Origin of the sequence: Streptomyces sp. NBC_00212 (assembly GCF_045206365.1) — a bacterium.
Lineage (GTDB): Bacteria > Actinomycetota > Actinomycetes > Streptomycetales > Streptomycetaceae > Streptomyces.
On record NZ_CP108115.1, the window covers coordinates 5,563,698 to 5,621,368 of the forward strand.

Below are 57,671 nucleotides of genomic sequence, written 5' to 3' on the forward strand. Positions count from 1 at the left end.
TGGTAGTGCTCCATCAGGAACGCGGGCTCGCCGTCGTGCAGGCCGACGAGGGCGTGGTGGTGCGGGTGGGCGGCGATCGCCATGTACTCGCGCTCGACGTCCTGGAGTTTCGCGTCCTGCATCAGCCAGAACGCGGCCTTGGGGTGGGTCACCCAGGAGTGCACGAGCTCGGCGTCGGACAGCGGGTCGAGCGGCCGGAAGGTGAAGGACCCGAGGGTGGTCTGGTGGCTCATATGGCGAACTCCTGGAAGGCGATGGACTTCTCGACCGGGTAGTACTCGCGGCCGAGCAGCTCGCCGATGATGTACGCGTTGCGGTAGGCGCCCATGCCGAGGTCGGGCGAGGTGATCGAGTGGGTGTGCACGCCGGCGTTCTGGAGGAAGACGCCGTGGCCGGTGGTGTCGATCGAGTAGTTGCGGGCCACGTCGAAGCGCCCGCGCCCGTCGCGCCGCAGCCGGTCGGTGACGGGCGTGAGGAACTCCGGCTCGGCGTACTGGTAGCCGGTGGCCAGGACCAGGCCCTCGGTGCTGAGGGTGTAGTCCTTCTCCTGCTCCTCCTGGCGCAGGCCCAGCGTGTACGTACCCGTCGTGGTGTCGTAACTGGCCGAGCCGAGCGCGGAGTTGGTGAGGAGGCGAGTAGGAACGGGCCCCTTGAGGTTCTTCTGGTAGAGCAGGTCGAAGATGGCGTCGATCAGCTCCGAGTCGATGCCCTTGAAGAGCCCCTTCTGCGCCGATTCGAGCCGGTAGCGGGTGGCCTCGGGCAGCGCGTGGAAGTAGTCGATGTACTCCGGGGACGTCATCTCCAGCGTGAGCTTGGTGTACTCAAGGGGGAAGAAGCGGGGCGAGCGCGTCACCCAGTTCAGCCGGTAGCCGTGGACGTCGGCCTCGGAGAGCAGGTCGTAGTAGATCTCGGCGGCGGACTGCCCGGAGCCGACGATCGTGATCGACTCCTTCGCCTGGAGCGCCTCTTTGTTCTCCAGGTAGCGGGAGTTGTGCAGGAGGTCGCCGCCGAGGCCCCGGCAGGGCTCGGGGATGTGCGGCGGGGTGCCGGTGCCGAGCACGAGACGGCGGGTGCGGAAGGTGTCGCCGGTGGTGGTGGCGACGGCGTACAGCTCGCTCTTCTCGTCGTACGTCACCGACTCGACGGTCCGGCCGAAGCGGATCGAGCTCAGCTTTCCGGCGGCCCAGCGGCAGTAGTCGTTGTACTCGGTGCGCAGCGGATAGAAGTTCTCGCGGATGTAGAACGAGTACAACCGCCCCGATTCCTTCAGGTAGTTGAGGAAGGAGTACGGCGAGGTCGGGTCGGCGAGGGTGACCAGGTCGGACAGGAACGGGGTCTGGAGGTGGGCGCCCTCCAGGAACATTCCGGAGTGCCACTCGAAGTCGGGCTTGGTCTCAAGGAAGAGCCCGTTCAGCTCGTCGATGGGCTCGATGAGGCAGGCGAGCCCGAGGTTGAAGGGGCCGAGCCCGATCCCGATGAAGTCGTACGCCTCGGACGTGCCGGGGGCTTCAGGACGCGTGGACAAGGTTCTCTCCCAGGTACTGCTCGGCGTGGCCGGCGATCAGGTCGAGTACGGCGGCGATGTCGTCGACGCTCGTCTCGGGGTTGAGCAGGGTGAATTTCAGGTACTGGCGGCCGCCGGACTTGGTCCCGGCGACGACGGCCTCGCCGGACGCGAAGAGCGCCTTGCGGGCGTAGAGGTTGGCACGGTCGATCTCGGCGGGCGAGGTGACGGTGTCGGGGATGTAGCGGAAGACGAGGGTGGAGAGCGTGGGCTGCACGACGACGTCGTAGCGGGGGTCGGCGGCGAGCAACTGCCAGCCCTGCTCGGCCAGTTCACACACTTCGTCGAAGAGCGAGCCGATGCCGTCGGCGCCCATGGTGCGCAGGGTCATCCACAGTTTCAGGGCGTCGAAGCGGCGGGTGGTCTGGAGCGACTTGTCCACCTGGTTGGGGATGCGCTCCTCGGCCGCGCGGCGCGGGTTGAGGTAGTCGGCGTGGTACGTCGCGTGGCGCAGCGTGCCCCCGTCGCGGACCAGGACGGCGCTCGAACTCACCGGCTGGAAGAACGACTTGTGGTAGTCGACGGTGACGGAGTCGGCGCGCTCGATGCCGTCGAGCAGGGCGCGGCGGGCGAGGGTCGGCGAGGCGAGCAGCCCGCAGCCGTAGGCGGCGTCCACGTGCATCCAGGCGCCGTACTGGGCGCAGAGCTCGGCGATGCCGGGCAGCGGGTCGATGGAGCCGAAGTCGGTGGTCCCGGCGGTGGCGACGACCGCCATGGGTACGTTGCCCTCGCTCACGCAGTGCTCCAGGGCGCGGGCCAAACCGAGGGTCTGCATGCGCTTGTCGTGGTCGGTGGGGACGGCGACGACCGCGTCCCGTCCCAGGCCGAGCAGTTGGGCCGACTTCTGCACGCTGAAGTGGCTGCACTCGGAGGCGAAGATGCGCAGTCTGGCGAGGTCGGTCGTCTTGGCCTCCTCGCGGGCGAGCAGCAGCGACTGGAGGTTGGACTGGGTGCCGCCGCTGGTGAACACGCCGTCGGCGGCGGGGCCGAGGCCTATGCGCTGTGCGGTCCAGTCGATGAGCCGGCGCTCGATGAGGGTGCCGCCGGCGCTCTGGTCCCAGGTGTCGAGCGAGGAGTTGACGGCCGAGAGCACGGCCTCGCCGAGCACGGCGGGGATGACGACCGGGCAGTTGAGGTGGGCGAGGTAGCGGGGGTGGTGGAAGTAGACGGCGTCGCGGAGGTAGACGTCTTCGAGCTCGTCCAGGACGGCGGAGGCGTCGCCGAGCGGGGCGTCGAGGTCGATGCCGTCGATGACCGGGGCGAGCTCGTCGACGCCGACGCCGCTGAACGGCTGCCGGGTCGTGGCGAGTTTGCGCGCCACCCGCTCGACTCCTTCGGTCACGGAGCGCCGGTAGTGCTCCGCGGTCGTGTCGTTGAGCAGATGCGAACGCATGGGGGTGTCCTCCGGGTCGGGAGCGGCGGGCCCTCCGGGCGGGAAGGGGGGTGTTGCGAGGGCCGCGATCTCGTAAGTGAGGTTAGCCTAACCTTAGTGGTGGGCTCAATGCGGGGGGCGGGGGTTCCCCACCCTGCCCACCCGTTCTGCTGGGCCGGAGGGTTCGGGCGCCAGTAGTGGGTGCCTCGCCGTTGGCGGCCGCGGGCCGGAGGGGTGGGCTCCCGCCCGCACCTCCGGCGAGATCGGGTTGGTCCGGCGCCTGATGGCCTTGCGGGTTCGGTGAGTTGGAGGGTGGGCGGCGTGGCTCGTGTCCACGCAAGTGATGTACGGCGCTGAGCAGGCCGCCCGGCCCCGCGTATGTCGGCTCGTGTGTCGGAGGTTGGGCGCCCAAGATCGGTACGCCACGTCCGTGGACGTGACCGGCGGCGTCGGGTGTTGGCGAGGCGGGCTCGCAGGGATTGGTGGCCCGGGGGGTGCCCCGAAGGGGGTGCAGGGGGCGTAGCCCCCCCCGCGGGGGTTTGGGGCGTAGCCCCAGGGGGCGAACCTTTCGACCTCCGTCACGGGCGGGAGGGTGGGCCAGTGCCCCTGGGGCCCAGCCCACCCAGCGCTGGGTAACGGGCGGTTGGGTGGGAAACCTCCGGGGTTCGGGGCGGAGCCCCGAGGGGTGCCTGACCTCCGAGGGGTGCCCGGGGCTCGGGGGGCGGCATCCCGGCCCCGGGTGGAACGTGGGTGGGTGAGCCTCCCCAGGGGTCGAGCCGAACGGCCCCGCGCAGCGGGTGGATGAAGTGAACCCCGCGCACGCCAGCCCCCCCCCGGCACTCAACACCTACGCCGCCGCCCGAAGCTCATCCTCCGACCGGCCCCGGCGCCAGTACCCCACGAACGTCACCCGCCCCCGGTCCACCCCGCGCTCCCCCACGAAGTGCCGCCTCAGCGAACGTACTTGGGATGCCTCGCCCGCGATCCAGACGTACGGGGAGGCGCCGGGCAGGGGCGCGGAGTCGATCGCGTCCAGGGCGGAGGCCGAGGCCTCCGGCAGCCACGTCACCTCCGCGTCCGCCGCCGTCGGCAACGGCATCGCGTCCCCGGCGGACGGCACCGTGATCCAGACCCGGGCCGGCATGCCCGAGGGGAGCCATTCGAGGATGGCCGCCGCGGCCGGCAGCGCCGTCTCGTCGGCCCAGATGACGACGGAGTCGGTCCCGGCCGGCGGTCGGAAACGTACCGCCGTGTTGTCCGCGACGGCCGGGCCGAGGACCGTAACCCGGGCGCCCGGCCGCGCGGAGCCCGCCCAGCGGCACGCGGGCCCGCCGTCGTCGTGCAGCGCGAAGTCGATGTCGAGTTCGCACGCCCCGTCAGGAGCGCGGCGCTGCGCGCGGACCGTGTACGAGCGCATGACGGCCCGTACGTCGTCGGGCAGCGCGCGGTACGCGCCCCACCAGCCCTCCGCGCCATCGGTGGGCGGCAGGACGGGCGCCTCCTGGCCGGGGTGTGGCAGGAAGAGGGACAGGCTCTGGTCGCGGCCTCCGGCGGCGAACGACGAGAGGTCCTCGTCGCCGAAGCCGCCGAAGGTGACCCGCATCAGCGACGGGCCGAGCCGCCGGGCCCGTACCACGCGCAGATCGAAGAGGCGGAAGGGGGCAGTGGCGTTCTCGGCCGGTGCGGGCATCGTCAGGCGACCTTCTTCGCGTTCTCGATGGCCTTGGCGAGCGCGTCGACGATGGGCGCGACGCGCGCGTAGGAGTAGATCGGCTCGGTCAGGCGCGGCACGACCTGGTTGGCCTTGACGGCGGGCAGCTGCCCCCACGTCGGCTTGTTGCCGAGGTCGCCCGGCTGCAGGGTGCCGGTGCGGTTGTCCATGAGGATCAGGTCCGCCGGGTACTTGGCGACGTTCTCCCAGCTGAGCGACTCGAAGAAGCCCTGCGAGTCGACCTTCGGGGTGACGAACCGGACGCCCAGCTCCTGGAAGTACCGGGTGTCGCAGCTCCGCTTGGCCTCGGAGACGTAGAACAGGTCCGGGCTCGCCGAGCCGAGCAGCACCCGGATCCCGGGGTTCGCCTTCGCGGCGGCGCGCAGCCGGGCGGAGGCCTTCTCGAAGGCGGCCTTCGCGTCGGTGACCTTCTTCGCGTTGACGTCGGCGCCAAGGGACTTGGCGAGGTCCACGCGGCGCTGAAGGGCCGCGGGCATGCTCTGGTCGGCCGCCCAGAGGGCCACGCTCGGCGCCAGCGCGAGGATCTTGTCCTTGCTGTTGTCCGGCACGTACCAGAGGACGTCCTTCTGCCACATGTCCGTGATCAGCACGTCGGGCTGGAGCGCCGCGTACTTCTCGACGCTGAACTCGCCGTAGGTGTTGCCGATGATCTCGACCTTGCTGATGTCGAGGTCTCCGGCCTGCACATCGGCCTTGCCGTCCTTCGTCTTTGTGGGCCCGAAGACGCCCTTGACCTGGATCCCGTAGTCGAACAGGGCGGCCGCGGTGCCGGTGTAGGCGACGATGTTCTTCGGCAGCGCCTTGGTCTCGGCGGTCTTCCCGCGGTCGTCCTTGAACGACCAGGGCCCGGACTTGGCCGTCTTGCCGCTGTCCGCCGAGCCGCTCTTCTTGTCGCCGCCGCCGCAGGCGGTGAGCGCGGCGCCGATGCCGATCGCGCCGCCCATGGCCAGCAGGCCGCGACGGGTGGGCAGGGACGCTCGGGCGAGGGGCATGACGGTGTCCGCTTTCATACGTACGTGCCGGGGACCGGCCACTGGCTGGTTGCGAAGATAGGTTAGCCTAACCTCATCGCCTGTCCAGTGGCTGGTTCCGACGGCCGGTCCCGAGCGGCCCTCCGCACAGCCCTCCGGGGGCCCGCTACACGCCGAACTCGGCCCGGCACGCGTCGAGCCCCACGACCCGTACGTCCACCGTGCGACGGTGCTCCCACTCCGCGCGCTCCAGGCGCAGCCGTCGCAGGGTGACCGGGCGGTCCCGTACGACGGCGGTCGTGAGGCCGTTGTCCCGGTAGCCGAGGCGCCGCGAGACGCCGAGGGAGCGCGGGTTGTCGGTCATCGCGGCCGAGACCGCGGCGCGGGCGCCGAGCCCGGCGAACGCCAAGTGCAGCGCGGCCGCCCGCATTTCGGTGCCGATGCCCCGGCCCTGATGGGCCAGACCCAGCCAGGAGCCCGTCTCCGCCTCGCGGGTCACGGCGTAGGAGCTCGCCATCAGGTCCTGGCGGCCGACCACCTTGCCCTCGTGCAGTACGGCGAGGCTCAGCGTCCAGTCGCCGGGGGACCAGTTCGCGATGGTGGCGAGCACGTGCTGGTAGACGGCGCGGCCGCGGTCGGCGGGGGAGCCGTCGGTCCAGGGGAAGGTGAACGGCATGCGGTCCGGCGCGTGGACGCCGTCCGCCGCCACCTGGGCGAGCTCGGACAGCAACTCCGTGTCGGGCAGGCGCAGTTCGAGGCGCGGGGTGCGTATACGGAGGCCGTGCAGCGGCCACCAGGCGTGGGGTTCCATGGGCCGACTCTGCCGGGCGGCCCCCGCCCTGTCGATCGAATTGGCCGAGGCGACGGCGCTACCGCCCCAGCAGCGACGCCTGCCGGGCCAGCGGCGCGTACGTGAACCGCACCTTGTGCGAGGGGCTCGGCTCGTACGTCCGCAGGCAGGCCGCGCAGTGCCAGTGCCAGCGGTCGGCGGCGCCCGGCGCCGTGGCCGAGGTGTCCTTCCACAGCGGTGGACGGCTCGCGCAGCTGGGGCAGTTCGGCGGGTTCACCCTGACAGGGTGCGGCCCCGGGCACCCGAGGGCGGGGACGACGCGAGCGTCACCACTCCTTCGGGGGACCCGGGGCGCAGGGGCCGGGTCCTGCGGGGACCCGGGGCACAAAGGTCAGGAAGACAGCCCCAGTTCACGCGCGATCAGCATCCGCTGCACCTCGCTCGTGCCCTCGCCGATCTCCAGGATCTTGGAGTCGCGCCACATGCGGGCCACCGGGTACTCGTTCATGAAGCCGTAGCCGCCGAAGATCTGCGTGCCCTCGCGGGCGTTGTCGACCGCCACCGTCGAGGAGTACAGCTTCGCGAGCGCCGCCTCCTTCTTGAACGGCTCGCCGTGCACCAGGCGGGACGCGGCGTCGCGCCAGCCGACCCGGGCCATGTGGGCCCGCAGCTCCATGTCGGCGATCTTGAACTGGATGGCCTGGTTGTCGCCGATCGGCCGGCCGAAGGCGTGCCGCTCCTTCGCGTACTTCACCGACTCGTCCACACAGCCCTGCGCCAGACCCGTCGCGAGTGCCGAGATCGCGATGCGGCCCTCGTCCAGGATGCGCAGGAACTGGGCGTACCCGCGGCCCTCTTCGCCGAGCAGGTTCGCCACCGGGACGCGCACGTCCGAGAAGGCCAGCTCGCGGGTGTCCGAGGCGTTCCAGCCGACCTTCGAGTACGGGGCCGCGACCGTGAAGCCCGGGGTGCCGGACGGCACGATGATCGAGGAGATCAGCGGGCGGCCGTCCTCCTTGCGGCCGGTGACCGCGGTGACGGTGACCAGGCCCGTGATGTCCGTACCGGAGTTGGTGATGAAGCACTTCGAGCCGTTGATGACCCACTCGTCGCCGTCGCGCACCGCCGTGGTCCGGGTGCCGCCCGCGTCCGAGCCGCAGTCCGGCTCGGTCAGGCCGAACGCGCCCAGCATCTCCCCGGAGCAGAGCTTCGGCAGCCACTGACGCTTCTGCTCCTCCGTACCGAACCGGAAGACCGGCATCGCGCCCAGCGAGACGCCCGCCTCCAGGGTGATGGCCACCGACGAGTCGACGCGGGCCAGCTCCTCCAGGGCGATGCCGAGCGCGAGGTAGTCGCCGCCCATGCCCCCGTACTCCTCGGGGAACGGCAGCCCGAACAGGCCCATGCGGCCCATCTCGCGGATGATCTCGTACGGGAACTCGTGGCGCTCGTAGAAGTCGCCGATCTTCGGGGCGACGACGTCGTGGGCGAACTCCTCGACGGTACGGCGGAGTTCCTCGTGCTCGGGGGTGAGGCGGTGGTCGAGGGGCATGGCTACGACTCCTGGTGGGAGAGGGCACGTACGGTGCGGGAGGGGCTGGGGCGGCCCAGCTGGTCGGCCATCCACACGCTGGTGGCGGTGAGCCGGCCGAGGTCGACCCCGGTGTCGATACCGAGGCCCTGGAGCATCCACACGAGGTCTTCGGTGGCGAGGTTTCCGGTCGCGGACTTGGCGTAGGGGCAGCCGCCGAGGCCGCCGGCCGAGGCGTCCACGGTGCTCACGCCGTGCTGGAGGGCGGCGAGCGTGTTGGACAGGGCCTGGCCGTAGGTGTCGTGGAAGTGCACCCCGATGGCGCTGGTGCGCACGCCCTCCTCGTTGAGCTCGGCGAGCAGCGTCTGCACGTGGGCGGGCGTGGCCACGCCGATGGTGTCGCCCAGGCTCAGCTCGTCGCAGCCCATGTCCATCAGGGCTTTGGCGACCCGGACGACCTGGTGGACCGGCACCGCGCCTTCCCACGGGTCGCCGAAGCACATCGACAGATAGCCCCGCACATGGGCGCGGTCGGCCTTGGCGCGGGCGACGACCGGCTCGAACATGGCGAGCGACTCGTCGACCGTGCGGTTCAGATTGGCCTTGGCGAAGGACTCGGTGGCGCTGGCGAACACCGCGATCCGGTGGGCGCCGAGCGCGAGCGCCCGGTCCAGACCCCGCTCGTTCGGCACGAGGACGGGGAGAGCGACGCCCGGCAGATCGCCGAGCATCGGGAACAGCTGCTCCGCGTCGGCGAGTTGGGGCACCCACTTGGGGTGCACGAAGCTCGTCGCCTCGATGGTGGTCAGGCCCGCCGCGGCCAAGCGGTGCACGAACTCCGCCTTGACCTCGGTCGGCACGACCGACTTCTCGTTCTGCAGCCCGTCGCGCGCCCCGACCTCGTGGATGCGGACGTGGGCCGGGAGGTCCTGCGCCGGAACGACCATGGGGAGGGTCATGAGGTCTTCTCCTCGGGGGTCTCCTGGACCGTCTCCTGCGCGGCCGGTGTGACGACGGCCAGGACCTGGTCCATGGCCACGGTCGAGCCGGGGGTGACGTCGAGCTCGGTGACCGTGCCCGCGTGCGGGGCGGAGATGACGTGCTCCATCTTCATGGCCTCGACCACCAACAGGCTCTGCCCGGCGTCGACTTCGTCGCCGACCGCCACCTTCACGACGGTGACCGTGCCCGGCATGGGCGCGGCCAGGGTGTCGGCGCCGCCGTGCACCTTGCCGCTCAAGGCCGCCTCGACGGGGTCGTGGTCGGTGACGTGCCAGCTGTCGCCGTCCCGGCCGAGCCAGCTTCCGGCCCGGTGGAAGGTGTGGGTGACGCCGTCCAGCTCGACGGTGACCCGGTCCCGCTCGACCCGGCCGGACCCCGAGGCCCGCACCGGCTCGTTGCCGGGCACCTTCAGCCAGTGGGCGAGCGGCGCGGGTTCGCCGCCCATCCGCCACCCGCTCGGCACCGAGAACGGGTCGGTCCAGCCGTCGACCGGGGCGGGCCGCAGCGCGTCGAGCCGTACCGCCGCGGCAGCCGCGTACACCTCGTCCGGTACGCCGTCCGGGACCAGCGAATCCGCCTCGCGCTCCACCAGGCCGGTGTCCAACTCGCCCGCCACCACGGCCGGATGGGCCAGCAGGCGGCGCAGGAACCCCGCGTTGGTGGGCACGCCGAGCGTCACCGTGTCGGCGAGTGCCGCGCGCAGCTTGCGCAGCGCGGTCGCCCGGTCGGGCCCGTACGCGATGACCTTGGACAGCATCGGGTCGTACAGGCTGCCGACCTCGGTGCCCTCGCTCAGGCCCGAGTCCGTACGGACTCCGTCGCCCTGCGGCTCGCGCAGGCTCAGGACCGTACCGCCGGAGGGCAGGAAGCCGCGGGAAGGGTCCTCGGCGCAGATGCGGGCCTCGATGGCGTGGCCGGTGAGGGTGATGTCCTTCTGCTCGTACGGGAGTCGCTCGCCCGCGGCCACCCTGAGCTGCCACTCCACCAGGTCGATGCCGCCCCCGGCGGCAGCCGGACCGATGGATGCGACGAGTTCGGTCACCGGGTGCTCGACCTGGAGGCGGGTGTTCATCTCCATGAAGTAGTACGAGGACGGGTCTTTGCCCGGGACGATGAACTCGACGGTGCCCGCTCCCGCGTAGCCGCACGAGCGGGCCGCCTGGACGGCCGCCTCGCCCATCGCGGCACGGGTCGCCTCGTCGAGCAGGACGCTGGGCGCCTCCTCGATGATCTTCTGGTGGCGGCGCTGGAGCGAGCACTCGCGCTCGCCGAGGTGGATCACGTTGCCGTGGCCGTCGGCCAGGACCTGGATCTCGATGTGGCGCGGCCGGTCGATCCACCGCTCCACGAGCAGGGTGTCGTCGCCGAAGGAGGCGCGGGCCTCGCGGCGGGCGGCCGCGATCTCGTCGCCGAGCAGCGCCTCGTCGCGGACCAGGCGCATGCCCTTGCCGCCGCCGCCCGCGCTCGGCTTGAGCAGCACGGGCATGCCGATCTCCCGCGCCGCGTCGGCCAGTTGACTGTCCGTCAGGCCGCTTCCCGAGGAGCCCGGCACGACCGGAACCCCGGCCGCCTGCACGGTCTCCTTGGCGCGGATCTTGTCGCCCATCAGGGAGATCGCCTCGGCGGGCGGCCCGATGAAGACCAGGCCGGCGTCGGCGCAGGCCTGGGCGAACGCCGCGTTCTCCGCGAGGAAGCCGTAGCCCGGGTGGACGGCCTGGGCGCCGGTGCGCAGCGCCGCCTCGACGATCCGCTCGGGGCGCAGATAGCTCTCGGACGCCGCCGCGGGGCCGATGCGTACCGCCGTGTCCGCCTCCCGGACGTGGCGCGCGTCGGCGTCCGCGTCGGAGAAGACGGCGACCGAGCGGATGCCGAGCCCGCGCAGCGTGCGGATGACGCGGACCGCGATCTCGCCCCGGTTGGCGACGAGCACGGTCGTGAACATGGGAGCCATGGGAGCCCTCACCGTAGAAGTCGACATGGACGTCGTCATATCCGTCACGTCCGTCACATCCGGAAGACGCCGAAGGCGGGGTCGGCGAGCGGGGCGTTGGCGCAGGCGGTCAGGGCCAGGCCCAGGACCTGGCGGGTGTCGACCGGGTCGATCACCCCGTCGTCCCAGAGCCGGGCGGTCGCGTAATAGGCGTTGCCCTGCGTCTCGTACTGCTCGCGGATGGGAGCCTTGAAGGCCTCCTCGTCCTCGGCGCTCCAGTCGTCGCCCAACTGGTCGCGCTTGACGGTCGCGAGAACCGAGGCGGCCTGCTCGCCGCCCATCACCGAGATCTTGGCGTTGGGCCACATCCACAGGAAGCGCGGGCTGTAGGCCCGGCCGCACATCGAGTAGTTGCCCGCGCCGTAGGAGCCGCCGACGACGACGGTCAGCTTCGGCACGCGCGTGCAGGCGACCGCCGTCACCATCTTCGCGCCGTGCTTGGCGATGCCGCCCGCCTCGTAGTCACGGCCGACCATGAAGCCCGAGATGTTCTGCAGGAACACCAGCGGGATGCCGCGCTGGTCGCACAGCTCGATGAAGTGGGCGCCCTTCTGGGCGGATTCGGAGAACAGGATGCCGTTGTTGGCGACGATCCCGACCGGGTGGCCGTGGATCCGGGCGAATCCGGTGACCAACGTCTGCCCGAACTCCGACTTGAACTCCTGGAAGCGCGAACCGTCGACGACCCGGGCGATCACTTCCCGTACGTCGTAGGGCGTGCGCGAGTCGACCGGCACCGCGCCGTACAGACCGAACGGGTCGGCCTTCGGCTCCTCGGCCGGCTCGACCGACCAGGGCAGCGGGCCGCGGTCGGGAAGCGTGGCCACGATGTTGCGGACGATCCTCAGCGCGTGCGCGTCGTCCTCGGCCAGGTGGTCGGTGACGCCCGAGACGCGCGAGTGCACCTCGCCGCCGCCGAGCTCCTCGGCCGTGACGACCTCGCCGGTCGCCGCCTTCACCAGCGGGGGGCCGCCCAGGAAGATCGTGCCCTGATTGCGGACGATCACGGCCTCGTCGCTCATCGCCGGGACGTACGCCCCGCCGGCCGTGCAGGATCCGAGCACGGCGGCGATCTGCGGAATCCCGGCACCCGACATCCGGGCCTGGTTGTAGAAGATCCGCCCGAAGTGCTCGCGGTCGGGGAAGACCTCGTCCTGCATCGGCAGGAAGGCGCCGCCCGAGTCGACCAGGTAGAGGCAGGGGAGGCGGTTTTCGAGCGCCACCTCCTGGGCCCGCAGGTGCTTCTTCACCGTCATCGGGTAGTACGTGCCGCCCTTGACCGTGGCGTCATTGGCGACGATCACGCACTCGCGGCCGCTGACCCGGCCGATCCCGGCGATCACGCCGGCGGCCGGCGCCTGCCCGCCGTACATGCCCTCGGCGGCCAGCGGGGCCAGCTCAAGGAAGGGCGAGCCGGGGTCGAGGAGGGTGTCGACGCGTTCCCTCGGCAGCAGCTTGCCGCGCGCGACATGCCGCTCGCGGGACCGCTCACCCCCGCCGAGCCGGGCCGCGGCGAGCTTCGCCCGCAGCTCCTCGCCGAGCGCGCGGTGCGCCGCCTCGTTGGCCCGCCAGGCCTCGGAGGCGGGATCTTCCGCACTCCCCAGGACCGGTGCCTGCTGCATCGTGTCGAGCCCCCTTGCCCGTACGCGGCGACGTCAACGGATGTTAATGACCGTTAACTCGTTTCCCTCAGGTTAACGAGCGCTAACCGCATTGTCTAGAATGAATTCCCATGAGCACCCGTACCGACGCCCCTACCCGCCGCGAGCAGATCCTGCGCGAGGCCGCCCGCCTCTTCGCCGAGCGCGGTTTCCACGGCGTCGGCGTCGACGAGATAGGGGCCGCCGTCGGCATCAGCGGCCCCGGTCTGTACCGGCACTTCGCGGGCAAGGACGCGATGCTGGCCGAGCTGCTCGTCGGCATCAGCGGGCGGCTGTACGACGGCGGGCGCAAGCGGGCCGCCGAGGCCGCGGGCGACCCCGAGCGCCTGCTCGGCGCGCTCATCGACGGGCACATCGACTTCGCGCTCGACGACCGGGCGCTGATCACCCTGCACGACCGCGAGCTCGACCGGCTCCGCGACAGCGACCGCAAGCTGGTGCGCCAGCTCCAGCGGCAGTACGTCGAGCTGTGGGTCGGCGTCGTGCGCGAGCTGTACCCGCCGGTGCCGGAGGCGGAGGTGCGCGGGGCGGTGCACGCGGTGTTCGGCCTGCTCAACTCGACGCCCCACCTGGGCACTTACGGCAGCGGACTGCCCGGCCGCGCGGCCACCGAGGCGTTGCTGCGCCGCCTGGCGCACGGGGCCTTCGCCTCCCTGGACACGCTCTGAGCCTCTTCCGCCGCTCCGGAAAGCCCCGTCCGGTGCGCGGGACGGCCCGGCCGGGGGCGGCGCGGGCGGGGCAGAATGGCCGCATGCCGATACCCAGCCGTGCCGCCCTCGTCGACCACCTAGTCCGCACCCGTATCGCCGGTGACGTCGCGACCCCCCGCGACAACAACCTCTCCCACTACCGCAAGCTCGCCAATGGCGACCGCCACTACTGGCTGGGCCTGGAGCTGGGGGACCGCTGGAGCGACGAGCAGGACGTGCTTGCCGTCATGGCCGAGCGCTGTGGGGTCGTCGACGACCCGGGGCACCGCACCGGCCAGGACACCATCGACCCCGAGCTGACGGTGGACGCCCTGGACCGCATGGCGGCGCGGCTGCGCAAGGCCGCGGCCGGGCGGGAGCGGGTGCTGTTCGCGACCGGGCACCCGGGCGCGCTCATCGACGTGCACAGCCGTACCGCCGCCGGGCTGCGGGCGGCGGGCTGCGAGATCGTACGGATCCGCGGCGGGCTCACCGCCGACGAGGGGTACGTCGTCCAGTTCGCGGACGTGGCCGTCTTCGAGCGGGGTGCGTCCTTGTGGCACACCCACTCGCCGGAGCCCATGCGGGCGATCCTGGACGCGCTGGAAACCCCGCCGGACCTCGTGGTCGCGGACCACGGGTGGGCGGGGTGCGCGGGGCAGCGGGGGGTGGACTCGATGGGGTACGCGGACTCCAACGACCCCGCGCTGTTCCTGGCGGAGGCGGAGGGGACGCTCCAGGTGACGGTCCCCCTGGACGACCACGTCCTGGACCCGCGCTTCTACGAGCCGATGACGGCGTATCTGCTGGACGCGGCGGGCCTGGAGGCCTGACGCGCCGGGGCTGCGGCCCGGGCCCCGGCTCCGAGCGGGGTCGTGCGCCGCGTCAGCGCGGGACGCGGACCACGCCCTCCTGGATGACCGTGATCGCGAGGCGGCCGTCCTGCGTGTAGATCCGGGCCTGGCCCAGGCCCCGCCCGCCGGACGCCGACGGGGACTCCTGGTCGTACAGGAGCCATTCGTCGGCGCGGAAGGGGCGGTGGAACCACATCGCGTGGTCAAGCGAGGCGCCCACCACGTCGCCGACCGCCCAGCCGCCGCGCCCGTGGGCGAGCAGCACCGAGTCGAGCAGCGTCATGTCGGAGACGTACGTCGCCAGGCACACGTGCAGGAGCGGGTCGTCGGCCAGCTTGCCGTTGGTGCGGAACCACACCTGCGAGCGCGGCTCGCGCGGGGTGCCGACGGTGCCCCACGGCGGCACGTCCACGTACCGCAGGTCGACGGCCGCGCGGGCCTCCAGCATGCGGTCCACCACGCCCTCGTCGAGGAAGGCGTCCGCGTAGCGCGGCAGCATCTCGGCGGCCGTCGGCAGCGACTCCGGTTCCGGCGCCGGCGGCATGTCGGCCTGGTGCTCCATGCCCTCCTCGTACGTCTGGAACGACGCGGAGAGGTGGAAGATCGGCTGGCCGTGCTGGATGGCGACGACGCGGCGGGTGGTGAAGGAGGCGCCGTCCCGGATCCGGTCGACGGTGTAGACGATCGGCGCGCCGGGGTCCCCCATGCGCAGGAAGTACGCGTGGAGGGAGTGGGCCATCCGGTCCGCGGGGACGGTGCGGCCCGCGGCGACCAGCGCCTGGGCCGCGACCTGGCCGCCGAAGACGCGCGGCACGACCGCCGAGCGGGACCGGCCGCGGAAGATGTCCTCCTCGATCCGCTCAAGGTCGAGCAGATCGAGGAGGCTCTGAAGTGCCTGATGCATGAAGGTAGTTGTACAGGTCGGTCGGTGGCCGGCCCCTACAGCCCCATGTCCTTCGCGATGATCGACTTCATGATCTCGCTGGTGCCGCCGTAGATCCGGTTCACCCGGTTGTCGGCGTACAGACGGGCGATCGGGTACTCGTTCATGAAGCCGTAGCCGCCGTGCAGCTGGAGGCAGCGGTCGATGACGCGGTGCGCGACCTCGGTGCAGAACAGCTTCGCGGACGCGGCCTCGGCCGGGGTCAGCTCGCCCGCGTCCAGGGCTTCGAGCGCGCGGTCGGCGACCGCCTCGGCGGCGTCCACCTCGGCCTGGCAGGCGGCCAGCTCGAACTTGGTGTTCTGGAACGAGGCGACCGGCTTGCCGAAGACGGTGCGGTCCTGCACGTACTCCTTGGCGAACCGGACGGCCGCCTTGGCCTGGGCGTACGCGCCGAACGCGATGCCCCAGCGCTCGGAGGCGAGGTTGTGGCCGAGGTAGTAGAAGCCCTTGTTCTCCTCGCCGAGCAGGTCCTCGACGGGCACCTTCACGTCGACGAACGCGAGCTCGGCGGTGTCGGAGGTTTTCAGGCCGAGCTTGTCGAGCTTGCGGCCGATCGAGTAGCCCTCGGACTTGGTGTCCACCGCGAAGAGCGAGATGCCGTGGCGGCGGTCCTCGGCGGAGGGGGCGTCCGTGCGGGCGCAGACGATCACGCGGTCGGCGTGCACGCCGCCCGTGATGAAGGTCTTGGAGCCGTTGAGGACGTAGTGCGAGCCGTCCTCGGACAGCTTGGCGGTGGTCTTCATGCCCGCGAGGTCGGAGCCGGTGCCCGGCTCGGTCATCGCCAGCGCCCACATCTCCTCGCCGGAGGTGAACTTCGGCAGGAAGCGCTTCTTCTGCTCGTCGTCGGCGAGCATCTTGATGTACGGCAGGCCGAGCAGCACGTGCACGCCGGAGCCGCCGAACTGGACGCCCGCGCGGGCCGTCTCCTCGTACATGACGGCCTCGAACTTGTACGAGTCGATGCCGGCGCCGCCGAACTCCTCGTCCACGCGGATGCCGAAGATGCCGAGCTCGGCGAGCTTGTAGTAGAACTCGCGCGGCACGATGCCCTGCGCGAACCACTCGTCGTAGACCGGGACGACCTCGGCCTCGATGAAGGCGCGCAGGGTCTCCCGGAACGCCTCGTGGTCTTCGTTGAATACCGTACGGCGCACGGACGCCCTCCTCGGCTCGCAAATTTGGCTAAGCGCTTGCTCAGGTTGAAATACGAAGTTACCCGGCAGTCACCGGCACTGTCCAGAGTGAGACTCAGCACTTCTGAGCGCCAGCCAGAGCTCGGTGCGCACGTCCATGTCGTCGAGGTCGACGCCGAGCAGCGCCGCCGCGCGGCCGATCCGCTGGCGCACGGTGTTGCGGTGCACCGCCAGCGCGACGGCGCTGCGGTCCCAACTGCCGTGCAACGAGAGCCAGGTGCGCAGGGTGGTGCGCAAGGGGTCGCTGAGCGGGGCGAGCATGTGGTGTGCGTACGCGGCGGCCTCCTCCGGGTTCATCAGAGCCCCGAATCCGGCGGGGCGGTGCCGGGTCAGGGGGGTGCGGGTCGCTTCCGCGCGCTCCAGGGCCCGGGCGGCCTGGGTGTCGGCGACGGCCAGCCCGTCGAGCCCGGCCGGTGCGCTGACGCCGAGGGTCCAGCCGGGGTGCGTCGTGACCTCGCGGCCGGCGGGTACGAGGGCTCGTACGTGCTGCTCGCCCGCGTCGACCAGGGGAGTCCCGAGCTCGGGCGGGGCCCCTTGACCCCGGGCGTGCACGACGACCCACGGCCCTTCGCCGAGCAGCGGTTCGGCCTCCTCGGGGGTGCCGCCGAGGAGGAGTCGCACCAGTGCGGCCGAACGGGCGGCTTCGTCCGCGCCCTGCCGCTCGGCGGTGAGCAGGGTGAGGAGTACGGCTGCGACGCCGGCGATGGTGTGGTCGCCGGGGGCGCGGTGGGGGGTGGCGAGGGCGAGCACGCGGGGCCCTGCGAGGGCGTAGGCGGCGAGGTGGGTGCCGCCGAGGGTGTCGGTGGCGGTGAGGGCATGCGCCTTCGGCGAAAGTTCCCCACCCCGCCCCTTCCCGAGACCCTCCGGGGGTGAGAGTGGGCTGATGTCCGTTACCGGGGGCGCTGCCCCCGGGCCCCCGCTCCTCAAACGCCGGAGAGGCTGGAATTCCGGCGGGCTGTCTGTCGGCTGCGGCCCGGTGGGAGCGCTGGGGGCGCTGCCCCCGGGCCCCCGCTCCTCAAACGCCGGAGGGGCTGAAGGTGGCCGGGCGTTCAGCCCCTGCGGCGATTGAGCAGCGGGGTCCGGGGCGGAGCCCCGTGCCCACCGGCCGACAGCCGGATCACCATCCGCCGGAGGCTTTCGGGAAGGGGCGGGGTGGGGAAAGTCCGCCGGAGGCGCCACCACCCGCACCAACCCCCGTACCGCCAACTGCACTTCCGCCGACGGCTCCGCCCCGCTCTCCGCCAGCACCGCGCCCTCGGCCGTGAGTACCCCCGCCCAGCCGCCCAGCCGCGCCGCGAGCTGGCGGAGGACCGCCGGAACCGGGTCGGAACGGGACGCCCCCGCCGCCAGCGCCCGCTGCGCCTCGCCCACCCGCCGCAGCTCGTCCTCGCCGGCCCGGGCCATCAGGAGCCACACCGCCCGCGCCACCCCGGAGAACGTCGTGCGCGGCGGCACCTCCAGCAAGGGGAGGCCGTGGCGGGAGCAGGCCTCCACCAGCGCCGGCGGCACCGCGTCGTACACCGGGGCCAGACCGAAGCCCAGCGCCGCCGCCCCCGCCGCGACCACCCGGGACACGTACAGCTCGGGGTCGGGGAGCTGCACCCCCGCGGTCATGAGGAGCTCCCCGCCGAGCAGATACGGGTACGGGTCGGCCATCTCCGAGGTGTGCACCCAGCGGATGGAGGCATCGGCGGGCCCCGCGATCTGGCGGAGGCCCAGGTCCGCGCGGGCCAGCAGCGCGGCCAGTGCGATGGGCGGAGTGGGCGGAGCGGTCGGTTCCGGCATGGTGGACGATCCATCCATCGGCAGCGTCAGGAGTGGAGGAAACGTACACTTCAGCGTTGCTTTCCGGCCACCTAAGGTCAAGTCGAACCGGCGGCCGCGGGTACGGGCGGATGTCCCCGCGAACAGCCGCCGACCACTCCATCTGCACGACACGCCACCGAGTGAGCGCGAAGGAGGGCCCCGCATGGCCGTCGACTACACAGTGATCGTCGTCTATCTGGCCGGGATGCTGGCGATGGGCTGGTGGGGCATGCGGCGCGCCCGGTCGAAGTCCGAATTCCTGGTCGCGGGGCGGCGGTTGGGGCCCGCGATGTACTCCGGCACCATGGCTGCCATCGTCCTCGGCGGCGCCTCCACCATCGGCGGCGTGGGCCTCGGCTACAAGTACGGCCTGTCCGGCGCCTGGATGGTCCTCACCATCGGCCTCGGCCTGCTCGCGCTCTCCGTCTTCTTCTCCGCCCGCATCGCCCGGCTCCGCGTCTACACCGTCTCCGAGATGCTGGACCTGCGGTACGGCGGCCGCGCCGGCCTCATATCCGGCGTCGTGATGTGGGCCTACACGCTGATGCTCGCGGTCACCTCGACCATCGCGTACGCCACCATCTTCGACGTCCTCTTCGACCTCGACCGCACCGTGGCGATCGTCCTCGGCGGTGCCATCGTCGTCGCGTACTCGACCCTCGGCGGCATGTGGTCCATCACCCTCACTGACATGGTCCAGTTCGTCGTCAAGACCATCGGGGTGCTGCTTCTCCTTCTGCCCATCGCCGTCGTCAAAGCCGGCGGCTTCAGTGAGATGACGGCCTCGCTCCCCACCTCCTACTTCGACCCGCTCGGCATCGGCGGCGAGACGATCTTCACGTACGTGCTGATCTACACCTTCGGCATGCTCATCGGGCAGGACATCTGGCAGCGCGTGTTCACCGCGCGCAGCGACAAGGTCGCCCGGCTCGGCGGCACCGTCGCCGGGACGTACTGCCTGGTGTACGCCCTCGCGGGGGCCGTCATCGGCACCGCCGCCAAGGTCCTCTACCCCGAACTCGCCAGCGCCGACGACGCCTTCGCCACCATCGTCAAGGACGAACTCCCCATCGGCGTAAGGGGGTTGGTGCTCGCCGCCGCCCTCGCCGCCGTCATGTCCACCTCCTCCGGCGCCCTCATCGCCTCGGCCACCGTCGCCAACAACGACATCTGGGCGAGGATCAAGAGGATCAAGGGGGAGACCGGGGGAGGCGAAGAGCAGGACGAAGTGAAGGGCAACCGCGTCTTCATCCTCGTCATGGGGCTCGCCGTGATCGTCATCGCGACCCGGCTCAGCAGCGTCGTCGAGGGGCTCACCGTCGCCTACGACCTGCTCGTGGGCGGGCTGCTCGTGCCGATCCTCGGCGGGCTGCTCTGGAAGCGCGGCACCGCCTCGGGCGCGCTCGCCTCCGTCGTCGTCGGCGGCCTCGCGGTCGTCGGCCTCATGGTGCGGTACGGCATCCTCGCCAACGAGCCCGTCTACTACGGACTGCTCGCCTCGCTCCTCTCGTACGTCCTCGTGTCGTACGCGACGAAGCCGACCGACGCCGCGGTGCTCGCCGTCTGGCGCGAGCGGCTCGCCGGTGCCGGGGCGGAACCCACCGAGCCGGTGGCCGCCGAAGCGGCGCCGGCGCACAGCTAGAGTCACACTGATAAAGCGCATAAACGCTGAAACGAAGGGCAATTCAGATGAGCAGCAACGAAACGCCGCGCGGTCCGATCGACTCGTCCCGCATCCCGCGGTACGCCGGGCCCGCGACCTTCGCCCGGCTGCCCCGCCTCGACGAGGTCGGCACCGCCGATGTCGCCGTCGTCGGTGTGCCCTTCGACAGCGGCGTGTCCTACCGGCCCGGCGCCCGCTTCGGCGGCAACGCCATCCGCGAGGCCTCCCGCCTCCTTCGCCCGTACAACCCGGCGCAGGACGCCTCGCCCTTCGCGCTCGCCCAGGTCGCCGACGCCGGTGACATCGCGGCCAACCCGTTCAACATCAACGAGGCCGTCGAGACCATCGAGGCCGCCGCTGATGATCTCCTCGGGACGGGCGCCCGCATGATGACACTCGGTGGTGACCACACCATCGCGCTGCCGCTCCTCCGCTCGGTCGCCAAGAAGCACGGCCCGGTCGCGCTGCTCCACTTCGACGCGCACCTCGACACCTGGGACACCTACTTCGGCGCCGAGTACACCCACGGCACCCCGTTCCGCCGGGCCGTCGAGGAAGGCATCCTCGACACCGAGGCGCTCTCCCACGTCGGCACCCGCGGCCCGCTGTACGGCAAGCAGGACCTGACCGACGACGAGAAGATGGGCTTCGGCATCGTCACCTCCGCCGACGTCTACCGGCGCGGCGCCGACGAGGTCGCCGACCAGCTGCGCCAGCGCATCGGCGACCGTCCGCTCTACATCTCCATCGACATCGACTGCCTCGACCCGGCCCACGCGCCCGGCACCGGCACCCCCGAGGCCGGCGGCATGACCTCGCGCGAGCTCCTGGAGATCCTGCGGGGCCTCGCCTCCTGCAACCTGGTCTCCGCCGACGTCGTCGAGGTCGCCCCGGCCTACGACCACGCCGAGATCACCAGCGTGGCCGCCTCGCACACCGCCTACGAGCTGACGACGATCATGTCCCGCCAGATCGCGGCGTCCCGGACCGCCTGATGACCCACGACCACGACGTGGTGCTGCGCCCGACCGAGGCGCAGACCGCTGCCGCCCTCAGTCCTCCCGCCGGGCGGGGCGGCGGTGACCTGGTCGTCGAGACCCTCGCGGGGCTCGGCGCCACCACCGTGTTCGGACTGCCGGGCCAGCACGCGCTCGGCATGTTCGACGCGCTGCGCCGCTCGGACCTCAGTTATGTCGGGCTGCGGGTCGAGAACAACGCGGGCTTCGCCGCCGACGCGTACGGCCGGATCACCGGCGAGGCGGCCCCGCTGCTGCTCTCGACCGGCCCCGGCGCGCTGACCTCCCTTGCCGCGCTCCAGGAGGCGGCGGCCGCCTCGTCCCCGGTCGTCGCCATCTCAAGTCAGGTCCCCACGGCGGGACTTGACGGGGGGCGGCACGGCTATCTGCACGAGCTGCGCGACCAGAAGGCGTCCTTCCGCGACGTCGTGAAGTCCGTCCACACGGTGCGCAGCCAGTCGCAGATCCCCTCCGCGATCGCCGCGGCCTGGGAGTCGGCGCTGACCGCGCCGCACGGGCCGGTGTGGGTGGAGATCCCGCAGGACGTGCTCCTCGCGGAGACGCTCCTGCCCGTCGTCACCCCCATGGACGCCTTTCCCGAGGACATCGTCCCGCGCCCCGAACTGACCGCTGTGGCGGCCGAGTTGATGGCCAACGCGGCCCGCCCGGTGATCATCGCGGGGGGCGGGGTCGTACGCGCCGACGCCTCGGGCAAGCTCCGCGCGCTCGCCGAGAAGCTGGACGCGCCGGTCGTGACGACCTTCGGCGGCAAGGGCGCCTTCCCCTGGGAGCACCCGCTCTCGCTCCAGTCCTGGCTGGAGGACCGGCACACCACGGACTTCCTTGAGGACGCGGACGTCCTGCTCGTGGTCGGCTCCGGGCTCGGCGAGCTGTCGTCGAACTACCACACCTTCCAGCCGCGCGGCCGGATCATCCAGATCGAGGCCGACCTCGGCAAGCTGGAGTCCAACCACCCGGCCCTCGGCATCCACGCGGACGCCCGCATCGCCCTCCAGGCCCTGCTCGAAACGGTCCCGGAGCGTACGGACGCGACGGCGGCCGAGCGGGTACGGACCGTCCTGGCGAAGGTACGGGCCCGTATCGACGCACAGGACCTCGGCGAGGAACGGCGTATCCTGGCCGCCGTGCGCGAGGCCCTGCCCGCGGGGGCGCCCAGCTTCTGGGACATGACGATCCTCGCGTACTGGGCCTGGTCCGCCTGGCCGGGCGCGATGCACTCGGCGCAGGGCGCGGGGGGCCTGGGCTACGGCTTCCCGGCGGCGCTCGGCGCGGCCGTCGCCGACCCCGGCCGCCCGGTCCTCGCGGTGTCCGGCGACGGCGGGGCCATGTACTCGATCGCCGAGCTCGCCACCGCCAAGCAGTACGACCTGCCGGTCACCTGGCTGATCGTCGACGACGGCGGCTACGGCATCCTGCGCGAGTACATGACGGACACGTTCGGCGAGGCCACCGCCACCGAACTGGCCCGCCCGGACTTCGTCGCCCTCGCCGAGTCCTTCGGCGTCCCGGCGGTCCGCACAAGCGCGGACACCCTGACCGCCGACCTCTCCAAGGCGCTGGCCGCCCCGGGCCCCTCGGTGGTCGTGCTGCCCGCCCTCCTGAAGATGTTCGCGCCGACGCACCTGTAGCGCGCTGGGCGTGGTCCTAGTCCTTACGTCCCGTATTTGTTGCGGCGGGATGAAATCCGCAGGCCCCCGTGTTGGGGCTTGCGGCAGGACAGGTACCAACGGGAGGAATCACGTGACGGAGGGTGCGCAACAGGGGTGGGGGCGCAGGCTGACCGGGTACGCCTGGCGGTACCGGCGCAATGTCGTGCTGGCCCTCGGCTCGTCGCTCGGCGGCATGGCCGTCATGGCGCTCGTCCCGCTGATCACCAAGGTGGTCATCGACGACGTCATCGGCCACCACACACGCTCCCTCGCCGTCTGGACCGGGCTCCTCATAGCCTCCGCCGTCGTGGTGTACGGGCTCACGTACATACGGCGGTACTACGGAGGGCGGCTCGCCCTCGACGTCCAGCACGACCTGCGCACCGAGATGTACGGCACGATCACCCGGCTCGACGGGCGGCGCCAGGACGAGCTGTCCACCGGGCAGGTCGTCGGGCGGGCCACCAGCGACCTCCAGCTGATCCAGGGCCTCCTCTTCATGCTGCCGATGACCATCGGCAACGTCCTGCTCTTCATCATCTCCGTCGTGATCATGGCGTGGCTCTCGCCGCTGCTCACGCTGGTCGCCCTCGCCGTGGCGCCCGCCCTCTGGTTCATCGCCAAGCGCAGCCGCACCCGCCTCTTCCCCGCCACCTGGTACGCCCAGGGCCAGGCCGCCGCCGTCGCCGGGGTCGTCGACGGCGCCGTGTCCGGGGTCCGGGTCGTCAAGGGCTTCGGCCAGGAGGACCAGGAGACCGGCAAGCTGCGGGAGGTCGGGCGGCGCCTCTTCGCCGGGCGGCTTCGCACGATCAAGCTGAACTCCCGCTACACCCCGGCCCTCCAGGCCGTCCCCGCACTCGGCCAGGTCGCCATGCTGGCGCTCGGCGGCTGGCTCGCCACACGCGGTGAGATCACCCTTGGCACGTTCGTCGCGTTCTCCACCTACCTCGCCCAGCTCGTCGGCCCCGTCCGCATGCTCGCCATGGTGCTCACCGTCGGTCAGCAGGCCCGGGCCGGCGTCGAGCGGGTCCTGGAGCTCATCGACACCGAGCCCTCCATCGAGGACGGCAAGAAGGAGCTGTCGCCCGACGCCCCCGCCACCGTCGAATTCGACGACGTGAGCTTCGGCTACGACGACGAGCGGCCCGTCCTGAAGGGCTTCTCGCTCGACATCCGGCCCGGCGAGACCGTCGCCGTGGTCGGCTCGTCCGGCTCCGGCAAGTCCACCGTCTCGCTGCTCCTGCCCCGCTTCTACGACGTCTCGCACGGCGCCGTCCTCGTCGGCGGCCACGACGTGCGCGAGCTGACCCTGGCCTCGCTGCGCGCCGCCATCGGACTCGTACCGGAGGACTCCTTCCTGTTCTCCGACACCATCCGCGCCAACATCGCGTACGGAAAGCCGGACGCCCCCCAGGAAGAGATCGAGAAGGCCGCGCGCGCCGCCCAGGCCGACCGGTTCATCGCCGAGCTTCCGGGCGGCTACGACACCGCCGTCGGCGAGCACGGCCTCACCCTCTCCGGCGGCCAGCGCCAGCGCCTCGCGCTCGCCCGCGCCATCCTCACCGACCCCCGCCTCCTCGTCCTGGACGACGCGACCTCGGCCGTCGACGCCCGCGTCGAGCACGAGATCCACGAAGCCCTGAAGTCGGTCATGGCGGGCCGCACCACCCTGCTCATCGCGCACCGCCGCTCCACCCTCGGCCTCGCCGACCGCATCGCCGTCCTCGACGGCGGACGCCTCGCCGCGATCGGCACCCACGAGGAACTCCAGCGCGATAGCGCCCTGTACCGCCGCCTGCTCACCGACCCCGACGAGCTGGGCGCCGTATCGCCCGGCCACCTCCCGGCCGCCCCGCTCGCGGACGAGGAAGACCACTCCGTACGGGACGAACTGGACGCGGAGTTCGACGTCGAGCGCGGCATCACCCCGCCACTGTGGGTGCGGGAGGAGAAGGCGGATTCGGCGGCCCCCGGCGGCATGCCCGCCACGCCCGAGCTGCTCGCCCAGGTCGAGGCGCTGCCGCCCGCGACCGACACCCCCGGCATAGACGAGGCGAAGGCCGTCCAGGCCGAGGACTCCTACGGCCTGCGCAGGCTGCTGCGAGGCTTCGGCCTTCCCCTGCTCGTCAGCCTCCTCCTCGTCGCGATCGACGCGGGCGGCTCGCTGGTCCTGCCGGTCCTGATCCGGCACGGCATCGACCAGGGCGTCACCCAGCTCGCGCTCGGCGCGGTCTGGGCCGCCTCCGGGCTCGCCCTGGTCACCGTCGCCATCCAGTGGCTCGCCCAGACCGGCGAGACCCGGATGACCGGCCGCACCGGCGAACGCGTCCTCTACACCCTGCGCCTGAAGATCTTCGCGCAGCTCCAGCGGCTCGGACTCGACTACTACGAGCGGGAGTTGACCGGCCGGATCATGACCCGCATGACGACAGACGTCGACGCGCTTTCCACGTTCCTCCAGACCGGCCTGGTCACCGCGTTCGTCTCCGTCGTCACGTTCTTCGGCATCATGGTGGCGCTGCTCGTCATCGACATCGAGCTCGCCCTCGTCGTCTTCGCGACGCTTCCGCTGCTGATTGTCGGCACGTACTTCTTCCGCAAGAAGAGCGTGCAGGCCTACGAGCTCGCCCGCGAGCGGGTCAGCGCCGTCAACGCCGACCTCCAGGAGTCGGTGTCCGGGCTGCGCATCGTGCAGGCGTTCCGGCGCGAGCGCGACGGGGCCGAGCGGTTCGCGGACCGCAGCGACCACTACCGCCAGGCGCGGGTGCGCGGCCAGTGGCTGATCTCGGTGTACTTCCCGTTCGTGCAGCTCCTGTCGTCGGTGGCCGCGGCCGCCGTGCTGATCGTGGGCGCGGGCCGGGTCGACAACGGCACCCTCACCACGGGCGCCCTGGTCGCGTACCTGCTGTACATCGACCTGTTCTTCGCCCCCGTACAGCAGCTCTCGCAGGTCTTCGACGGCTACCAGCAGGCGGCCGTCTCGCTGGGGCGCATCCAGGAACTGCTCCAGGAGAAGACCTCCACCGAGGAGGCCGCCGAGCCGCTCGACGTCCTGTCGCTGCGCGGCGAGATCGCCTTCGAGAACGTCGACTTCGCGTACGGCGACGACGAAGAGGCGCTGAGCGGGGTCGACGTCCGCATACCCGCGGGCCAGACCGTCGCGTTCGTCGGCGAGACCGGCGCCGGGAAGTCCACCCTCGTCAAGCTGGTCGCGCGGTTCTACGACCCGACGGGCGGCCGGGTCACCGCCGACGGCACGGACCTGCGCGACCTGGACATCACCGCCTACCGGCACCGGCTCGGCGTCGTCCCGCAGGAGGCGTACCTCTTCGAGGGGACGGTCCGCGACGCCATCGCGTACGGGCGCCCCGACGCGAGCGACGCCCAGGTGGAGGCGGCGGCCCGCGCGGTCGGCGCCCACGACATGATCGCCACGCTCGACGGCGGCTACCTCCACGAGGTCGCCGAGCGCGGCCGCAACCTCTCCGCGGGACAGCGGCAGCTGATCGCGCTGGCCCGCGCCGAGCTCGTCGACCCGGACATCCTGCTGCTCGACGAGGCGACGGCGGCCCTGGACCTCGCCACCGAGGCCCAGGTCAACCAGGCCACCGAACGCCTCACCGGCCGCCGTACGACGCTGGTCGTCGCGCACCGCCTGACGACGGCGGCCCGCGCGGACCGGGTGATCGTGATGGACCACGGCCGGGTCGCCGAGGACGGCACGCACGACGAGCTCCTCGCCCTGGACGGCAAGTACGCCCGCCTGTGGCGCACGTTCGTCGGCGAGGCGGAGGCAGGCGCCGTGGCCGTCTGACGGCCGTCTCACCCTGTGGGCCGCCCGGAGAACCATTCGGGCGGCCGGGCGCGTCCATCCCCACACATACGCTCAAGTGGCTGAAGGGTGCAAGCGTGTTCGGTGGGGTGGGCAACAGGAGGCTCCTGGGACCGGCGCTGGCCGTGCTCGTGGCGTCGGGCGGGCTTGTCGTGTTCGGGCCGGGCGGCGGCAGCGCGGACGCGGCGGCCGCGTGTGCGGGGCGGCCCGTGAAGACGGTCGGGTTCAGTACGGGCGAGCTGCGGCTGTACAAGGGCAACGGGTACGCGTGCGCGGTGACCGAGGCGAAGACCCCGGGCGCCCGGCGCCAGATGTCGGTGACGATCCAGGCCCGGGGCGGCGCCCCGGCCGGCGACTCGGGCGCGTACACGAGGATGGCGGGCCCGGTCACCGTGCACTCGGGCAGCCGGTGCGTGCGGGCGACCGGGGCGATAGCGGGGAGTTCGGCGGAGACGGGCTGGGTCTGCTGAGCCCTCCTGGACAAGAGGCCCTTGTGAAGGTCAACCGGGTCTGGCGGGGCGGGTGTTGCCCCCGCTAGGTTCGCGGGGCCACGATCCATGCCCACAGGGGCCCCACAGGGGAGTGTGAATGCGCAAGGCGCTCAGATGGCTGCTGTCGCTCGTCGTGCTGATAGGCACGATGACCGCGACGGGAGCCGCGGCAGGGGCGGCCACCGCCGCCGAGCCGGACATCAAGGACCGCATCCTGGCGATACCCGGGATGAGCCTCATAGAAGAGAAGCCGTACAGCGGCTACCGCTACTTCGTACTGAACTTCACGCAGCCCGTGGACCACGCCAATCCGTACAGCCGGGCCACCTTCCAGCAGCGAATCACCGTGCTGCACAAGGACGTTGACCGCCCGACGGTGATGTACACCAGCGGCTACGAGGTCTCCACGACGCCCAGCCGCACCGAGCCGACGCAGATCGTCGACGGCAACCAGGTCTCCGTCGAGTACCGGTTCTTCGCGCCGTCGCGGCCCACGCCCGCCGACTGGTCCAAGGACGACATCTGGCAGGCGGCCGGCGACCAGCACGCCATATTCCAGGCCCTGAAGCCGATCTACACCAAGAACTGGCTGGCCACGGGCGCCTCGAAGGGCGGCATGACGGCCACGTACTACAAGCGGTTCTACCCGCGCGACATGGACGGCGTCGTCTCGTACGTGGCCCCCAACGACGTGGTGAACAACGAGGATTCGGCCTACGACCGGTTCTTCCGGACGGTCGGCACCAAGGAGTGCCGCGACAAGCTGGAGGGCGTGCAGCGCGAGGCGCTGGTGCGGCGGGGGTCCCTGGAGAAGAAGTACCAGGACTACGCGACCGCGAACGGCTACACCTTCGACACGGTGGGCACTCTGGACAAGGCGTACGAGGCGGTCGTGCTCGACTACGTCTGGGGCTTCTGGCAGTACCACCTGCTTGCCGACTGCTCGACGATCCCGGCGGACGCGGCGCACGCCACCGACCAGGCGATCTGGGACTCCGTCGACACGATCTCCGGCTTCTCCTTCTACACCGACCAGGGCCTGTCCCCGTACACGGCGTACTACTACCAGGCCGGTACGCAGCTGGGCTCGCCCACCATCAAGCAGCCCTGGCTCGGCAAGCTGAGCCGCTACGGCTACCAGCCGCCGCGGAACTTCGTGCCGCGGGACATCCCGATGCGGTTCCAGCCGTGGGCGATGCGGGACGTCGACACGTGGGTCAAGCACCACGCGGACCACATGCTGTACGTGTACGGCCAGAACGACCCGTGGGGTGCGGAGCGATTCGCTCTGGGCGCAGGGGCACATGACTCCTACGTCTACACGGTGGCGGGCGGCAACCACGGCTCGAAGGTGGGCCTGCTGGCGCCGGACGCGAAGTCGGCGGCTACGGCGTCGATCCTGCGCTGGGCGGGGCTGAGCGGAGCGCCCGTGAAGCCGCAGGCCAGCTTTGACGCGAAGCTGGACGCGGCCCCGCTGCAGCGCGAACCGGCACTGCGCCCGTAGCCCTGGGGTGCCGGTTGCCCCGGGGGCTCCGCCCCCGACCCCCGGGGCAACCGGCCCACCCACCCGCCCGTCGCGCAGGGTTGGTTGGCCCGACCCCTGGGGCTCCGCCCCAGACCCCGCTCCTCGAACGCCGGAGGGGCTAAGAAGGTGGTCGGTTATCTGCGGCCCGTGCGTGGCTGGTCGCGCAGTTCCCCGCGCCCCTAGCAGCACTGACCCTGGCAGGGGCGAGCATCTTCAGCCCGTCCGGCGTTTGAGGACGAGCGCCCTTAAGGCGCGAACGGGGTCTGGGGCGGAGCCCCAGGGAACCGGCTTCACCCCTTCCCAACCCCCGGAGGGTCTCGGGAAGGGGCGGGGTGGGGAAAGACTCACACCCGCCTCGCGCACCCCACCACCCCCTGACCCCCCGTCAGCTGGACGTACAGCGCCGTCGAAGAAGGGCACGCCGCACGGCTCGGAACCGCCGACACCACCCGGTACTGCGCCGCACGCACCCCCGACCCGTCGCACGCCGTCTCCTTCACCTGGTCCGCGCCCGCCGCGTAAACGCAGTCCCCCACCACCGTGTACGGCCCGCCTCCCATCCCGGGGTCGCCCGGATGCGGCGCCTCCAGGTTGCGCATGCACGCGTAACCCCGCGACACGCTGCCGTCCCCGCTCGCCGCCGCCGACGGCACGCTCTCGGCCACGTACAGGACGAAGTCCGTGTACAGCGGGCAGTCCACGGCCGCCCCCTTCGGCACCGCCCCGTCCCGGCGGGCCAGGACCTTCGCCACCGCCCGCTCGCTCGTGCAGGGCGCCTCGTGGAAGTCCTTCGTGTCGCCCACCGCCCCCTCGCGCGAGGCGCACCCGCCCGTGGCGAGGAACGGGCCCGACGAAGGCAAGGACGAAGCCGAGGAAGAGGACGAAGCGGAACCCGAACCCGACGGTGACTCCGTCGACAGCTCCGTCGCCGAGCCGCCGCCCCCCACCCCCCGGCACCCCAACGCCGTGAGCAGCAACAGGCACACCAAACACGCCAAACGGTACGTACGCATACGACCCCCCAGAACCCCCCGGATACGACCCAAGCGTGACCCGTCGGAGCGGGTGCACGCCAGGTGTCCGGGGGGCTTTGCGTCACTTGGGGGTGGTGCGCCGGGGTCGCGGCGTACGGCTAGTACGACAGGCCGTAGCCGATCGGATAGAGATCTTGCGTAGGGTCGTCGGCGCGGGGGACCGCGACCGGGAGGCGGCCGGTTGGGCGGACTCGGCCAGCCAACACCCTTGCCGCCGACCGGAGTTCGACGTCCGTCCAGCAGTACGTCGCCAGCGAGGCCGCGTACCCGGTCGCCAAGTACGCGATGTCGTACGGGTTGCGGAGGGCGAGGTGGATCACCGGCACGCCCGTGGCGACCAGCGCCGCCACCAGCCTGCTCTGCGCGCCTCCCGCCCCCGCGTCGTACGTGCCCACGATCACCGCGTCCTGGCCCGAAGCGGCCGCGGCCGCCGCCTCGATCTGGGCCGGCGACGGCAGCGTGCCCGTGGGCAACACCGTTGTGAGGAAGCCCAGTTTGTTTAGGGCCGAGGAGAGGACCGCCGTCGGAGGGCCCGTTGTGCCCGACGGGGAATCCGGGTCGGCGCCCACGATCAGAACGCGGTCGCGGCTGGAGAGGGGGAGCAGGCCGTGCGGGTTGGCGAGCAGGGTCGTCGTGCGTTCGGCGATCTCGTCGGCCGCGGCCAGATGCGCCCGCCTGCCGACCGTCCGGTCCACGCCCCGCGCGGTGACGTACGGGCGGGTGAACAGACCTCGCCGGTCCTTCAGCCGCAAGATGCGGAGGATCGATTCGTCCAGGCGGGATTCCGGCAGTTCGCCGCTGGCCACGGCCGCGCGCATCCCGTTGACCGCCACGTCCAGCTTTGGTGGGTCCAGGAGTTGGTCCACGCCCGCCTTCAGGGCGAGCACCGGCACCCGGTCGTCGCCGTACTTGTCGCGCACGCCCTGCATGCCCAGCGAGTCCGTGATCACGACCCCGTCGAAGCCGAGCTGTTCGCGCAGGATGCCGGTCAGGATCGGGTGCGAGAGCGTGGCCGGGTCGTTGCTCGGGTCCAGGGCCGGGAACTGGATGTGGGCCGTCATGATCGCGTCGATCCCGGCGTCGATCGCGGCTTTGAAGGGCGGCGCGTCCAGCCGCTCCCACTGCTCCCGGGTGTGAGTGATCACCGGGATGCCGGTGTGGCTGTCGACGCTGGTGTCGCCGTGCCCCGGGAAGTGCTTGGCGGTCGCGGCGACCGAGGAGTCCTGATAGCCGCGCACCTCGGCCGCGACCATGCGGGCCACGGCCGCGGGATCCGCGCCGAAGGACCGTACGCCGATCACTGGGTTGGCCGGGTTGATGTTCACGTCGGCGTCGGGGGAGTAGTCCTGCCGGATGCCGATCGCCGCGAGCTCCGCGCCCGAGATGCGGCCCAGCGTGCGGGCGTCCCCGGTCGAGCCGCCCGCGCCCATCGCCATCGCGCCGGGGAAGAGCGTGGCCGGCCTGCCGACCCGGCACACCGCGCCGTGCTCCTGGTCGGTCGCGATCAGCAGCGGCACCGGGACGCGCTGGGCGAGACCGGCGGCCTGGATGCCGTTGGAGAGGTCGGCGATCTGGTGCGGGTCGCGGGTGTTGTGCGCCCAGGTGAAGTAGATGATGCCGCCGACGTGGTACTTCGCGATCAGCTCGGCGGCGTCGCGCACCCCGAGCTCGCGGAGGTTGGCGTCGATGTCCGCCTGGTCGGGGGCGGTCGCGGAGTGCCCGTACACCCGCATCACGAAGAGCTGGCCGATCTTCTCCTCGACCGACATGCGGGCGATGATCGCGCGAAGCCGGCGGTCGGTGGCGGCGGCGTCCGGGGCATCCGAGGCGCGGGCGGGGAACTGGGAGCCGAGGGCGGTTATGGCGGCCACTGCGGCGGCGGTGGTCAGGAGGCTGCGTCTTGAGGTGCGGTGCTGCACGTGCGCTCCTTCCAGCGGTGTTGCCCAGGGAAGTGGAAAAGACTTCCGTAGCGGAAGCGACTTCCGTAGCGGAAGCGACTCCAAAGCGGAAGAAACTTCCAAGGCGAACCGTTATCCGGAAAGTTATTGCCAGTCAAGGCTATGCGCACAAGGCCGCACGGCGTGGCTCTGCCATCAGAGGGGCATCAGGAGGGCACCAGAGGGAGGTGCCGCCACCGGTGCAGTCGGAGGGGTTCGCACCGATGGCGGCGTGCTGCCGGCCGCAGGCGGCTGGAGAGGGGGTCGGCGCTCGCGGCCAGCGGCGATGCCGACACCGCTCTGCGGAGACTCACCGGCAGTACGTACGTTGGACGGAGGCGGCCCCGGGTGGGTTCCCTTCACGTCCCCAATTAGCCGAATTGGTGGGGAAGTTGACAGGGTGGCGGACGTTCGCCCCGGCGGGCCGATGAAACGGCAGGTCGACGGTCTGGCGCCGCTCGCGGCGATGCGCAGCACCCCCGTGGCGCGCATCGCCTCGCACCGGTGTGGCTACCAGGCCGCGCCCGCGATCTGCCGCGTCGTGGCGTTGAGCCGGTTGAAGAGGTTGGTCACGCCGATCATGAGGACCAGCGAGGCGAGCCCCTTCTCGTCGTAGTGCCGGGCCGCCTCGTCCCACACCTCGTCGGACACCGCGTCCGGGCGGTCGGCGAGCCGGGTGGCGGCCTCGGCCAGCGCGAGCGCCGCCCGCTCGGCGTCGCTGAAGTACGGCGCCTCCCGCCACGTGACGACGGTGGCCAGCTGGTCCTCGCTCACCCCGTTCTTGCGGGCGCTCGTGACGCCGCCGTAGACGCACGGCGCGCACCCGTTGATCTGGCTGGCCCGCAGGTGCACCAGCTCCAGGGTGGCCTCGTCCACCCCGCCTTCCTTGGCGGCCTTGAGCACGCTCAGAATGGCCGGCATCGCGCTGGGGATGACCTGTGCGGGGTTCGTCATACGTGCCTGCATGGCTGCGACTCCTGTATCTGGCGGGCCTGCTTCGTCCTTCGCTTTCACTGCCCTGACACGCGGGGGTACGGGGATGTGACAGCCGCGCCGAATCTCTTTTTCGGGCCCCTGCATGGCCTCCCGCCCGGGGCGCGGCATGACGTACGGCTCCCACGTCCGCCCACCGTCCCGCGACACCCGCAACGCCAGCGCGGGCCCCGCTACCAGTTGCCCCCCATGTCGGACGGCCTTCTCCCTCAGCCATGCGCGCACTTCCCCTTCTTCCTGCGGAGAGGCCGTGCGCAGATCGCCCACGGCGACGGTCGCGACGAAGTACACGAACCGGACGCGCCGCCAGTCACCGTCCGTGCCGATCACCTTGCCGGGTCCGTACACGTCCGTACCGGTGTGGGCGACATACGCCCCCATGGCGTGGGCTCCCATACGACTGCCTCTCACTGTGTGTGGTGTTCCGCTTACAGCGTGGGGTCACGTTCCGTACGCTGACTAGTGCACAGAGCGTGACAACGCAGCCTGCACGCAAGGGAGTTGGTGTCGTGGCGATCGAGGACAACCCCGTATCCCGCGTCAAGTACGGCGAGGAACTCAGGGCCCGGAGGGAAGCGGCCGGGCTCACCCAGGAAGAGCTCAGCCAACGTGCGGTGATGTCGCGCGCGCATATTGCCCACATCGAGGCGGGGAGGCGGAGGCCGAGTCTGGATGATGCGCGCCGGTTGGACAAGGTGCTGGGGACTGATGGGTTCTTTGAGCGGTTCCTGCCTACGTTGGATGGCCGCAATGTTGCTGAACACTTCGCGGAGGCCTTGGAGTTCGAGCAGCAGGCGACGCTGATTCGCCAGTACGCACCCAAGTTGGTGCCGGGGTTTCTGCAGACGGAAGCGTATGCGCGCGAGGTGCTCGGCTCGGGTCATCCGCCCAAAAGCGACGAGGAACGTGACCGGCTCCTTGGCACAAGGCTGGAGCGTGCCCGTGTTCTTCATGACTTCGACAAGCCCGTGGTGTGGACGATGCTCGATGAGGCGGTGTTGCGGCGACCCATCGGCGGACCACTCGTGATGTGCGAACAGCTTCGGCACCTGCTGGCGCTGGGCGAAAGCCGTCGCATCCGCTTCCATGTGCTCCCGTACGAGGCCGGCCCGCATGCCCTGTTGGAGGGGCACGTCTCGCTGCTGTGGTTCAGCGACCTCCCGCCCATCGCGTATGTGGAAGGCCTCAAGACCGGCAGGGTCTGGGAACTTCCGTCCGTGGTGCGGCAGTGCCAGGAGGTCTACGATCACGCCCTGGGTGACGCGTTGTCGCACCATAGGTCTCTGGCGCTGATGCGGTCAGTGGCGGAGGATTACGAGCATGAAGCGCAGTGAGTACATCGTGCCCGACGCCTCGGTCCTGACCGGTTGGCGGAAGTCCAGCTACAGCGGCGGAGACAGCGGCGAATGCCTCGAAGTCAGCGAGGCGTACGCGACCTGGCGGAAGTCCTCGTACAGCGGCGGAACCAGTGGCGACTGCCTGGAGTTCAGCGACTCCTGCTCGGGGTGCGTGCCCGTGCGGGATAGCAAGAACCCGACCGGGCCCGCTGTTGTATTCGGGGCGGCGGCGTGGACGTCGTTCGTCGGGGCGGTCAAGGCTGACGACCTCAGCGGCTGAGGTTGGCCCACGCTTCCCGGAGGGCGTGAACCGTTGCCGTGATCGCCGGGCGGCGGGCCGCTCCGGTGCGCCACAGGGCGTACAAGTGACGGGTCGGGACCGGGTCTAGGCGTAGGGCCACGACGCCCTCGGGAAGCGGGCCCCGGCCCAGTCGCGGGATCAGGGCGATGCCCAAACCGGCTGCCACCAGGGCGAGTTGGGTGTGGTACTCGGCCGCCTGGTGGCGCAGATCGGGCTCGTGGCCGTCGGCGCGCAGGGTGCGTACGAGCCAGTCGTGACAGACCGAGCCAGGTGGCTGGCAGATCCAGGGCTCGTGGGCGAGGTCGGCGCGGCGGATCGCGGGGCGGGCGGCCAGGGGGTGGCCTGCCGGGACCAGTACGTCGCAGTGGTCGTCGCCGATGGATGCGTGCTCGACGCCCTCGGGGGCGGGCAGCGGGGCGATGTCCCAGTCGTGTGCGACGGCCAGATCGATGACGCCCTTGGCCACCAGGTCGACCGAGACGTGCGGGTCGACTTCGGACAACTTCGTTTCCAGGGTGGGGTGTTGGCGGGCCAGGGAGGCTAGGGCTGCCGGGAGCAGGCCGCGCGCCGCTGTCGCGAAGGCGCCCACCGTGAGGTGTCCGGTGGGCAGTCCGCGCCGCTCTTCGAGCGTGATCTCCGTACGCTCGACGATGTCCATCAACTCCCCTGCCGCTGAGGCGAGATGGAGTGCGTCCTCGGTGAGGGCGATGCCCCGGCCGCGTCGCTCCAGGAGGGTCGTACGGGTCTCGCGTTCCAGCTTGGTGATCTGCTGGGAGATCGCGGACGGGGTGTAGCCGAGCGCGGTGGCAGCGGCGGCGACCGAGCCGTGGACGTGGACCGCGTGCAGTGCGCGCAGCCGAGCCAGATCGAGCACGAGCCCTCCCGTGGATGCCAGGTTTCGGGATTCGGGATCCGGTACCCGAGTTTCCGGGTTTCTGGATTAAGTGTTGCTTCATCCCATCATCAAGGAATCCGCGCTGGTGCTGAATGGTCGGGGGCGGTGATCCTCGACGCATGCGTCCCGTACACATCGCCCTCGCCGTGCTTGTCACTGCCGTCTGGGGGGTCAACTTCGTCGTCATCGACGTGGGCCTCGGCCACTTCCCGCCGCTGCTGTTCTCCGCCCTGCGCTTCCTGGTCGCGGCGCTGCCCGCCGTGTTCTTCGTGGGGCGGCCCAAGGTGGCCTGGAAGTGGATCGTGGCGGTGGGGCTGGTGCTGGGGGTGGCGAAGTTCGGGCTGCTGTTCATCGGAATGAGCCAGGGAATGCCGGCCGGTCTGTCGTCCCTCGTCCTTCAGATCCAGGCGGTGTTCACGGCGGTCGTGGCGATGGCGGTATTGGGTGAACGGCCGGGCGGTGTACGGCTGTTGGGGATGGGCGTGGCGCTGGCGGGGATCGTCGTGGCAGGGGTGGACGAGGGGTCGGGCGGCCCGCTGCTCGCCTTCGCGCTGACGGTGGGGGCGGCGGCGTGCTGGGGCGTGTCGAACGTACTGACCCGCAAGGCGGCCCCGCCGGACGCGCTGAACTTCATGGTGTGGGTGTCGGCGGTCCCCGTACTCCCGCTGCTGGTCCTTTCGCTGCTCTTCGAGGGGCCGGGGCGGGATGCCGAGGCGCTTGCGGGGTTCGACTGGAGCGGGGCGGGGGCGCTGGTGTACGTGGCGTGGATCAGTACGGTGTTCGGCTTCGGGGCGTGGGGGATGCTGCTGCGCCGCTACCCGGCGTCGTCGGTGGCGCCGTTCAGCCTGCTGGTGCCGGTGTTCGGGATGTCGTCGGCGGCGGTGCTGCTGGGGGAGTCGGTGACGCCGCTGAGGTGGTGTGCGGCGGCGCTGCTCGTGGGCGGGGTGGGCCTTACTTCGCTGTCCCGGCCAGCAGTTGCGTCAGGTACTCCCGTCCGGCTTGGAGCAGCCCCGGGAGGGGGGCGGCCTCGGGATACCAGCGCTTCTCGTACTCCCAGCAGACCCAGCCGTCCGGCGGCAGCAGAGCGAGGCACTCGCTGAGGGGGAGTACGCCCTTGCCGAGGGGGAGGGGGGTGGTGTCCTCGGCGGACGCGATGTCCTTGACCTGGGTGTAGCCGAGGTGGGGTGCGAGGTGTCCGTAGGACTCGGCGGGGGTCTCGCCGCCGAGCCAGGTGTGCATGACGTCCCAGAGGGCGCCGAGGTTGTCTTTGCCGTCTTCGTCTCCGACGCGGTTCAGGACTCGGGCGGTTGCTTCGCCTGTGCGGTGGGAGTCATGGGTTTCGAGGAGGATGCGGATGCCGGCGGTGCTTGCGTGGTGGGCGGCTTCGGTCAGCCGTTGGACGGCTGTGTCGTCGGCGTTGCTGGCATCGGGGTTGTCCGCTCCGCCGGTCGCGCCGGGGAAGACGCGGATGTAGCTGGCTCCCAAGTCCCTTGCCAGGATGAGGAGTTGGGGGAGGTTGGTGTCGTCGTCCGGGTCTGCGACTCGGGCGTAGCCGGCGATGGAGAGGATCTCGATGCCGGATGCCGTGAACTCGGCGGTGATTTCCTTGCGTTGGGCGGGGTTGAGATCAGGGTGGATGTGGGATTCGGGGTGGGCGCGGAGTTCTACGCCGTCGTAGCCGGTGCGGGCGGCCAGGCGGGCGACCTCGGGGATCGGCATGCCGGGGAGGCCTAGGGTGGAGAGGGCGAACTTCATGGGGCGGGTCCTTTCGGCTCGGGGGGATTTTCCCCCACCCCGCCCCTTCCCGCTGTGACACTCTGCGGCTCCGCCGCGTGGCCTCCGGGGGCGGGGTGCAGGTCGGGCGGGGTGTGCTGGGGCTCCGCCCCAGACCCCGGGAGGCCCCACCCCACCCCTTCCCGAAACCCTCCGGGGGTTGTCGTTCGGCTGCGGCCCGGTGGTCGTTCCCTGGGGCTCCGCCCCAGACCCCGTTCGCGCCTGAAGGGCGCTCGTCCTCAAACTCCCCCAAGGCCTTAAGGGCCAGGGGGGACCCCCATGACGGGCTGAAATGCTCCGGTGCGGGCCAGCACCGACCCGCTAGGGGCGCGGGGAACTGCGCGACCAGCCACAACGGCCCGCAGCCGAAGGACAGGCACCTGCGCGCAGCGCATGGCATTCAGAGGCGTGAGGAACGGCGCGAGCAACCACGGACAACCGGCGGCCGAAAGCGGGGTTAGGGGCGCGGGGAACTGCGCAAACAACCACCCACGGCCCGCAGCCGAGGCGCGCGCAACGGGCCCCACCGCTCACGCGATGGGGCCCGGGATCAGTATCGTCTTGGGTCAGTCGCCCTGGCCCGCGCTGCCGATCGGGCCGACCTTCACCGGGGAGCCGGTGCCGTCCGTGACGGGCAGCGTGGCGGCGCCTGGCCAGGCGAGGGTGACCGTCTTCGTCTCGTTCGGCGGGGTCACCAGGAGCCCGGTGATGCGGATGCCGGAGCCGCCCGACTTGTTGAGCGGGTAGGTGATGCCGAAGGACACCGACTTCCCGCTCTTGAGGACGCCGGGGCTGGGCTTCTCGGCGGTGCGCTTCGCTGACAGCGACCCCGCGTTGGTCTTCAGGTCGACGCCCGCGAACCCGGATATCGCACAGTCGTGGCCGCCGATGTTCTTCAGCGTCACCGCGACCGTGCCTTCGGGGTCGCCGGTGATGGTGCTGTCCTGCGCCGTGATCTTCAGGTCGGCGGTGCGGCAGTTGCCACCGGACTTGCCGTTCCCACTGGAGCCCGACCCGGCGGTCGTGCCCTGCCCGCCGGAGCTCTTCCCACCGGAGTCCTTCCCGCCGCCCTGGCTGCCGCCCGTGGCCGACGAGCCGGACGTGGAAGCCTCCTTGCCGCCTGGCGTGGCCGTCGAAGGAGCCTGCGCGGAGCCCGAGTCCGCGTCCGAGTCCTGGCACGCCGTCATCAGCAGAGCGCCGCCGACGATGGCTGCGGAGACGAGAATGGCCTTGCGACGGTTGCCGGACATGAAAGAGCCCCTTGTTATCCAGTGGTTGAGGCCGAAGCGGGTTCGGCTCCTCGATACTTGCTCGATCACTATGAGGGGGCTGTGAGCCGCGGGGATACGGGCGTCGTCGTTCCACGACATCGCTGTCACCGACTGGTGACATGATCACGACGTGAGGGGGCGGGGCTGGTGGGGGGCTCTGGCACGCTTTCGGCTGCGGGCCGCTTGGGGCTGTTTGCGCAGTTCCCCGCGCCCCTGGCAGCGCCGGGTATGGGCATCTTCAGCCCGTCCGGCGTTTGAGGACGAGCGCCCTTCAGGCGCGAACGGGGTCTGGGGCGGAGCCCCAGGGAACGACCACCGGGCCGCAGCCAAACGACAACCCCCGGAGGGTCTCGGGAAGGGGCGGGGTGGGGGATCAACCGGGCCCGCCCGCACCCCGCGCCGCGCGGAAATCGCGGGGCGTCACCCCGTACGCCGCCTTGAAGAGCCGGCTGAAGTGGGCCAAGTTCATGAACCCCCAGCGCGCCGCGATCGCGCCGACCGTGCGATCCGCCCCGTACGGCCCGGCCAACTCCCGTCGGCACCCCTCCAGTCGCCGCCCCCTGATCCACCCCGTAACCGTCGCCCCCTCCTCGGCGAACAGCTTCTGCAGGTGGCGGAGGGAGACGTGGTGGGCCCGCGCGATCCGCTCCGGGCACAGATCGGGGTCCGCCAGGTTCTGGTCGATGTACGCGCGGACCCGCAGCAGCGTGGTGCGGCGGGCGGCCCGCAGGTCGTCGTCCGGTGCGCGGACCCGTGAGGCCAGCATCGTGGCCAGCAGGTCGCCGACAGTCTGGGAGAGGCCGGCCGCGCTGTCCACGTAGTCGCCGGAATTCCGGGCGAGGCGGGTCAGGAAGGGGGAGAGCAGCGCCCCGACGCCCTCGCTCGCGGAGAAGCGGGTCGCCGTCACCTCGCCGGTACGGCCGCTGTCCAGGTGGGCGAGGCGGTGCGCAAGCATGAACTCCAGCATCGTGAAGTCCTCCCCGCAGATGAGGGTGTAGGGCCGGGAGGTGTCGTAACAGGCGATGTCCCCGGGGCGCAGCGCCGCCTCCCGACCGTCCTGCTGAACCACCGCGCTGCCTCGCTGAACCAGGCCCACCAGCAGGTACTCCGCGTCCGAGCGCGCGATCAGCCGAGGCGTTCGGTCGACCCGGCTCGGGTCGGCCGAGATCTCGGAGAACTGGACCGCGCCGAGCCGGTCCGCCCTGATCTCACCGCGGAACGGATCGTCGCGCAGCGGCCTGACCTGCACCGGAACGAAGCTGTCGCACACCACGTCCTGCCAGAATGCGCGCCGCTCCGACACGGCATGGTCCTGCGTCCGCAGAAGTACGGTCACGACGCCTCACCCTTCCCTCGCCTGCCCAGGGGGAACGCGGGGCCCGGTCGGCGGATTCCCGTGCGCGTACCGGCAACCGGGCGTGCGCCCAGGGACAAACCGGCCCCGCTCCCACCGGGCACCTTGGAGCCGTTCCCGATTCGACGAACCGTTCCCGTTCCCGTTCCCCGATCTCGACAGGAGAAGGCGCATGCCTTACGCATCCGTCAATGGCCAGCAGTTGTACTTCGAGGACACCGGGGGCGACGGCCCGGTCGTCGTCTTCAGCCACGGCAACCTCATGAACCGCCGGATGTGGGAGCCCCAAGTCCGCGCGCTGGGCGGGGAGTTCAGGTGTGTGGTGTGGGACGCGCGGCTGCACGGCCGTACCAAGGACGACGGCGAGCTGTACACGTACTGGGATTCCGCCGACGATCTGCTGGGGCTGCTCGACCATCTCGGCGTCGAGCAGGCGGCTCTGGTCGGCCACTCCCAGGGCGGCTTCCTGTCGCTCCGCGCGGCCCTGCGCGCGCCGGAACGGGTCAGGTCCCTCGTCCTGATCGACACCGCGGCGGTGGCCTGGCCCGGGGAGGCGCTGGCCCAGATGGGCGGGGTCAGCGAGGGTTTCCGCGCGGGTGGGCCGGATGCGGTGGCTCCGGTTCTTCTCGACCTGCTGCTCGGCAACCCGGACGTCAATGAGGAGTGGCTGCGGGAGTGGCGGGCGCAGCCGCGGGAACGGCTGGCCGACGCGGTGGCCGTGCTGATGGGCGTGGACGACATCTCCGCCCGCCTCGGGGAGATCAGGCAGCCGGCCCTGATCGTGCACGGAGAGGCCGACGGCCCGGTGCCGCTGCCGCTGGGGCGGATGCTCCACGATCGCCTGCCCGGCGCGGTGGGCCTGGCGGCGATCCCGGCCGCGGGCCACACCCCGAGCCTGACGCACCCCGGCGAGGTGAACGCGTGCTTGTCCGCCTTCCTGCGACACGGAGTCGTATCGCCGCCCGTCGACGATCCGGCGCTGCTGCCCGCCGCCTTCCAGGACGCGCTGAATGCTCACGACGCCGAGCGGGTTCTGGCGCTGTATGCGGAGGGGGCGGTGATGCGTACGGTCGCGGGGGAGGTCATCCGGGGAAGTGCCGCGCTGCGGGCGGAGGTTGAGGGGATGATCGCGGCGGATCCGTGCATCGCCAACACTGTTCGCCACGTGGTGGTGGGTGAGGGTACGGCGCTGGTGGTCGTGGACTGGAGGCTGTCCCTGGCGGGGGCGGGCGGGGAGCGGGTCGCTGCGTCCGGCACTGCTGCGAATGTCGCCGCCCGGGCCCATGACGGAACCTGGCGGTTCACGATCCTGAACCCGGGGGGTGTGGGATGAGCCCTTCCTGAGCGTCGCCGCTCGGCCGCGGGCTGGTGGGGGCTGTTCGCGCAGTTCCCCGCGCCCCTAAACCCGCTTTAGGCCTCGGGCCGTGGGTGGTTGCTCGCGCCGTTCCTCGCGCCCCTGGCCGGACTGGTGCCGGCCAGTCCTGGCATCTTTAGCCCGTCCGGCGTTTGAGGACGAGCGCCCTTTAGGCGCGATACGGGGTCTGGGGCGGAGCCCCAGCGCACCCCGCCCCCCGGAACCCCCCGCCCCCCGGATGGGCTAGGTCATTTGCGGCACATCCCCCACCCGCGTCCCCATGTCAATGACCGCAAACGCCGCCCCCTGCTGATCCGTAAGCGCCGCCATCCGCCCGAACGGGCTGTCCACCGGCCCGAAGTGGAGCCGGCCGCCCAGCTTCTGGGCCGCGGCGACCGCCGCGTCGCAGTCCGGGACCCCGAAGAAGACCTGGATGTGCGCCGGGATCTCCGGCGGGAACTCGGAGCCCATGGCCATCCGCCCCAGCGCCGGATGCCCAGCGTCGAGGCTGAAGACCTTGTAGTCCATGGCCGCGCCGGCGTCGCCCATCTCCATCTTCTGGACCTGGAACGGGAAGACCTTCGGCAGGAACCCGTCCACCTTCGCCGCGTCCCGCGTGAAGACCTCCGCCCAGGCGAACGACCCAGGCTCGCCGGCCTTCTCGAAGCCCTTGTGCTCGCCCGGCTGCCAGACGCCGAAGACCGCGCCGCTCGGCTCCTTCGCGATCAGCATCGTGCCGAACGTGCCGACCTGCATCGGCTCCATCACCAGCTCGCCGCCGGCCGCCTTGATCTTCTCGCCGGTGGCCGCCGCGTCGGGCGAGGCGAAGTACAGACACCACTGCGACGGGGCGTCGGCGCCCGGCATCGGCGGGACGACGGCCGCGACCGCCTTGCCGTCGGAGTACGCCTGCGTATAGTTGCCGAACTCGCTGGCCGCCTCGCCGAAGGTCCAGCCCAGCACCTCCGAATAGAAGGTCTTGGCACCTTCTACGTCAGCGAACATCGCGTCCACCCAACAAGGGGCGCCTTCGGGGTACTCGGTCATGTCGATCGACTCCTCTGTCCTGTCCTGTGCTGTACGACGGCCGGGCCCTTTGCGACGGCACTCTACGTGCGTGCCCGATGACACTCGGGCAGCGACTTCGCGACACGTACCGCGCGGGCTAAGCCAGCACCTCGCCGAAGCGCCGGGCCGTTTCTGCCAGCACGGCCACCCCGTCCCCCGCCCACAGCTCCTCGTTGAACAGCTCCACCTCGATCGGGCCCGAATAGCCCGCCGCATCCACCAGCGAGCGCCACCACGCGAAGTCGATCGAGCCGTCCCCCAGCTGGCCACGCCCATTCAGGACGCCCGCCGGCAACGGCGTGATCCAGTCCGCCAGTTGGAAGGCGTGGATCCGGCCGGCGGCGCCCGCCCGGGCCACCGCCGCGGGCGCGGTGTCGTCCCACCACACGTGGTACGTGTCGACCACCACCCCCACCTGCGACGCGGGGAAGCGCTCGGCCAGCGCCAGCGCCTGGTCCAGTGTCGACACCACGCACCGGTCCGAGGCGAACATCGGATGCAGCGGCTCGATCGCCAGCCGCACGCCCCGCGACGCGGCGTACGGGGCCAGGCAGGACAGCGCGTCGGCCACCCGCTCCCGCGCGCCCGCCAGGTCCTTCGACCCGGCCGGAAGGCCGCCCGAGACCAGCACCAACGTATCCGTGCCCAGGGCCGCCGCCTCGTCGATCGCCGCCCGGTTGTCGTCGAGGGCGGCGGACCGCCCGGCCGGGTCGACCGCCGTGAGGAAGCCGCCGCGACACAGCGAGGTGACCTCAAGTCCCGCTCCCCGCACCAATTTTGCCGCCGCGTCGAGCCCGTGGGCGGCGACGGGCTCGCGCCACAGGCCGACCCCGCGCACCCCGAGCCGTACGCACGCGTCCATCAGCTCCGGCAGGGAGAGCTGCTTCACCGTCATCTGGTTGATGCTGAAACGCGAGGGGATCGAGGAGGAGATCAAAGAGGAGAGCAAAGGAGTCGTCACTGGGGTACTCCGTACACGTTCAGAAGGGACTTCATGCGGGTCTCGGCCAGTCCCGGGTCCGGGAACAGCCCCAGCCCGTCCGCCAGTTCGTACGCCCGGGCCAGATGCGGCAGCGACCGCGCCGACTGCAGCCCGCCGACCATCGTGAAGTGCGACTGGTGCCCGGACAGCCACGCCAGGAACACCACCCCCGTCTTGTAGAAGCGGGTCGGGGCCCGGAAGAGGTGGCGGGACAGTTCGACGGTGGGGTCGAGGAGGGCGCGGAAGCCGTCGGTGTCGCCCTTGTCCAGGACGCGTACCGCTTCCGCCGCCAGCGGGCCGAGAGGGTCGAAGATGCCCAACAGGGCGTGGCTGAAGCCCAGTTGATCGCCCGCGATCAGCTCGGGATAGTTGAAGTCGTCGCCCGTGTAGCACCGTACGCCGGCCGGAAGGCGGCGCCTCAGCTCCACCTCGCGGCGGGCGTCGAGGAGGGAGACCTTGATGCCGTCGACCTTGTCGGGGTGGGCGGCGATGACCTCCAGGAAGGTTTCCGTGGCCGTGTCCAGGTCGGCCGAGCCCCAGTAGCCGTCGAGGGCGGGGTCGAACATGGGGCCCAGCCAGTGCAGGATCACCGGCTCGGCGGCCTGGCGGAGCAGGTCCGCATACGTCGAGAGATAGTCCTCGGGGCCTCGGGCCGCCGCCGCGAGCGCCCTCGACGCCATCAGGATCGGCTGCGCCCCGGCCTCCTCGACGACCGCGAGCTGCTCCTCGTACGCCGCCCGCACCTCGGCGAGGCTGCCGTCCGCGAGCTGGTCCGTGCCCACGCCACACGCGATGTGGCCGCCAACTGCCTTGGATTCGGCGGCACTTCGACGGATCAGCTCCGCCGCAGCCGGCCAGTCCAGGCCCATGCCCCGCTGGGCCGTGTCCATCGCCTCCGCGACGCCGAGGCCGTGCGCCCACAGGTGGCGGCGGAACGCGAGCGTGGCGTCCCAGTCGATCGCGGCGGGGGAGCCGGGCGAGGTGTCCGCGTACGGGTCGGCGACGACGTGCGCGGCCGAGAAGACCGTACGCGAGGTGGGCGGCGGGCCCGGGGGAAGCGAGAGCGGGGTCGCGCGGGGCTCGTACGCCCGCGTCGTGCCGTCGGGGCGCGGCAGCAGAAGGCTCACAGCGCGATCTCCGGCACGTCGAGGCGGCGGCCCTCGGCGGCGGAACGCAGCCCCAGCTCGGCGAGCTGGACGCCGCGCGCGCCGGCGAGCAGGTCCCAGTGGTACGGCTCGTCGAGCGCGACGTGCCGCAGGAACAGCTCCCACTGCGCCTTGAAGCCGTTGTCGAACGCGTCGTTGTCGGGGACCTCCTGCCACTGCTCGCGGAACGACTCGGTGGCGGGCAGGTCCGGGTTCCAGACCGGCTTCGGGGTTGAACTGCGGTGCTGGACACGGCAGTTGCGCAGGCCCGCGACCGCCGAGCCCTCGGTGCCGTCGACCTGGAACTCGACGAGTTCGTCGCGGTTCACGCGTACCGCCCAGGAGGAGTTGATCTGCGCGACCGCGCCGCCCTCCAGCTGGAAGATCCCGTACGCGGCGTCGTCGGCGGTCGCCCCGTACGGCTTGCCGTGCTCGTCCCAGCGCTGCGGGATGTGGGTGGCGGTGTGCGCGGTCACGGAGGTGACCCGGCCGAACAGCTCGTGCAGGACGTACTCCCAGTGCGGGAACATGTCCACGACGATGCCGCCGCCGTCCTCGCGGCGGTAGTTCCACGACGGGCGCTGGGCGGACTGCCAGTCGCCCTCGAAGACCCAGTAGCCGAACTCGCCCCGCACGGACAGGATCCGGCCGAAGAATCCGCCGTCGACGAGGCGCTTCAGCTTCAGCAGGCCCGGCAGGAAGAGCTTGTCCTGGACGACGCCGTGCTTGACGCCCGCGCCGCGTGCCCGCCGGGCGAGGTCGAGCGCGCCGGTCAGGCCGGTCGCCGTGGGCTTCTCGGTGTAGATGTGCTTCCTGGCCGTGATGGCCTTCCCGATCGCCTCCTCGCGGGCGGACGTCACCTGCGCGTCGAAGTAGATGTCGACGGTGGGGTCGGCGAGGACGGCGTCGAGGTCGGTCGACCACTCGGTGAGGCCGTGCCGGTCGGCCATCGCCTTCAGGGCGTGCTCGCGACGGCCGACCAGGACCGGCTCGGGCCACAGCGTGGTGCCGTCGCCGAGGCCGAGGCCACCCTGCTCGCGCAGCGCGAGGAGGGAGCGTACGAGGTGCTGGCGGTAACCCATGCGTCCGGTGACGCCGTTCATGGCGATCCGCACGGTCCTGCGTTCCGTCATGTGATCCCTCCGGGGGCGAGTGGGGTGAGGTGGGCACGGTGAAGCGGAATCCGGTAGAACGTTGATAGCAAGCGCTTTCTACAGGGCGGGACGCTAGCCTGCGCACAGCGCCTCGGACAAGAGGCCGAAAGCTTGAGAGCCGGTGCTTGAGAGCCGGTGTCCGGACCCCGCCCGGACACCGGCTCTGCACGGCGCGATCACGGCCCGACCGTTTCGGAGGCAGAGATGACAGCGACCCTGGCGGATGTGGCGGCTCGGGCCCGGGTGTCCCCGGCGACGGTCTCGCGGGTCCTGAACGGCAACTATCCGGTGGCGGCGGCCACCCGCGAGCGGGTGCTGCGCGCCGTCGACGAGCTGGACTACGTCCTGAACGGGCCCGCCAGTTCGCTCGCCGCGGCCACATCGGACCTGGTCGGCGTCCTGGTCAACGACATCGCCGACCCGTTCTTCGGCATCATGGCGGGCGCGGCCCAGGCCGCGATCGGTGAGGAGCGGGGTGCCCGCGAGAAGCTCTCCGTCATCTGCAACACCGGGGGCTCACCGGAACGCGAACTCACCTATCTGACGCTGCTTCAGCGCCAGCGCGCGGCCGCCGTCATCGTGACGGGCGGCGCCCTTGAGGACCCGAAGCACGCGGCGGCGGTCGGCGCGAAGCTCGCGCGGCTCGCGGACGCGGGCACCCGCATCGTGCTGTGCGGCCGGCCGCCGCTGCCCGGCGACAGCGTCACCGCGACCCTCGCCTTCGACAACCGGGGCGGCGGCAGGCGCCTGGCGGACCACCTCATCGGCCTCGGCCACCGCAGAATCGGCTACATCGCCGGGCCCGCCGAGCGCACCACGACCCGGCACCGCCTGGAGGGCCACGAGGCCGCCCTGACGGCGGCCGGACTCCGCCTCGGCCACCTCGTCGTCCACGGCTCGTACGACCGCCGCTCGGGCTACGACGCGACGCTTGAACTCCTGCGCAGGGAGCCGGAGTTGACGGCGGTGGTGGCGGCGAACGACACGGTCGCGCTGGGTGCGTGCGCGGCCCTGCGGGACCGGGGGCTCTCCGTCCCGGACGACGTCTCGGTAGCGGGCTTCGTGGACCTCCCCTTCAGCGCGGACGCGGTCCCGGCGCTGACGACGGTGCGGCTGCCGCTGTACGAGGCGGGCGCGAGGGCGGGCCGCCTGGCCCTGGGCATGGAACCGGCTCCGCCGGGGGGGATCGCGACGGTGCACGGGGAACTGATGGTCCGGGGCTCTACGGCGGCGCCGCGGGGCGTCTGAGGGGGGGCTGGGGGGGGGAGGGCTTTTGCGCAGTTCCCCGCGCCCCTGAATGCCGTGCGCTGCGCGCATGTGCTGTCCTTCGGCTGCGGACCGTGCGTGGTTGCTCGCGCAGTTCCCCGCGCCCCTATCGGGGTTGACGCTGGCCAGCACCGGCATCTTCAGCCCGTCCGGCGTTTGAGGACGAGCGCCCTTAAGGCGCGAACGGGGTCTGGGGCGGAGCCCCAGGAGTCCAGCCAGCCCATCCACACCCCCGGAGGCCACGCGGCGGAGCCGCAGAGTGTCACAGCGGGAAGGGGCGGGGTGGGGAATCAGCGCGGCCCGGCCGCCAGCGCCGCGCACCCCCGCAGGGAGGCGAGCCGATCCGTGACCGCCTTCCCCGCCGCGCCGTCCTGCGGCATCGGCACCCCCCGGTTGTCCACCACCGCCGGGGCGAAACCCTGCTTGACGACCTTGCCATGGGCGACCGTCAGCGTCGCAACCCCGCTGTCATTGGAGTGCGGATAAGGCGACGTCCCGTACCAAAGCAGGTTCCCCAGCCCGTAGTTGACGTAGGTCGGACCCCGCATCCCCGACCCCAGCATCACATGCGCATGCGTACCCACCACCGCCGTCGCCCCCGCCGCCGACAGCTTCGCGGCGATGGACTTCTGCTCGGGCCCCGGGCAGCTCTGCCCCTCCGTACCCCAGTGCAGATACACCACGACGACGTCCGCCTCCGCCTTCGCCCGCTTGACCGCCGCGACCAGCTTCGCGGGGTCGAGCGCGGAGGCTATGCCCGGCTTCTTCGGCCCGGCGCGGAACTTGTCGTTGGTCAGGTCCATGACCTGGCTCGCCGCGACGACGGCGAGCTTCACCCCGCGGATGTCCTTGACGTACGGCCGGTACGCCTCGGCCTCGTTCGCGCCGATGCCGAGTACCGGGATGGGGGCGTGGTGGACGGCGGCGAGGGTGTCGGCGAGGCCCGCGGGCCCGTAGTCGACGGCGTGGTTGTTGGCCATCGACACCGCGTCCACGCCCGAGTCCTTGAGCGCGGTCAGGGCGCTGGGCGGGGTGCGGAAGTGGTACAGCTTCGGCTCCTCGGAGCCGCGCGTGGTGATCGCCGTCTCCAGGTTGACCATCGCGAAGTCGGCACTCGCGACGGTCCTGGATATCGGGCCGAGGGCGGGGTCGGCGGGCGTGCTGTTAAGGCGGGGCGCGGTGCGCTCGGTGAAGTGGACGTCGCCCCCGAACGCGAGGGTGATCGTGCCGGGCGGAAGGTCCGGCGCGGGCTCGGCCGTGACGGCGGCCGCGGGGTCCGCGGGCGCGGGCTTCTCGGCGTCGGGAGCGGTCGAGGGCGCCCCGGAGCACCCCGCGGAGGCCAGCAGGACGCCGAGCGCCAGCGCGGAGGCCTTGGCGGTGGCGGGGCGGCGCGGGAGGGCGCGGGCGGGGGTGGTGCCGGGGGCGGGCATGCGGGCCAGAGTATTCGCGCGGACGTGCGAGCCGGGTCCGGGGGTGCCCTTTCCGACCTGCCCGCGCACCCGTTCCGCCCCCTCAAGAGGCTGAACAACCAATTGACGGAACCGACCGGACGGAACCGACCGGACCGGACCGGACCGGCGGACGGAACCGGCGGACGGAACCGACCGGACGGGCCCGATCGGGCGTACGCAGGAGCATGCGCGGCGGGGATGGGGGAAGTGATGCCGGGACACGATCGGAGGCACTAATGGCAGGTTTTCTCGACCGGGCCAAGGAGCAGGCCCAGAGCGCCCTGAACCAGGGCAAGCAGAAGGTGGACGACGTTCAGCAGCAGCGCGCCGGAAACGATCTGCTGAAGAAACTCGGCGCGGCGTACTACGCCGAGCGGCGCGGCAGCGGCACGCCGGACGTCACGCAACAGGCCCTCTCCGCCTTGGAGGCCCACATCGCCGCTCACGGGGACGGGTTCCTGCGCGGCTGAGCCTCACTCCCGTACGGGCCCGATCACGGTGTCCGTGCGGGAGTGCGCCGGTCCGCAGGAGCGGAACGGCGCACTGGGCGTGGCTACTTCTTCGCCCCGCCCAGGATCTGGGTCAGGAGCTCGCCCAGGCCGCCCCCGCCCGCACCGGGAGCCGCACCCGGAGCCGTCGCCGACTTCGATGCCGCCCGCTTCGTCAGGACCGCCAGCGCCACGGGCAGCAGCACCTCCAGGGCCCGCGCCACCGTCGCCGGAGGCAGCCCCGTCTTCTTGGCCACCGCGTTCGCGACCGGCCGGGCCACCTTCGCCAGCACCCCGGCCGCCAACCCGCCGCTCAGCATCCCGCCGAGCCCGCCGCCCAGCGTGGCCACGCCCTGCAAGGGGGCTTCCTCCGGTGAGGCTTCCGGCGGGGCCTCGGCCACCGCTTGGCGGACCTCCTCCGTGGTCTCCGGCGGCAGGCCGCCCGCCAGCGTCGACATCGTCGTACCGACCACGTCCTGCGCGCCCGCCGCATCCGTACCGAGCAGCCCGGCGATCTGCTGGAGCCCGTCGTCGCCCAGTTCGTTCAGGACGTCCTGCTCGAAGGACGGCTGAGACGGCGCGGCGGACTGCGGTGAAGGATTGTCGCTCATGCGCCAAACGCTACGTTCACCCCGCTTCGTCAGCACCTCGGCGGCCCGGAAAAATTACTGCCCGCAGTCGTGCAACCTTTCCAGGGTGACGGATGTCTAAGTGGCGTCAGTGCTTCAGGGGAGGGATCCGGGGGGATTTCGGGAAGTGCTGACGGGGAGGGAAAACAAGGGGCCCGGTCGACGGACCGGGCCCCCTTGAATGCGCCTGAATTCGCCCCCACACGAAGCGCCCGGTCCCGGACTCCCCTTGCACACAGCCGTGTTGTCCGCATTGTCAGTGCGGGGCGGTAGCGTCGGGGCATGTCGAGTCTCACGGGTGCGGCGGTTGTGGAGGGGGTCCTTGAGCGGATCACGTACGCCAATGAGGAGAGCGGATACACCGTCGCGCGCGTCGACACCGGCCGGGGCGGCAACGACCTCCTGACGGTGGTCGGCTCGCTGCTCGGCGCGCAGCCGGGGGAGTCGCTGCGGATGGAGGGCCGCTGGGGGTCCCACCCCCAGTACGGCAAGCAGTTCACCGTCGAGAACTACACGACCGTCCTGCCCGCCACCATCCAGGGCATCCGCCGCTACCTCGGCTCCGGCCTGATCAAGGGCATCGGCCCGGTCTTCGCCGACCGCATCACCCAGCACTTCGGCGCCGACACCCTCGACATCATCGAGCAGGAGCCCAAGCGACTGATCGAGGTCCCCGGCCTCGGCCCCAAGCGGACGAAGAAGATCGCGGCCGCCTGGGAGGAGCAGAAGGCCATCAAGGAGGTCATGGTCTTCCTCCAGGGGGTCGGCGTCTCCACCTCCATCGCCGTCCGCATTTACAAGAAGTACGGGGACGCCTCGATCTCCGTCGTCAAGAACCAGCCCTACCGGCTCGCCGCCGACGTCTGGGGCATCGGGTTCCTCACCGCCGACCGGATCGCCCAGGCCGTCGGCATCCCGCACGACAGCCCGGAGCGCGTGAAGGCGGGCTTGCAGTACGCGCTGTCCCAGTCCACCGACCAGGGGCACTGCTTCCTCCCGGAGGAGCGCCTGATCGCCGACTCCGTGAAGCTGCTCCAGGTCGACACCGGCCTTGTCATCGAGTGCCTGGCCGAGCTCATCGCCGAAGAGGGCGCCGTGAAGGAGAAGGTGCCGGGGCCGGACGGGGGCGAGCCCGTCGCCGCCGTGTACCTCGTGCCGTTCCACCGCGCCGAGCTCTCGCTGGCCGCCCAGGTGGGGCGCCTGCTGCGGACCGGCGAGGACCGGATGCCGGGGTTCGCCGGGGTCGACTGGGGCAAGGCGCTCGGCTGGCTCGCCGGGCGCACCGGGGCCGAGCTCGCGCCGGAGCAGCAGGAGGCCGTCAAACTGGCCCTGACCAGCAAGGTCGCGGTCCTCACCGGCGGGCCGGGCTGCGGCAAGTCCTTCACGGTCCGCTCGGTCGTGGAGCTCGCCCGCGCCAAGAAGGCCAAGGTGGTGCTCGCCGCGCCGACCGGGCGGGCCGCCAAGCGGCTGGCCGAGCTGACCGGCGCCGAAGCCTCCACCGTGCACCGCCTGCTCGAACTGAAGCCGGGCGGCGACGCGGCGTACGACAAGGACCGGCCCCTTGACGCGGACCTGGTCGTCGTCGACGAGGCCTCCATGCTCGACCTGCTGCTCGCCAACAAGCTCGTGAAGGCGGTGGCACCTGGGGCCCACCTCTTGATGGTGGGCGACGTCGACCAGCTGCCGTCGGTCGGCGCCGGGGAGGTGCTGCGCGATCTGCTCGCCGAGGGCGGTCCCGTCCCCAGCGTGCGGCTGACCCGGATCTTCCGGCAGGCCCAGGAGTCCGGCGTCGTCACCAACGCCCACCGCATCAACTCCGGTACGCAGCCCATCACTTCGGGCCTGGACGACTTCTTCCTCTTCGTCGAGGACGAGACCGAGGACGCGGGCCGCCTCACCGTCGACGTCGCGGCCCGGCGCATCCCGGCGAAGTTCGGGCTCGACCCGCGCCGCGACATCCAGGTGCTCGCCCCGATGCACCGCGGCCCGGCCGGCGCCGGCACCCTCAACGGCCTGCTCCAGCAGGCGATCACGCCCGCCCGGCCCGACCTGCCGGAGAAAAGGTTCGGTGGAAGGGTGTTCCGCGTCGGCGACAAGGTCACCCAGATTCGCAACAATTACGAGAAGGGCAAGAACGGCGTCTTCAACGGCACCGTCGGCGTGGTCACCTCGCTCAACCTCGACGAGCAGCACCTGACGGTCCTGACGGACGAGGACGAGGAGGTGCCGTACGACTTCGACGAGCTGGACGAGCTGGCCCACGCCTACGCCGTGACGATCCACCGCTCCCAGGGCAGCGAGTACCCGGCCGTCGTCATCCCGGTCACCACCGGCGCCTGGATGATGCTCCAGCGCAATCTGCTCTACACGGCGGTGACGCGCGCCAAGAAGCTCGTCGTCCTGGTGGGGTCCCGCAAGGCGATCGGCCAGGCGGTGCGTACCGTTTCCGCAGGCAGACGCTTTACCGCACTCGCTCACCGGCTGTCAGGGGGCACTTTGGTGTGAAAGATCACCCAGGACTTTCCTAACTGGGGCGAAGGGGGCAGGATGAGCAGGTTGAGCGGCACTGAGTGCCGTGAATAAGCCCAATGGGCGACCCCGAGTGCACTCTGCTGAGCCAAATGGGGGATGGTAGAGACAGTCAGGGCACCTCGAAGAAGAGGCACTACGTCGGTGAGGGATGACGTGAGCGAGAACGCGAACAACGCTGTAGTACTGCGGTTCGGCGATGGCGAGTACACCTACCCGGTGATCGACAGCACCGTCGGCGACAAGGGCTTCGACATCGGGAAGCTCCGAGCCCAGACCGGACTGGTCACCCTCGACAGCGGATACGGCAACACGGCCGCCTATAAATCCGCCATTACCTACCTGGACGGTGAGCAGGGCATCCTGCGCTACCGCGGGTACCCCATCGAGCAGCTGGCGGAGCGCTCGACCTTCGTCGAGGTCGCATACCTGCTGATCAACGGCGAGCTTCCGACCGTCGACCAGCTCTCCAGCTTCAAGAGCGAGATCACCCAGCACACGCTGCTGCACGAGGACGTCAAGCGGTTCTTCGACGGCTTCCCGCGTGACGCCCACCCGATGGCGATGCTGTCCTCGGTGGTCTCCGCGCTGTCCACCTTCTACCAGGACAGCCACAACCCGTTCGACGAGAAGCAGCGCAACCTCTCCACGATCCGGCTGCTGGCCAAGCTGCCGACGATCGCGGCGTACGCGTACAAGAAGTCGATCGGCCACCCCTTCGTCTACCCGCGCAACGACCTCGGCTACGTCGAGAACTTCCTGCGGATGACGTTCTCGGTGCCGGCCCAGGAGTACGAGCTGGACCCGGTCGTCGTCTCGGCGCTCGACAAGCTGCTCATCCTGCACGCGGACCACGAGCAGAACTGCTCGACCTCCACCGTGCGTCTGGTCGGCTCCTCGCAGGCCAACATGTTCGCGTCGATCTCGGCCGGTATCTCGGCGCTGTGGGGCCCGCTGCACGGCGGCGCCAACCAGTCCGTCCTGGAGATGCTGGAAGGCATCCAGGCCAACGGCGGCGACGTGGACTCCTTCATCCGCAAGGTGAAGAACAAGGAGGACGGCGTCCGCCTGATGGGCTTCGGCCACCGGGTGTACAAGTCCTTCGACCCGCGCGCCAAGATCATCAAGGCTGCCGCGCACGACGTCCTGTCGGCGCTCGGCAAGTCCGACGAGCTGCTCGACATCGCGCTGAAGCTGGAAGAGCACGCGCTGAGCGACGAGTACTTCGTCTCGCGCAACCTGTACCCGAACGTGGACTTCTACACGGGTCTGATCTACCGCGCCATGGGCTTCCCGACCGAGATGTTCACGGTCCTGTTCGCGCTCGGCCGCCTCCCGGGCTGGATCGCCCAGTGGCACGAGATGATCAAGGAGCCCGGCTCCCGCATCGGCCGCCCGCGCCAGATCTACACGGGCGAAGTGCTGCGCGACTTCGTGCCGGTCGAGGCTCGCTGACCTCACGGTCGCGGTTGACCCCTCGGGCAACCCCTCAGTCGCAGCCGAACCCCCGGTAACGCACGGGGAGTTCGGCGCCAGAAGTCGGAAAGCGCCCCGCTGCCGATCCCCCCACGGGTCGGCAGTCGGGGCGCTTCCCTGTTTCCCGGTGCGGATTCCCCCCACGGGATCCGAGCCGGGGGTCTAGGCGGTCTGCCGGGGTACGTACCTGTCGGGTGGGCCGCTCAAAGCTCCCGACGTACGTGCCCCGGCCAACGCGTTGCCTGGAACGTCCCCCAAGACATTCCATGGACGTCCCCCAAGACATCCGTGGCATCGCCCACTTAGACTCCCGACCCCTCCCGATGGTTACCTCGAAACCTCTGTGATCTAGATCTCTTTGTGGAGGTCAGGTGAAGGAACGCAACCGTAGGCTGTTGGTTACCACGAACACCGATGAGAACGCCATAGCCGCACCCGCGATCATCGGATTCAGTAGGCCCGCGGCGGCCAGGGGGACCGCGGCCACGTTGTAGCCGAATGCCCAGAAAAGGTTGCCTTTGATCGTGGCCAGGGTCCGGCGGGACAATCGGATCGCATCGGCGGCAACCCGCAGGTCACCGCGTACGAGGGTGAGATCGCCGGCCTCGATGGCGGCATCCGTGCCGGTGCCCATCGCGAGACCCAGATCGGCGACGGCCAGAGCGGCCGCGTCGTTGACGCCGTCCCCCACCATGGCGACCGTGCGGCCCTGTTCCTGAAGGCGCTTGACGACGGCCGCCTTGTCCTCGGGGAGGACCTCCGCGTACACATCGGCCGCCTCGATCCCCACTTCCGCGGCCACGGTTGTGGCGACGCTGTGGTTGTCGCCGGTGAGCAGGACCGGGGTGAGCCCCAGCGCCCGCAGCCGGGCGACGGCCTCGGCGCTGGTCTCCTTCACGGTGTCGGACACGGCGAGCACGCCCCGGGCGACCCCGTCCCACGCGACGGTGACGGCGGTACGCCCCTGGGCCTCGGAGGCGCTCCTGGCTGCGGCGAGCTCGGGCGGCAGCTCCGGGGCGCCGTCTCGGCCCACGTACACGCGGTGCCCCTCGACGACTCCCTCCACGCCCCGGCCCGGCAGCGAGCGGAAGTCCTCGGCCGGCGGCAGCGCCCCGGCCCGGTCCTCGGCGCCGGACGCGATCGCGCGGGCGATGGGGTGCTCGGAGGCGTGCTCCAGGGCACCGGCCAGGCGCAGGAGTTGCTTCTCGTCGATGCCCTCGGCGGGGTGGACCTCGTACAGGCTCATGCGTCCGGTGGTCACCGTGCCGGTCTTGTCGAGGACGACGGTGTCCACGCGGCGGGTCGACTCCAGGACCTCCGGGCCCTTGATCAGGATGCCGAGCTGGGCGCCGCGTCCGGTGCCGACCATGAGGGCGGTCGGGGTGGCGAGACCCAGTGCGCACGGGCAGGCGATGATCAGTACGGCGACGGCCGCGGTGAAGGCGGCGGTGGCGTCGCCGGTGACCAGGAGCCAGGCCCCCAGGGTGGCGAGCGCGATCACGAGCACCACCGGCACGAAGACGCCCGCGATGCGGTCGGCCAGGCGCTGCACCTGGGCCTTGCCGTTCTGGGCGTCCTCCACCAGGCGGGCCATGCGGGCGAGCCGGGTGTCGGCGCCGATGCGGGTCGCCTCGACGACGAGCCGGCCCCCGGCGTTCACGGTCGCCCCGGTGACAGGGTCGCCCACGCTCACGTCCACCGGCACGGACTCGCCGGTCAGCATCGACGCGTCGACCGCCGAGGCGCCCTCGACGACCGTGCCGTCCGTGGCGACCTTCTCGCCGGGCCGTACGACGAAGTGGTCCCCAGTACGCAACTGGCTTACGGGGATGCGCACTTCGGACCCGCCGCGCAGCACGGCGACGTCTTTCGCACCCAGCTCCATCAGGGCGCGCAGGGCGGCCCCGGACTTCCGCTTCGCGCGGGCCTCCAGATAGCGGCCCAGGAGAATGAACGTGACGACGCCCGCGGCGACTTCGAGGTAGATCGTCCCGGAGCCGTCCCCACGGTTGGTGGTGAGGCTGAAGCCGTGCCGCATACCGGGCATGCCCGCGGTGCCGAAGAACAGGGCCCAGAGCGACCAGCCGAACGCGGCGAGCGTGCCGGTCGAGACCAGCGTGTCCATCGTGGCCGCGCCGTGTTTGAGGTTGGTCCACGCGGCCCGGTGGAAGGGGAGGCCGCCCCAGATGACGGCGGGGGCGGCGAGGGTGAGGCTGAGCCATTGCCAGTTGTCGAACTGGATCGCTGGGATCATCGCCAGCGCGATGACGGGCGAGGAGAGGATGGCCGACACGATCAGCCGCCCTCTCAGCGCGGCCAGCCGCATCGTGCCGCGGTCGTCTTTCGGCTGCGGCCCGGCTGCCTCTGGGGGCTCCGCCCCCAGACCCCCGTTCGGGTCGTCTCCTGCCTGCGGCCCGGTGGTCGTTCCTGGGGCTCCGCCCCAGACCCCGTTCGCGCCTGAAGGGCGCTCGTCCTCAAACGCCGGACGGGCTGAGTTGCTGCTGGTCGGGGCTTCGTTCTGTGAGGCGGAACCCTGGCCGATCGGGGTCGGGTCCGCCTCAGACTCACGCTGTGGGCAATCGTTCCGCAGGGCGATTGGGGTCTCCCCTGGTCGAGCGAAGTCGAGACCTTGGGGAAGGGTGGGCACAGCGGACCACTGGGCCGCAGCCGGATCTGTGCCGGGGTCCGGGGCGGAGCCCCGGGGCTCCACGGGCTCCGCCGTGTACCCCGTTTTCACCACCGTCGCCACGAGGTCCGCCACCGTCACCCCGAGGTCGAAGGCAACCCGGGCCTTCTCGGTGGCGTAATTGACCGTGGCACGAACCCCCGCCATCCGGTTCAGCTTCTTCTCGACGCGGGCCGCGCACGACGCGCAGGTCATCCCGCCGATGGCGAGTTCGACCACGTGATCCGGGGTGGTGGTTTGCACGATGGGGCTCCAGAAAGGGGGCCGGGCCGCACGGTGCCGGCGGGAAGCCGGCCGGGTGCGGCCCGACGGGAAGAGGCGGAGGGGGCGGAGGGCGCCCTCCGGGTCAGGCGCGGCCGAGCAGTTCGTAGCCCGCCTCGTCTACGGCCGCGCGAACCGCCTCCTCGTCGAGCGGGGCCGCCGAGATCACGATGACCTCGCCGGTGGCGGCGACGGCCTTCACCGAGCTGACGCCCTCGATCTCGGAGATCTCGCCGGACACCGCACCCTCGCAGTGACCGCAGGTCATGCCGGAGACCTTGTAGACGGCGGTGACGGCGCCCACCTGGACGTCGGCCGCCCCGCCGCCCTGGCAGCCTCCGGCGGGCGAGCAGCAGGAACCGGTCGCTACGGGGGTCTCGATCTCGGCGGTCATGGCGTTCTCCTCTTCGCGGGCGTACGGATCCATGGTGCATCAGGGGGCCAAGCGAAAGCCGGGGCACCCTCACGCACCTCAGAATATACCCCTAGGGGGTATTAGGCGAGCCTACTCGGACGCGGTTCGGGTGATTCTGGGTGATAACGACTGAACTGCCCGCCACGGTGCGCCCGGGTCACTTCGTGCGGCGGCCTCTGTTGCCGGGCCGCTGGGCGACCCACGCCCGGATCGTGTCCGCGAACCAGTACGGCTTGCCGTTCTCCACGAGGTCCGGCGCCGGCAGGAGTCCGTGTTTGCGGTAGGAGCGCACCGTGTCCGGCTGCACCCGGATGTGTGCGGCGATTTCTTTGTAGGACCAGAGCCTGCGGTCGGTCATGTGGGGCACCTCCCTGCGTGCGCCGCAGCGGCGGCCGGAAGGCCGTCGGGGGAGCTGCGACGTGAACGCTTGGCGATCACTCAGCCTGTGCCCGTTGAACGACGGAGAGTGAGGCCGGATTAGCCCCTGTCGACCGTCTGTGACGCAAGACCCGCGTAATCGAGACATGTGTGACGGGAGCCGGATGCTTGTAACGCATGCGATGAACAAGGGCTGTTGGGACGAATGGGTGAACAGCCTCAAGAGGTGGCCGCTACTTGTACAGGGGCGGGCGGTCCGGCAGCTCCACCCGTACCCGCTCTCCCGACTGCTGCGCCCGCACCCCCGCCTCGCAGACCAGCGCCGCCGCGTAGCCGTCCCAGGTGCTCGCGCCCTCGGTGCGGCCCTGCCTCGTCGCGTCCACCCAGGCCTGCACCTCGCGGTCGTACGCCTCGGCGAACCGGACCGTGAAGTCCTGCGGAATGTCGTGGCCCGCCCGGCCCGCCGCCCGCGTGACAAGCCCGCCGCTCTCGCCGATCGAGGCGGTGCCGCGCTCGCAGACCGCCTCGCACCGCACCTCGTACCCGAAGCCGCAGTTGACGAAGATCTCGACGTCCACGACCACGCCGCCGGACGTCTCGAACAGGACCAGTTGCGGATCGCCGAGGCCCTGAGGCGCGTACGAGGTGGGGCGGGGGCGCAGGACCTGTACGGCGGTGATCTCCTGGCCGAGCAGCCAGCGGGTGGCGTCCGCCTCGTGCACCACCGAGTCGCGGATCAGCATCTCGGTGGTGAAGAAGGGGGGCGACGCCGCGTTGCGGTGGCGGCAGTGCAGCATCAGAGGGCGGCCCAACTCACCCTGTTCCAGGGTGAGTTGGAGGTCCTGGTACTCGCGGTCGTGGCGGCGCATGAAGCCCACCGTGACCAGGCGGTGGCCGAGGCGCTGTTCCGCCTCCATGACGCGCAGGGTGCCGGCCGGGTCGGGGGTCAGGGGCTTCTCGCACAGGACCGGCAGGCCGCGCGCGAACGCTTCGAGCAGGGCCGCCTCGTGGGCCGGGCCCGAGGAGGCGATGAGGACGGCGTCCACGCCGGGCGCGGCCATCGCGGCGGCCGGGTCGCCGTGGACGCCGCACCCCTCGATGCCCGCGGCCACCGCGCTCGCGCGCTCCAGGTCCAGGTCGGCGACGGCGGCCACGCGGGCGCCGCCGATGACGGAGTCGATCCGGCGCACATGGTCGGC

46 protein-coding genes and 1 pseudogene (2 of these 47 cut by a window edge) are annotated in these 57,671 nt (G+C 71.2%); 16 read left to right on the forward strand and 31 right to left on the reverse strand.

Going from position 1 to position 57,671, the window contains the following annotated elements; all coding sequences use genetic code 11:
• The 11 genes from OHA17_RS25540 to OHA17_RS25590 form a co-directional block, all read right to left on the reverse strand.
• A protein-coding gene (locus OHA17_RS25540) for a GNAT family N-acetyltransferase (RefSeq protein WP_406508525.1) crosses the window boundary here: on the reverse strand, positions 1–233 show its 5' portion. The gene continues 322 nt to the left of window position 1, outside the view; the window shows 233 of its 555 coding nt (coding positions 1–233); it begins with the start codon at positions 231–233; its stop codon lies beyond the left edge, outside the window.
• Positions 230–1,525 carry a lysine N(6)-hydroxylase/L-ornithine N(5)-oxygenase family protein gene (locus OHA17_RS25545; RefSeq protein ID WP_406508526.1) on the reverse strand — a complete coding sequence of 432 codons (1,296 nt, stop codon included), beginning with the start codon at positions 1,523–1,525 and terminating at the stop codon, positions 230–232. The genes OHA17_RS25540 and OHA17_RS25545 overlap by 4 nt, the downstream gene beginning before the upstream one ends.
• Positions 1,509–2,957, reverse strand: a complete 1,449-nt coding sequence (locus OHA17_RS25550; RefSeq protein ID WP_406508527.1) for a pyridoxal phosphate-dependent decarboxylase family protein — start codon at positions 2,955–2,957, stop codon at positions 1,509–1,511. The genes OHA17_RS25545 and OHA17_RS25550 overlap by 17 nt, the downstream gene beginning before the upstream one ends.
• Before the next feature lie 826 nt (positions 2,958–3,783).
• Entirely contained in the window at positions 3,784–4,626 is an 843-nt protein-coding gene (locus OHA17_RS25555) for a siderophore-interacting protein (protein WP_406508528.1), read from the reverse strand.
• A gap of 2 nt (positions 4,627–4,628) precedes the next feature.
• The gene (locus OHA17_RS25560) at positions 4,629–5,660 is read right to left on the reverse strand and encodes an ABC transporter substrate-binding protein (protein WP_406508529.1); all 1,032 of its coding nucleotides are present in this window, start codon (positions 5,658–5,660) and stop codon (positions 4,629–4,631) included.
• Between the two features lie 145 nt (positions 5,661–5,805).
• Positions 5,806–6,450 (reverse strand): GNAT family N-acetyltransferase, encoded by a 645-nt coding sequence (locus OHA17_RS25565; RefSeq protein ID WP_406508530.1) that lies wholly within the window; start codon positions 6,448–6,450, stop codon positions 5,806–5,808.
• Between the two features lie 58 nt (positions 6,451–6,508).
• A complete protein-coding gene (locus tag OHA17_RS25570; RefSeq protein ID WP_398872107.1) occupies positions 6,509–6,706 on the reverse strand; it encodes a hypothetical protein in 198 nt (65 codons plus the stop codon).
• 114 nt (positions 6,707–6,820) lie between these two features.
• Positions 6,821–7,981 carry an acyl-CoA dehydrogenase family protein gene (locus tag OHA17_RS25575; protein WP_053724537.1) on the reverse strand — a complete coding sequence of 387 codons (1,161 nt, stop codon included), beginning with the start codon at positions 7,979–7,981 and terminating at the stop codon, positions 6,821–6,823.
• 2 nt (positions 7,982–7,983) lie between these two features.
• On the reverse strand, positions 7,984–8,919 hold the full coding sequence (locus OHA17_RS25580) for a hydroxymethylglutaryl-CoA lyase (protein WP_406508531.1): 936 nt from the start codon (positions 8,917–8,919) through the stop codon (positions 7,984–7,986).
• Positions 8,916–10,904, reverse strand: coding sequence for a biotin carboxylase N-terminal domain-containing protein (locus tag OHA17_RS25585; RefSeq protein WP_406508532.1), 1,989 nt, complete (start codon positions 10,902–10,904; stop codon positions 8,916–8,918). Before OHA17_RS25585 ends, OHA17_RS25580 begins: the two co-directional genes overlap by 4 nt.
• 62 nt (positions 10,905–10,966) lie before the next feature.
• On the reverse strand, positions 10,967–12,574 hold the full coding sequence (locus OHA17_RS25590; RefSeq protein WP_406508533.1) for a carboxyl transferase domain-containing protein: 1,608 nt from the start codon (positions 12,572–12,574) through the stop codon (positions 10,967–10,969).
• Positions 12,575–12,684: 110 nt separating this feature from the next.
• On the opposite strand from OHA17_RS25590, the gene OHA17_RS25595 reads away from it, so the two are divergent.
• Both OHA17_RS25595 and OHA17_RS25600 read left to right on the forward strand, forming a co-directional pair.
• On the forward strand, positions 12,685–13,281 hold the full coding sequence (locus tag OHA17_RS25595) for a TetR/AcrR family transcriptional regulator (RefSeq protein WP_406508534.1): 597 nt from the start codon (positions 12,685–12,687) through the stop codon (positions 13,279–13,281).
• 83 nt (positions 13,282–13,364) lie between these two features.
• Positions 13,365–14,135, forward strand: a complete 771-nt coding sequence (locus OHA17_RS25600) for a phosphatase (protein WP_406508535.1) — start codon at positions 13,365–13,367, stop codon at positions 14,133–14,135.
• A 52-nt stretch (positions 14,136–14,187) separates the two neighbouring features.
• Here OHA17_RS25600 and tesB read toward each other — a convergent pair whose 3' ends face one another.
• The 3 genes from tesB to OHA17_RS25615 all read right to left on the reverse strand — a co-directional run bounded on the left by tesB (position 14,188) and on the right by OHA17_RS25615 (position 18,077).
• Entirely contained in the window at positions 14,188–15,060 is an 873-nt protein-coding gene (gene tesB, locus OHA17_RS25605) for an acyl-CoA thioesterase II (RefSeq protein WP_406508536.1), read from the reverse strand.
• Between the two features lie 35 nt (positions 15,061–15,095).
• Entirely contained in the window at positions 15,096–16,253 is a 1,158-nt protein-coding gene (locus tag OHA17_RS25610) for an acyl-CoA dehydrogenase family protein (RefSeq protein WP_406508537.1), read from the reverse strand.
• A 69-nt stretch (positions 16,254–16,322) separates the two neighbouring features.
• On the reverse strand, positions 16,323–18,077 hold the full coding sequence (locus OHA17_RS25615; protein ID WP_406508538.1) for a PucR family transcriptional regulator ligand-binding domain-containing protein: 1,755 nt from the start codon (positions 18,075–18,077) through the stop codon (positions 16,323–16,325).
• A 184-nt stretch (positions 18,078–18,261) separates the two neighbouring features.
• On the opposite strand from OHA17_RS25615, the gene OHA17_RS25620 reads away from it, so the two are divergent.
• The 6 genes from OHA17_RS25620 (at position 18,262) to OHA17_RS25645 (ending at position 28,274) form a co-directional block, all read left to right on the forward strand.
• The gene (locus tag OHA17_RS25620; protein WP_406508539.1) at positions 18,262–19,740 is read left to right on the forward strand and encodes a sodium:solute symporter; all 1,479 of its coding nucleotides are present in this window, start codon (positions 18,262–18,264) and stop codon (positions 19,738–19,740) included.
• 47 nt (positions 19,741–19,787) lie between these two features.
• The gene (gene speB / locus OHA17_RS25625; RefSeq protein ID WP_053724308.1) at positions 19,788–20,756 is read left to right on the forward strand and encodes an agmatinase; all 969 of its coding nucleotides are present in this window, start codon (positions 19,788–19,790) and stop codon (positions 20,754–20,756) included.
• Positions 20,756–22,426 (forward strand): thiamine pyrophosphate-binding protein, encoded by a 1,671-nt coding sequence (locus OHA17_RS25630; protein WP_406508540.1) that lies wholly within the window; start codon positions 20,756–20,758, stop codon positions 22,424–22,426. Before speB ends, OHA17_RS25630 begins: the two co-directional genes overlap by 1 nt.
• A 112-nt stretch (positions 22,427–22,538) precedes the next feature.
• Positions 22,539–26,261, forward strand: coding sequence for an ABC transporter ATP-binding protein (locus tag OHA17_RS25635; protein ID WP_406508541.1), 3,723 nt, complete (start codon positions 22,539–22,541; stop codon positions 26,259–26,261).
• A 95-nt stretch (positions 26,262–26,356) separates the two neighbouring features.
• On the forward strand, positions 26,357–26,749 hold the full coding sequence (locus tag OHA17_RS25640; RefSeq protein ID WP_398872087.1) for a hypothetical protein: 393 nt from the start codon (positions 26,357–26,359) through the stop codon (positions 26,747–26,749).
• A gap of 118 nt (positions 26,750–26,867) precedes the next feature.
• Entirely contained in the window at positions 26,868–28,274 is a 1,407-nt protein-coding gene (locus tag OHA17_RS25645) for a S28 family serine protease (protein ID WP_406508542.1), read from the forward strand.
• 365 nt (positions 28,275–28,639) lie between these two features.
• Here OHA17_RS25645 and OHA17_RS25650 read toward each other — a convergent pair whose 3' ends face one another.
• From OHA17_RS25650 to OHA17_RS25660, 3 genes are all read right to left on the reverse strand, one after another.
• Positions 28,640–29,098 carry a hypothetical protein gene (locus OHA17_RS25650; RefSeq protein ID WP_406508543.1) on the reverse strand — a complete coding sequence of 153 codons (459 nt, stop codon included), beginning with the start codon at positions 29,096–29,098 and terminating at the stop codon, positions 28,640–28,642.
• A 329-nt stretch (positions 29,099–29,427) separates the two neighbouring features.
• On the reverse strand, positions 29,428–31,248 hold the full coding sequence (locus tag OHA17_RS25655; RefSeq protein WP_406508544.1) for a glycoside hydrolase family 3 protein: 1,821 nt from the start codon (positions 31,246–31,248) through the stop codon (positions 29,428–29,430).
• 528 nt (positions 31,249–31,776) lie between these two features.
• Complete coding sequence (locus tag OHA17_RS25660; RefSeq protein ID WP_406508545.1) at positions 31,777–32,232, reverse strand: carboxymuconolactone decarboxylase family protein; 456 nt, start codon at positions 32,230–32,232, stop codon at positions 31,777–31,779.
• Positions 32,233–32,768: 536 nt separating this feature from the next.
• Between OHA17_RS25660 and OHA17_RS25665 the strand changes: the two genes are divergently transcribed.
• Both OHA17_RS25665 and OHA17_RS25670 read left to right on the forward strand, forming a co-directional pair.
• Positions 32,769–33,593 carry a Scr1 family TA system antitoxin-like transcriptional regulator gene (locus OHA17_RS25665; RefSeq protein ID WP_406508546.1) on the forward strand — a complete coding sequence of 275 codons (825 nt, stop codon included), beginning with the start codon at positions 32,769–32,771 and terminating at the stop codon, positions 33,591–33,593.
• Entirely contained in the window at positions 33,580–33,876 is a 297-nt protein-coding gene (locus tag OHA17_RS25670) for a DUF397 domain-containing protein (RefSeq protein ID WP_406508547.1), read from the forward strand. Before OHA17_RS25665 ends, OHA17_RS25670 begins: the two co-directional genes overlap by 14 nt.
• On the opposite strand, the gene OHA17_RS25675 is transcribed toward OHA17_RS25670, so the two are convergent.
• Complete coding sequence (locus OHA17_RS25675; protein WP_406508548.1) at positions 33,866–34,771, reverse strand: LysR family transcriptional regulator; 906 nt, start codon at positions 34,769–34,771, stop codon at positions 33,866–33,868. The genes OHA17_RS25670 and OHA17_RS25675 overlap by 11 nt on opposite strands.
• 140 nt (positions 34,772–34,911) lie before the next feature.
• Here OHA17_RS25675 and OHA17_RS25680 point away from each other — a divergent pair, with 140 nt between their 5' ends.
• Positions 34,912–35,892, forward strand: coding sequence for an EamA family transporter (locus OHA17_RS25680; RefSeq protein WP_406508549.1), 981 nt, complete (start codon positions 34,912–34,914; stop codon positions 35,890–35,892).
• Here OHA17_RS25680 and OHA17_RS25685 read toward each other — a convergent pair.
• From OHA17_RS25685 to OHA17_RS25695, 3 genes and pseudogenes are all read right to left on the reverse strand, one after another.
• Positions 35,831–36,547: pseudogene (locus OHA17_RS25685) on the reverse strand (sugar phosphate isomerase/epimerase family protein); the annotation flags it as partial. The gene OHA17_RS25680 and the pseudogene OHA17_RS25685 sit on opposite strands and share 62 nt — an antisense overlap.
• Before the next feature lie 584 nt (positions 36,548–37,131).
• The gene (locus OHA17_RS25690; RefSeq protein ID WP_398872069.1) at positions 37,132–37,815 is read right to left on the reverse strand and encodes a DUF4232 domain-containing protein; all 684 of its coding nucleotides are present in this window, start codon (positions 37,813–37,815) and stop codon (positions 37,132–37,134) included.
• A gap of 394 nt (positions 37,816–38,209) precedes the next feature.
• A complete protein-coding gene (locus tag OHA17_RS25695) occupies positions 38,210–39,172 on the reverse strand; it encodes a helix-turn-helix domain-containing protein (RefSeq protein WP_406508550.1) in 963 nt (320 codons plus the stop codon).
• Between the two features lie 190 nt (positions 39,173–39,362).
• Here OHA17_RS25695 and OHA17_RS25700 point away from each other — a divergent pair, with 190 nt between their 5' ends.
• The gene (locus OHA17_RS25700) at positions 39,363–40,523 is read left to right on the forward strand and encodes an alpha/beta fold hydrolase (RefSeq protein ID WP_406508551.1); all 1,161 of its coding nucleotides are present in this window, start codon (positions 39,363–39,365) and stop codon (positions 40,521–40,523) included.
• A gap of 264 nt (positions 40,524–40,787) precedes the next feature.
• On the opposite strand, the gene OHA17_RS25705 is transcribed toward OHA17_RS25700, so the two are convergent.
• From OHA17_RS25705 to OHA17_RS25720, 4 genes are all read right to left on the reverse strand, one after another.
• Positions 40,788–41,591, reverse strand: a complete 804-nt coding sequence (locus OHA17_RS25705) for a VOC family protein (RefSeq protein WP_406508552.1) — start codon at positions 41,589–41,591, stop codon at positions 40,788–40,790.
• A 118-nt stretch (positions 41,592–41,709) separates the two neighbouring features.
• Positions 41,710–42,507, reverse strand: a complete 798-nt coding sequence (locus OHA17_RS25710; protein ID WP_406510812.1) for a sugar phosphate isomerase/epimerase family protein — start codon at positions 42,505–42,507, stop codon at positions 41,710–41,712.
• 62 nt (positions 42,508–42,569) lie between these two features.
• Positions 42,570–43,721, reverse strand: coding sequence for a dihydrodipicolinate synthase family protein (locus OHA17_RS25715; protein WP_406508553.1), 1,152 nt, complete (start codon positions 43,719–43,721; stop codon positions 42,570–42,572).
• On the reverse strand, positions 43,718–44,872 hold the full coding sequence (locus tag OHA17_RS25720; RefSeq protein ID WP_406508554.1) for a Gfo/Idh/MocA family protein: 1,155 nt from the start codon (positions 44,870–44,872) through the stop codon (positions 43,718–43,720). Before OHA17_RS25720 ends, OHA17_RS25715 begins: the two co-directional genes overlap by 4 nt.
• Before the next feature lie 225 nt (positions 44,873–45,097).
• Between OHA17_RS25720 and OHA17_RS25725 the strand changes: the two genes are divergently transcribed.
• A complete protein-coding gene (locus tag OHA17_RS25725; RefSeq protein WP_406508555.1) occupies positions 45,098–46,141 on the forward strand; it encodes a LacI family DNA-binding transcriptional regulator in 1,044 nt (347 codons plus the stop codon).
• Between the two features lie 308 nt (positions 46,142–46,449).
• Here the strand turns inward: OHA17_RS25725 and OHA17_RS25730 are convergent, their stop codons facing one another.
• Positions 46,450–47,589, reverse strand: coding sequence for a CapA family protein (locus OHA17_RS25730; RefSeq protein WP_406508556.1), 1,140 nt, complete (start codon positions 47,587–47,589; stop codon positions 46,450–46,452).
• A gap of 257 nt (positions 47,590–47,846) precedes the next feature.
• On the opposite strand from OHA17_RS25730, the gene OHA17_RS25735 reads away from it, so the two are divergent.
• A complete protein-coding gene (locus OHA17_RS25735) occupies positions 47,847–48,080 on the forward strand; it encodes a hypothetical protein (RefSeq protein ID WP_406508557.1) in 234 nt (77 codons plus the stop codon).
• 83 nt (positions 48,081–48,163) lie between these two features.
• Here OHA17_RS25735 and OHA17_RS25740 read toward each other — a convergent pair whose 3' ends face one another.
• On the reverse strand, positions 48,164–48,709 hold the full coding sequence (locus tag OHA17_RS25740) for a DUF937 domain-containing protein (protein WP_406508558.1): 546 nt from the start codon (positions 48,707–48,709) through the stop codon (positions 48,164–48,166).
• Positions 48,710–49,009: 300 nt separating this feature from the next.
• Here OHA17_RS25740 and OHA17_RS25745 point away from each other — a divergent pair, with 300 nt between their 5' ends.
• The gene (locus OHA17_RS25745) at positions 49,010–51,232 is read left to right on the forward strand and encodes an ATP-dependent RecD-like DNA helicase (protein ID WP_406508559.1); all 2,223 of its coding nucleotides are present in this window, start codon (positions 49,010–49,012) and stop codon (positions 51,230–51,232) included.
• A 180-nt stretch (positions 51,233–51,412) separates the two neighbouring features.
• The gene (locus OHA17_RS25750; protein WP_406508560.1) at positions 51,413–52,711 is read left to right on the forward strand and encodes a citrate synthase; all 1,299 of its coding nucleotides are present in this window, start codon (positions 51,413–51,415) and stop codon (positions 52,709–52,711) included.
• A 388-nt stretch (positions 52,712–53,099) separates the two neighbouring features.
• Here the strand turns inward: OHA17_RS25750 and OHA17_RS25755 are convergent, their stop codons facing one another.
• From OHA17_RS25755 to OHA17_RS25770, 4 genes are all read right to left on the reverse strand, one after another.
• Positions 53,100–55,637: a heavy metal translocating P-type ATPase gene (locus tag OHA17_RS25755; RefSeq protein WP_406510813.1), complete on the reverse strand. Its 2,538-nt coding sequence runs from the start codon at positions 55,635–55,637 to the stop codon at positions 53,100–53,102.
• Between the two features lie 127 nt (positions 55,638–55,764).
• Positions 55,765–56,073, reverse strand: coding sequence for a heavy-metal-associated domain-containing protein (locus OHA17_RS25760; protein ID WP_406508561.1), 309 nt, complete (start codon positions 56,071–56,073; stop codon positions 55,765–55,767).
• A 178-nt stretch (positions 56,074–56,251) separates the two neighbouring features.
• The gene (locus OHA17_RS25765) at positions 56,252–56,452 is read right to left on the reverse strand and encodes an AlpA family transcriptional regulator (RefSeq protein WP_053727336.1); all 201 of its coding nucleotides are present in this window, start codon (positions 56,450–56,452) and stop codon (positions 56,252–56,254) included.
• A gap of 253 nt (positions 56,453–56,705) precedes the next feature.
• Positions 56,706–57,671, reverse strand: partial view of a Gfo/Idh/MocA family protein gene (locus OHA17_RS25770; protein WP_406508562.1) — the 3' portion only. The gene runs 42 nt beyond the window's last position; the window shows 966 of its 1,008 coding nt (coding positions 43–1,008); its start codon lies beyond the right edge, outside the window; it ends in the stop codon at positions 56,706–56,708.

Bases quoted from the DNA above. Each gene is read 5' to 3' on its own strand.
- OHA17_RS25600 (WP_406508535.1), top strand. From the start codon at position 13,365: ATGCCGATACCCAGCCGTGCCGCCCTCGTCGACCACCTAGTCCGCACC.
- OHA17_RS25630 (WP_406508540.1), top strand. From the start codon at position 20,756: ATGACCCACGACCACGACGTGGTGCTGCGCCCGACCGAGGCGCAGACC.
- OHA17_RS25660 (WP_406508545.1), bottom strand. From the start codon at position 32,232: ATGCAGGCACGTATGACGAACCCCGCACAGGTCATCCCCAGCGCGATG.
- OHA17_RS25575 (WP_053724537.1), bottom strand. From the start codon at position 7,981: ATGCCCCTCGACCACCGCCTCACCCCCGAGCACGAGGAACTCCGCCGT.
- OHA17_RS25745 (WP_406508559.1), top strand. From the start codon at position 49,010: ATGTCGAGTCTCACGGGTGCGGCGGTTGTGGAGGGGGTCCTTGAGCGG.
- OHA17_RS25560 (WP_406508529.1), bottom strand. From the start codon at position 5,660: ATGCCCCTCGCCCGAGCGTCCCTGCCCACCCGTCGCGGCCTGCTGGCC.
- OHA17_RS25565 (WP_406508530.1), bottom strand. From the start codon at position 6,450: ATGGAACCCCACGCCTGGTGGCCGCTGCACGGCCTCCGTATACGCACC.
- OHA17_RS25670 (WP_406508547.1), top strand. From the start codon at position 33,580: ATGAAGCGCAGTGAGTACATCGTGCCCGACGCCTCGGTCCTGACCGGT.
- OHA17_RS25705 (WP_406508552.1), bottom strand. From the start codon at position 41,591: ATGACCGAGTACCCCGAAGGCGCCCCTTGTTGGGTGGACGCGATGTTC.
- OHA17_RS25730 (WP_406508556.1), bottom strand. From the start codon at position 47,589: ATGCCCGCCCCCGGCACCACCCCCGCCCGCGCCCTCCCGCGCCGCCCC.
- speB (WP_053724308.1), top strand. From the start codon at position 19,788: ATGAGCAGCAACGAAACGCCGCGCGGTCCGATCGACTCGTCCCGCATC.
- OHA17_RS25760 (WP_406508561.1), bottom strand. From the start codon at position 56,073: ATGACCGCCGAGATCGAGACCCCCGTAGCGACCGGTTCCTGCTGCTCG.
- OHA17_RS25680 (WP_406508549.1), top strand. From the start codon at position 34,912: ATGCGTCCCGTACACATCGCCCTCGCCGTGCTTGTCACTGCCGTCTGG.
- OHA17_RS25555 (WP_406508528.1), bottom strand. From the start codon at position 4,626: ATGCCCGCACCGGCCGAGAACGCCACTGCCCCCTTCCGCCTCTTCGAT.
- OHA17_RS25725 (WP_406508555.1), top strand. From the start codon at position 45,098: ATGACAGCGACCCTGGCGGATGTGGCGGCTCGGGCCCGGGTGTCCCCG.
- OHA17_RS25720 (WP_406508554.1), bottom strand. From the start codon at position 44,872: ATGACGGAACGCAGGACCGTGCGGATCGCCATGAACGGCGTCACCGGA.
- OHA17_RS25595 (WP_406508534.1), top strand. From the start codon at position 12,685: ATGAGCACCCGTACCGACGCCCCTACCCGCCGCGAGCAGATCCTGCGC.
- OHA17_RS25580 (WP_406508531.1), bottom strand. From the start codon at position 8,919: ATGACCCTCCCCATGGTCGTTCCGGCGCAGGACCTCCCGGCCCACGTC.
- OHA17_RS25765 (WP_053727336.1), bottom strand. From the start codon at position 56,452: ATGACCGACCGCAGGCTCTGGTCCTACAAAGAAATCGCCGCACACATC.
- OHA17_RS25700 (WP_406508551.1), top strand. From the start codon at position 39,363: ATGCCTTACGCATCCGTCAATGGCCAGCAGTTGTACTTCGAGGACACC.
- OHA17_RS25615 (WP_406508538.1), bottom strand. From the start codon at position 18,077: ATGCCGGAACCGACCGCTCCGCCCACTCCGCCCATCGCACTGGCCGCG.
- OHA17_RS25645 (WP_406508542.1), top strand. From the start codon at position 26,868: ATGCGCAAGGCGCTCAGATGGCTGCTGTCGCTCGTCGTGCTGATAGGC.
- OHA17_RS25740 (WP_406508558.1), bottom strand. From the start codon at position 48,709: ATGAGCGACAATCCTTCACCGCAGTCCGCCGCGCCGTCTCAGCCGTCC.
- OHA17_RS25735 (WP_406508557.1), top strand. From the start codon at position 47,847: ATGGCAGGTTTTCTCGACCGGGCCAAGGAGCAGGCCCAGAGCGCCCTG.
- OHA17_RS25690 (WP_398872069.1), bottom strand. From the start codon at position 37,815: ATGTCCGGCAACCGTCGCAAGGCCATTCTCGTCTCCGCAGCCATCGTC.
- OHA17_RS25620 (WP_406508539.1), top strand. From the start codon at position 18,262: ATGGCCGTCGACTACACAGTGATCGTCGTCTATCTGGCCGGGATGCTG.
- OHA17_RS25590 (WP_406508533.1), bottom strand. From the start codon at position 12,574: ATGCAGCAGGCACCGGTCCTGGGGAGTGCGGAAGATCCCGCCTCCGAG.
- tesB (WP_406508536.1), bottom strand. From the start codon at position 15,060: ATGCATCAGGCACTTCAGAGCCTCCTCGATCTGCTCGACCTTGAGCGG.
- OHA17_RS25585 (WP_406508532.1), bottom strand. From the start codon at position 10,904: ATGTTCACGACCGTGCTCGTCGCCAACCGGGGCGAGATCGCGGTCCGC.
- OHA17_RS25710 (WP_406510812.1), bottom strand. From the start codon at position 42,507: ATGACGGTGAAGCAGCTCTCCCTGCCGGAGCTGATGGACGCGTGCGTA.
- OHA17_RS25550 (WP_406508527.1), bottom strand. From the start codon at position 2,957: ATGCGTTCGCATCTGCTCAACGACACGACCGCGGAGCACTACCGGCGC.